Genomic DNA, 55,830 nt, shown 5'->3' on the forward strand with positions numbered 1-55,830 from the left:
AGATTAAACCCTTATAACACTAGATATTTACTAGTATTACAAGGGTTTTTACACACACTTTTTGTCCTATAAGCCTAATTAAATATTATATAAATAAAGAAGGTACCTCATTTCTGAGATACCTTCTTTATGTTGCAAAGCAACTTACAATGTTTTTTTGGGATTCATAGCCCAATCTGTACTCTTATTATAAGGTATCTCTATTATTATGTCAACTAGCTAATAGATAGGTGCTGATTCAGTTTATGCTTTATTATCGATAGGTCATTGTCATTGATTCTTATATCGTATAACGGATCTAATTTTTTCTTTGGTGTAATTATTCTCTGTTTACTGATAGTTGTTATTTGACTAATGTCGACAATCGAGCCTTGTTTCATATGTTGTATAAGAAGGATGACTTCTTTGTGATCCATAACTATTTTATGGATGCAGCTGATGAGTATTTTATTGTAGTTTTTCTCAAATGTTTCTTTATCAGGTGCACTATGTACGAGTTCTATGAGTCTTTCTCGTTCTTCACGTAATCCTGGATTTGCGTATATATCTATCTTGTCCATAAACTTCGCAATTAGTAGATCTCGAACGCTTACGGTTAGTTCGTGTTCCCATGGGAATGTCCGAGTTTCGTGTTTTGCTTTTTTAGATGTTAATGGGACTATTGTTAGTGTCTGGCTTTTCTTTCGATTATCAGCATCTAAAACTATCGCATAGTGTGGCATCCCAAATTCATATCCGACTCTATGTCCTAAGTCAACAAATATAATTTGTCCTTGCTTGTAACTAGGCAAGAAAGCAGGATTAAATATTTCTTTGGTAATGTGATAATTTATATATGTTGCTAGCCATTTTACGAATGATTGCGCATACATTTGGTCTTTCTTATATAACTCAGAAATGAATTTCAGAAAGTTCTTTGCAGTTTTTCTATATAGCTGCTTAAATTCATCAAGTGATAGAAGTTCCATTTAATCACGCCCTGTCTATAAAATCACATTGTAAATAACAACTTTGCCAAATATATTGACCTGTTCACTATTTTTAATATCTATTAAGTAATATCGTAATGCTCGGACACTAACTCGTCACAGAACAATAGTTCGTATTAAATAACATGATAATAAAAGTTTATATGATCTAAATCTTCTTTTAATTGCTGATTGTGAAGTATACGTTCGATTATATCAGCCTGTAATTCTGTGTAAAAATCGTCGTTATTAATATGCTGTAGTTCGTGCAATACCCCTTTTATTTGTTTTTGCTTTGATTTATTAGAATTAACCAATATTGTATATGTTCCATCATCATTAGCATGTACAACCGCTGTTTGAGAGGGGCGTAATGCGGTGTAGATGAGGTTTATATTCATAAATTATCAAATCCTTAATGGTAAAAAAATAAGAGCTATAGCGTTATACTATAGCTCTTATGGACATGTGAATAGGTAGGGTGACCTTCCTATATCTCCTAATTGGGAATAATCCCGCCGGTGACGGCTACCCGTTCCGTCCTCTGATTCACAATGTATATTGTAACTATAGTATATACTTCTATTTATTGATTTGTATAGATGGCTTTGGTGTATCTTTTGGCAAAACGTAGTCTGTAAAAACAAGTTTTACTCATTGCCTTTTAACCTATTAATTAAATCTACTACATAATCTATATCATCTTTTGTCATATCCTCGGCAGCGTCGAATAACAAACGCATGTCGGGGTTATTTTTTAGTTTGTTCGCATATTCTGCTACCTCTGGGTCTGTGTAGTAACCTTCGTTAGGGGCTTCTTCTAAAAAATAACTTTTGCCAACGTGAAAATGGTCAGCTAGTTTTTGTATAACTCCCATTCTAGGCATAGCTTTTTCTAATAGCCATTTACCTACCGTTGATTCACTAACTTCTAATATTTTTGAAAGTTCTACTTGGTTAATGTTATTCTCTGCCATTATTTGTGCGAGTCTTTGGCTGAATAGCTTTCTCATTTCTTCTGTTGATAACGGCATAATCTTTCTCCTTAATTATAAAAGTTAACTTTGTACTTATATATTAGAATAAAATTCTAATAAAAGCAATGTTTTTATTAGAAGAATAGAAATAAATTCTTGACACTAGAATTTATTTCTAGTAAAATGAATTCAGAAAGTGAGGTGATAGAAATTGCAAATACAAATTTCGTTAAAAGCCGCACGAGTTAATGCAGAGCTTACATTAATTGAGGCGGCTAAAATTATTGGGATTGGGAAAGATAGATTGTTAAAATGGGAGAAAAACCCTGCTTTAGTTAATCCAATCTATCAAAAAAAGATTTCTGATGCATATAAAATTCCAATTGATTTAATTTTTTTTGGAATTTAACTAGAATTAAATTCTAGTGTTTTTAAAAGTTACGAAACAATAGATGAAAGGAGGAAGGATATGAAAGGCAATAAAAAAGAGCCTTGCGCTAACAAGGCTCTTTCAAGTGAAGATTGGTATACAGGATTAACATTTACAACATTATTTTGGTTTTGCTATTTGGAAGGTATGATGCTAGGTGCGATTGTGAGTATGGTTGGATTAATTTGTGGGAAATGTAATATTCTTCAACGTCCTATTTTGTGGATACCGAACCCGCTAAGGTGGCTAATGTTACGAAAACAAAAATAAGTTGTTTAACTGTAATTGTAAAACCATGAATTTCAATAACCGTATTCATAAGCATAGCGAAGTCAGTTAAATCGGGGTTGGTTGTTACATATGGCTCATCTAGTGGAGCAGTTTGTATGACGTCTTCTAGATCCTCTTTGGGTAACTTTTCTAAAGCCTTCTTTATGGATTTAACTTCTTCAGAAAGTATGCTCTTTCTAATTTGTGCATTCATAGAGATATAAGATTTTTCATAAGTATTCATGAAGTCTTGAAATTCCTGTTGAAATGAATGCATTGGCTCTAGTTGGAGTGCGATACTTTGTGATACATGTATTTGGTTTTGCATAAAGGGGGTCATTGCCGATTGCATAGCGGTTGATATGTCTGAATTTATTATTGACGACATTGCTGTATTAATTAGTGGTAGATGAAATTGTATTTGGTGTAATTTCGATAATTCTCGCATTTGTTTGAATGGGTCTGGGATATAAAAATTTTCTTTATCGTTCATTATAATTACCTCCTTTCTATAACTATTATAGCAAAATGAGGTTGGTCATTTAGGAGCTGATGCGTATGGAAATAAAAAAAGAGATAAACCGAAGTTTATCTCTTTTAAAGTAATGCTCTTACTTGTTAATTTAAGGAGGTTTATCGTGGATTATTATACTTATGTTTTATTAACGCTCGCATTTTTAATATCAACATTTATTAACGTTACTGTAGCCGGTTTCTTAACAATAAAAATGTTTGAGTTTGTAGAAAAGAAAATTTTTGAATTAGATACAGACAGACTTAAAGGCATCACCAAATGGCGTGATTGAGTACATTCCTTTCTTAACTATTACTTTAGAATACTGTTCTGGGTTGTTTTGAACCAAAGAAATTCCTTGTTTAAATTCAATTAGGTTTTCATAAGGTAAATAACAACTTTCATTAGAAATAGACATGACATGGTCTATTTTGGCTAATCCCAATCGATTAAGATTATTAATTGCTATAGAAGTATCAATATCTATTAACTGTGGAATTGTAGGGATGAGAATTAAATCTTGTTTTGTTAGCAAAGAATATGTTGCGTCGGTTTTATCATGTAAACGAATTTCGCCTAGTGGGCCATTTTTAGGAAGAATAGATAATAATAAGGCGTCATGAGGCGAGAGTTGTTTAATAATTTCGACAAAAGAACGATGGATAATTGTTTTTTTTCGTGAATCCATATCAGCAGTTATTAGTCTAGCAAACATTTCCCTAATAGATTCTTCCTCGATATAGAATTTAGACGCCTCTAAAGCTGGTCCAATAATACTTAAGGTCGGTTCACTTTTATATTCATCAGGAATATCGGTATAATGCTTTTCTACTGATTGTTTGAATTCTAAAAAATCTTGTTCATGCTTAATAATCTTTTTCTTAGCCCATAAATTAACTGGTGCTAAAAAAGCATTCCAAATATTAGATAGTGTTTCGCCAGCAGCATTAGCAACAGGAGTTAATGCTTTGTTTGCTGGTTCTGGCAAATTAAGATTGATGTTTAAATCCATAGTAGTCACCTCCTTTCTATATCCATTATAGCAAACGAGGATGTTAGGGAAGTAATACTAATAAACAGATAAAGGAGGTGGAAAAATGAATGAAGTGATGACTGTAAAAGAGGCTTCGAAGCTGTCGGGGCTAACAGAGCAAGCCATTAGATGTGGTTTAAAAGCAGGTAAATTGCCGTTTGGATTTGCTTTTAAATCAGATAATTCTAAATGTTGGTCATACAAAATTATGAAGAAGCGATTTAAGTTGTGGTTAGAGGGGAAGTTGTAAATAATATGAGCAATCTTAGATTTTATAGGCGTGCTGCAGGATTCTTCAAAGGTGAAATGGCTGCGGAACTTCGTATACCTACAGCTATGTATGATTTGATGGAACGAGGCAAGTTATCTATTCCTGCAGAAGACCAAGTAGTTATTACAGGTCTTATATCTGAACGCTTGGGGGAATTTATCGATCCAACTGAAATTTTTTAGGAGGGAAATTATGGTGTTAAAAATAATAGCATTCCTATTGATGATAGGAACAATGGGAGCACTTGAAATAGATAGAATTGAAATGATGCAGGCCATTATCCAATTCATACTAGCTGGTGCGGTATTTATTATTTCAGAACAGGCAGATAGAATTAAAAGTTTAAAAAGGAGATTAGGCCATGACTGAACAGGAAGTATTGTACAACGCTTACCGTGATAGCGGTCAGATTTCCAACGAAGAAGTGGAAAATATGTTAGGTTGGTCGAACGATAAAGTAAGAAATATTAAGGCGAAGCTAAAGCGTAACGGCTTTATCGATTACGACTACGGCAAACCCGTAACAATCCTTAAGGCGTATCGTGAATATGTAGAGCGTCCGGAAACTTTCAAAGCGTCCATCTACAGAGAAATGTTAGAAGTCTACATGGAAGATTTCCGTAGCCAAGATACGTTCAAGGATCGCTTACAGGTGGGTCAAGAAATCCGTATGATATTAAAGGCTATCTAGCTATTTGAGAGGAGGTGAGGCCATTGCGAGACTGTACAACGTGCCAAAATAAAGATTACTGCATTCCTGATGAATGCTTAGGCACAAAAAAAATGCCCTCACGCACGGCAATGCGTAAAGGGCACATAGAAAAATATCCATTTAAAGTATATCACATCGTTAAACCGAAAGGAAATAAAACAATGATCGAGTTAAAAATCACAGTAGATAAAGCCGTTGAATTAGAACAAGAGGTGAAAGACCTATATCAATCCATCGTAGGCGCACCGGTTAAAGACGTAGAACCAGCGAACTGGACAACTTGCGATGTTAAGCCCGATAAGAAGGACGCTCCAAAAGTAGAAGCTCCTGCTCCTAAAGTTGAACCTGTTAAAGAAGAAGCACCTGCTCATAAGGAAGAAGCAGCAGCAACACCTACAGTGGAACCAGCAAAAGCTGGAGAACCTAAAGTGGAAGCACCAAGCCTTGAAGCAACTCGTGAAGCAGTGAAAGACGTAATGGCAAAAGCCGCTGATAAAACGAAAGCAAAAGGCGAATTCAAAGCCTTTTTAGATAGCATCGGAGCGGAAAAGGTAACATCTGCTACCGATGAACAACGCATTCAAATTATGGAATGGGTGAATAGTCGTGGCTAAGAAACACGCCTTACTAGGTGCATCAAGTAGCGCCAGGTGGCTAGTGTGTACCCCTTCAGCAAGGCTAGAAGCGATGTTCCCTGATGAACAATCACCGTATGCTGCGGAAGGAACTGTAGCTCACGGCCTGGCAGAAGCAACCCTCCGGCATAAGCTAGAAGGCAAAAAAGCCCCTAAGCTAGATGACTACTCTACTGAAATGATAGAAGCCGTTAACCGATATGTTGACATCTGCGAAGAAAAGGTGAACGAGGCTTGTGCCCGTTCATCTGATGCGGAAGCCATGATTGAAGCAAGGCTCGACTTTTCTAGGTGGGTACCGGAGGGCTTCGGTACCGGCGATATGGTAATCGTAGCAGACGGCATCCTGGAAGTAATCGACCTGAAGTATGGTAAGGGCGTTCCAGTGAGTGCCATTGAAAATACACAAATGCGACTCTACGCATTAGGTGCTTACGACGTTAACGAGTTCCTGTATGACGTTAAATCGGTCCGTATGACCATCGTTCAGCCTAGACTGGACAGCGTATCTACCGATGAAATGGCACTTGAGGAACTGCTTGATTGGGGCGAAGAAATAAAACCAATCGCGCAACGTGCTTGGGAAGGTATCGGCGAATGTACGCCTTGTGATTACTGTAATTTCTGTAAAGCTCGGCACACCTGTCGAGCATTAGCAGATACTTGCCTTGCTACATTCTACAAGAATGGCGGTAAGCTCAATCAATTACTCACTGACCAAGAAGTGTCCGACATCCTAGCGATGAAAGATTTAATCACGAAATGGATTAAGGGCGTTTACGACTTTGCATACGAGAAAGCATTATCCGGTGAAAAGCAATGGCCGGGCTTCAAATTAGTGGAGGGTACATCAAGACGTACTATCACGGATCCTGAGGCGGCAGCTAAAACGTTACTCGATAATGGCTATAGGGAAGAAGACATCTTCAAGCCTCGAGAACTCGAAGGTATCACTAACTTGCAAAAGGTACTCGGTAAAAAGGGCGTTGCCGAATACTTAGAAGCATATATTGATAAACCGGAAGGCAAGCCTACGTTAGTCCCTGAGTCGGATAAACGACCAGCGATTAATACCGTGGAAACAATGGCAAATGAATTCGAGGATGAGGTGTGATATGCGCGTTGTAACCGTAAAAGCAATTGCCAAAGAGCTTCGTGAGCGAGGGCACTACCTCGACGAGCTCTACCAAATCACTATTGCATATGCCACTAGCTTACACGTTCGATACTGTGCAGTTGACGCTAAATGCAAGGCGATAGAACGCTACTACCAAGAAGAATTAGACACAGACAAATATTCTTGGGAAGAAGATGACGAATGGACTGCTTTAGATGATGAGCGGTCCGATATCGAAGATGAATTAGATAATTTATTTAATACAGTAATAGGGTTCGAATATGATTGTAACCCATTTAAGAAATAAGGAGACCGTAACAATGGCTAAATTAACAACTGGTATCGTAAGACTTTCCTATGCAAACATCGCTCAACCTCGTAAAAACGACGACGGCAAAGCAAAATATAGTTCCCAAATCATTATTGATAAAACAGATAAGAAGACTATCAAGGCTTTTGAAAAAGCAATCGAAGAACTTAAGGCTGATCCAAAAGCAGTAGCTAAGGTAGAGGGTAAAGCTGCTTACTTGAAACTCAACTTACGCGACGGTGATACTGATGAAGCAGTAGCAGACCAACCTGAAACATATGCTGGCAAGTTCTTCATCAATGCGAATAGTGATAAACAACCTATCGTATTCACTCGTGACAAAATCAAGATGGATCAATTCGACATTGAAGAAGAAATTTACTCAGGCGTGTATGCGCAGGTAGCACTTTCTGTATTCGCTTACAACTTCAACGGTAAGAAAGGCGTAGGCTTTGGTCTAAATGGTGTCCGTAAAGTTAAAGATGGTGACCGCCTTGGTGGTGTTCACGTATCTGCTGATGACTTTGGCGACGACGATTTAGGCGATATGGACGATGACGATTTAATCTAAGGAGGCAATTATGGAGCTCAGTATTGATGTGGAAACGTACAGCGACTGTCCGATTAAGTTCGGTACACAGCGATACGTTGATGATGAGACATTTGAAATACTGCTCTTTGCCTATAGCTTTGATGATGAACCAGTCGAAGTAATTGATATGACAAAGAATCCACTACACGAAAGGGTGGTGGACGCTTTGTATAATAAGGAAATTACAAAGACCGCATTCAACGCAGGATTCGAAATGCTTTGTCTAAAAAAGTACTTCCCTGATGTGGATTACACGAACTGGGAATGTACCTCTGTACTAGCGTTATACTGCAGTTTACCTGCAAGCCTTGATAATGTGTCTAAGGCTTTACGATTAGGTGAAGCCAAAGACTCAAGAGGTAAACGGTTAATCCAATTTTTCTCTGTACCACGAAAACCAACTAAGACGAATCCTAAGACACGAAATATGCCTGAGGATGCGCCTGATAAATGGGCGGAGTACATTGAGTACAACCGTCAGGACGTAGTGGTTGAGAAGGCGATTCGTAAACGCCTGCTTTCGTTGAAGCCGCCTGCCATTGAACATGAGTACTGGCTACTCGACCAAGATATCAACTGGCGAGGCGTGAAAGTAGATATGGAACTCGTCGATGCGGCGCTTGCCTGCAACGACGAAATTGTAGAAGAAGCTACCGAGTCATCTAAACTATTAACAGGATTAGAGAATCCTAATAGTACTATGCAACTTAAGGAGTGGCTAACTGCAAGACTAGGATATGATATAGAAACAATGCGAAAAGACGATGTATCAAACCTCTTGGCACAGGATATCCCTTCTGATGTTCGCAAGGTACTACAAAATAGACAGGTACTCGGTAACTCCTCTATTAAAAAATACTTGGCCATGAAAAATGCCGTATGTTCAGATGGTCGCATCCATGGCATGCTTCAGTTTTATGGGGCGATGCGTAGTGGACGATGGGCAGGTCGTGTAGTACAACTACAGAACCTCCCTCGTAACTACTTAGAAGATTTAGACACGGCCAGGGAAGTTCTAAAAAGTAGAGATGTAGAAATGCTAGACCTACTATACGGAAATCCTGGTGATGTGATTAAGCAACTCATTCGTACGGCTCTTGTAGCAGAGGACGGGCACCGATTTATTGTAGCTGACTTTAGTGCTATTGAAGCCCGTGTTATCGCATGGCTAGCTCACGAGCAGTGGCGCCAGGATGTATTCGCTCAAGGCGGAGATATCTATTGCGCTTCAGCATCAAGCATGTTCCACGTACCGGTCGAAAAGCACGGTGTAAATGGCCACTTACGGCAAAAAGGCAAAGTAGCGGAACTGGCACTCGGGTATGGTGGCGGTGTAGGAGCTATGAAAGCGATGGATACTAAAGGAGAAATTCCAGAAAGCGAACTCCCTGGAATCATCGAAGCATGGCGACGAGCCAGCCCACGAATTACGAGATTTTGGAAAGATGCAGATAGCGCAGCCAAAAAAGTTGTTAAGACTGGCGAACCTGTACGAATTAGGCAAGGCAACATTAAATTCTTTAAATCAAAAGGGTTTATGTTTATCGAGTTACCGTCCGGGCGTAGACTTGCCTATGCAAGACCTCGATTAGGGCTTAACCGGTTCGGTAGTGAATCGATTGAATATGATGGAATGGATCAGGTTAAGAATACATGGGGCAGAGTTGAAACCTACGGCGGAAAGCTCGTCGAAAACATTGTACAAGCTGTTGCAAGAGATTGCTTAGCTGCAGCGATGTTACGGCTTTCTAAAGCGGGTTACAAAATTGTAGCCCATATTCACGACGAAGTGGTTATCGAAGCACCTATAGGCGAAGGCAGTTTAGATGAAGTAATCGATATTATGTGTAAGCCCGAGTCCTGGAACGAGGGCCTTATATTAAATGCAGCAGGGTTTGAGAACCCTTACTATATGAAGGATTAGGAGGATAATTCTTATGAAACTTACAAAAAACCAAATTCAACAACAACGCGAAGCTATCGACGGCTTATATGAACTCGTAAAAGAAGCTCCTGCAAGCGAACGCAAAGACTCCGCTATGGCGTATTGCGAAGGCTGTATCGCCGCTTGCGATTTAGGTCTTAAAGTATTAAACGGTAAGAAAACAGAAGATACACCTAAGGCGGATAAAAACCCAACAGTAGAAGAACAGGCTACTGCTGAAGAAAAGCCAAAACGTAAACGCGTGGCTAAGAAAAAAGACGAACCTGTAGAAGAAAAGTTACCGGTTGATGAAACCCCAGTAGTTGATGAAACTCCTGAAGAAGACGATTTAGACGATTTGTTATAGATGAAAGGATAGCGCCTTATGAGGGTATTATTTAGTTTATCAGTTGGCAAGCTGTATGACCTAGTACGGCGCAAGCAAGTGAATTCTTGGTCACCTGCTGTACATTACCACGTGGATTGCGGGCAATCGTTTGCCTGCTTGTGGCCCTCAGTATCTTCCGGTATGGGTAGAATAGTAGACCCTTATATATCAAATGAGTTCTATTGCCCACAATGTGGAGAACTCATTAGTACGAGAGGTGCCGAATGTGATTGTGTAGCTGATGCTTCCGGTACCGCCCATGTTCCACTAGATATAGAACTATCGGTCATTGATCGGGGGAAAATCCTCGATGTTAAATTCAACTATCACACAGTATATGTTGATAACGATACACAATCTATCTACCCTGGGCACAAACCACATCTCGTCGATATATTGCGCTTCGATTTCAAGCAAGGAAAAGTGTTCTTAGTTCAAAAGAAGCGCACTCGCGCCGATATAATATCAGAAATTGAGCCTAATATATCGGTGTTTTACTCAAAATCATTGCCCCTATACTGGCTAGTAGCAACTCCAAATTGCCGGTTATCGCAATATAAAAAGGAGCTGCAGACTTTTGCTAAAGTGCTAAAACAAGCTTACTTCGCTAAGTTATCAAAACGAGTTGGGTATCAAGTTAAACCAATCAGACAAGGGGTACTACTATCGTCCAAATACGGCGCGCTCGATAACTTACTCCATAATCTAGTATGGAAGATGTACGCGCCGGATGCGCCTGCGTTAAATGACACTCTAGTTAGAGACCATGACGCCTACTTCAGACCTTTCGGGGCTAATTTAACAAGTACTTCTGCTATTACTGAGTTAACCAGTACCGGCGTACCGTTTATCAAAGCTCTTATTCAGCTTTATAAAGTACCGGATAAGCGCTGGGTTAGAAAATTACTAACTATCCGTCCTTTCTTCTATATCAAAGTGATCCAAACTGCTAGCAAGGTATTCAAAAGCATGGATTATCAGAAAGCATTTACAGACCTTGTGGCAGAGGAAGGCGGTAAAACTGGGTATATCCAATCCTGGCCAATATGGAATGATGGACAAGCTTTGCTTATTGTTACTGATTTTCTTAAGCTTATGCGTCACCAATACGGTGAACGCCGAGTCCTATTATTCTTAAAAAACGCTGACTCCTACTCGGAAGTAAAAGATACTGCGGATATGTATAATCGGTTATCAAGAGCTAGGAAGAAGGAGATTTGGGCTAGACGTATCCAAATTAAGGATCTGCATGACGAAATTGTGTGTATATCCAAATTTGAAAAAGCAGAAAATGTTCCAGTACAACGCAGCATGCTACATAAAAAATTAATAGACTCCGTTGGTGGTCTAGATTTTACTGTGGTTAAAACAACACACGACATAATTCGACTAGGCGTTCAACTCAATAACTGCGTAGGTACCTATGTAGAAAAAGTTAAAGAGCAAAAATGTGCTATTGTTGGCGTGTTTGAAAACAGTCGTCCAGTAGCGTGTATTGAGGTAAATCCTACGGATACCTCTGAAGCCTTTACAGTAATACACCAGGCTAAGCTTAAAAATAACAGGGGTGTACGCGATAATCACAACATTAATTATGCTGTATGCCAATGGGTTAAAAAGCATAAATTACAAGTACCTAAATATTTAGGGGATATTCATTTTGCGAAGGGAGGAGCGATGTAACATGGATACAAATATCATAATAGCTACGGGCAAAAGTCGCTCCGCCCGTAGCTGGAAATCGCAAAAAATGACTTGGAGTGCTTTGGCTAATAAATTGGCTGAGCCTATTGTAACCAATGAAACGGCTGCTGAATACGCCAAGATGTCTAAAGCTGATCAAGGCCAAAAGAAAGATGTCGGCGGTTTTGTAGGCGGTTATATCCCTAAAAATGGTAGACGTGTAAGAGGCGCTGTGATAGAGCGGTACTTGATTACTCTTGATGCGGATAATCCTAGTGAGGACTTCCTATTAGACCTCGACATGGAACTAGGCGGAATGGAATACGTGCTATACAGTACGCACAGCCACACCCCTGATAATCCTCGATACCGCATCATCATTCCCACCGATAGAGCGATGTCTCCCGATGAGTACCAAGCCGTATCAAGACGAATTGCCGATGATATTGGTATTGAATCTTTCGATTCCTCTACGCACCAGGCTGAGCGCCTTATGTACTGGCCTAGCCATCCTAAAGACGTCGAATACGTATATCAGCATAGTGAAGGCTCACTTGTTTCAGTAGATACCTATTTGAGTACTTACAGAGACTGGCGTGATACGAGCCTTTGGCCAACATCGGAAAAGGAATCACAAATTCGCCTTGATGCGGCCAAGAAGCAGGGTAACCCTTTAGAGAAAAAAGGCCTTATTGGTGCTTTTTGTCGGAGTTACAGTATCACGGAAGCGATAGAAAAGTTCCTTCCCGGAGTGTATGAGCCGACACAAGTTGAGGGCAGATACACATATACGGAAGGTAGCTCAGTAGGTGGTTTAGTAATTTATGATAACGATACCTTCGCTTACTCCAACCATGCAACTGACCCTATCAGCGGTAAGCTCGTTAATGCGTTTGACCTTGTCCGCATTCACTTATTCGGCCCCGAAGATATTGGTGAGGACCCTGCGACTGCAGTTACTAAATTACCAAGTTACAAAGACATGATAGACTTTGTAAACGAAGACGGCGCAGCACCAATCCTGCTCGACAAGGAACGTATGGCAGATATGGAGTTCGAAGATATCACGGACGATGAAGAAGGCCTGCGGGCAAAACTTAAACGTGACCGTAAAGGTAATCCTGAGTCTGACGTATTTAACTGTTTGCTGGTTCTTAAACAAGACCCTGCCTTAAGAGGACGTATATGTCTTGACGAATTTGCGCACCGGTTAGTTGTAACTGACGACCTGCCGTGGCGAGGTAAGGATGCGACCCCTTACTGGACGGATACCGATGATGCGTGTCTTCGTAACTACTTCGCCACAAAATACCTTATAAAGGGTAAAGGCATCATCGATGATGCGCTCCAGGAGGTAACGCAAGATAATAAATTCCATCCTGTACGGGAGTACTTAACCGGTTTAACTTGGGATGGTGAATGTAGAGTTGATACTCTCTTCATCGATTATATCGGTGCTGAAGACACCGATTACATTAGGGCTGTTACTCGTAAATGGATGTGTGGTGCCGTTGCTAGGGTAATGACGCCTGGTGTGAAGTTCGATACGGCTATTGTATTATACGGTGCGCAAGGTTTAGGTAAATCGTTAATCCTAGAGCGGTTAGGCCGTAAATGGTTTAACAACTCACTCGTTGACATCAAAACCAAAGACGCCCTAGAACAAATTCAAGGCTCTTGGATAGTCGAACTCGCCGAACTTGCACCGACCTACAAGAACGATAATGAAATCGTTAAGGCCTTTATCAGCCGTACCTCTGACCGGTTCAGGTCACCCTACGGCAAGCGCACTGAAGATTATCCCCGCCAATGCGTATTTGCGGGGTCTACTAATACGTTATTATTTTTGAAGGACCGTACTGGTAACAGACGATTTTGGCCAATCACAGGTAATGCAGACAGCAAAAGTAAAAATTCGTGGGCTATTACAGACGAGGAAGTGGATCAGCTATGGGCGGAAGCTTTTTATTATTGGTCTGAAGGAGAGCCACTAGATTTAGATGATGAGTTAAAAAAAGAAGCCATTAGGGCGCAATTATCGCATACAGAAGGCGGCGAACTCGTAGGCCTTGTTGAAGAGTACCTCGAAATGCTACTTCCTGAAGATTGGGAGTCTAAAGACATCTACGATCGCAGGGAGTATATTCGGAATTATGGCGATGACGATCATTGTGGTTCAGTGCAGCGGGAGCGGGTGTGTGCCCTCGAGATATGGTGTGAAGTGATGGAGGGGGACAGGAAGAACCTGCAGAACGCAAAGGCACGAGAAATCATTGACATTTTGCAATCTATTAAAGGGTGGAGCCCTTATTCAAAGAGCGTTGGGAAGATGCGTTTTGGGAAAATGTACGGTGTGCAAAGAGCGTTTGTTAGGGATGCGAACACTCTCCAAAATAAGGCTAAAACGATAGCTAAAAATCGTAAATAATCGTGTTGCCGATTTTTGTTGCCGATTAGCTAATTTTTATATATTGATGTTTATCGAAATAATTTTTATGCAACTATATACATCGATATATTTTGATATGGCGAAAATAATCGGCAACGGCAACACGTGTGGCAACAAAATCGGAAACACGAAAAAGATAGATACTATCTGTTTTAAATAATATTTGTTGCCGATGTTTCCTATTATTTACTATTAATTAAAAATAATAAATATATGAATAAGTGATTGTATACGTATACACGTAAAAAACGCAAATACGCGTATATATATATATGAGACAAAAAAACACAACATCGGCAACACAACCCCGATGAAGCCAGATAACATGTGGGCTGAAGCCTGTTGCCGATTATTTATTGAGAACGAGGTGAGAATAATAGAAAAGGATATCGAACGTTGGTTAGGAAATCAACTCAAAAAACGAGGGTGCATATATATGAAATTCGTGTCACCTGGAAATGATGGTGTACCGGACCGGATTGTAGTACTCCCTGGTGGAGGTGTTATCTTCATTGAGTTAAAAGCCACAACGGGCAAGTTAATGGCTAATCAACGAGTTCAGATTTCACGACTGCGTAAACAGGGTGCTTTGGTATTTGTCTTAACTGGAAAGCGGGACGCCGAGCTGTTTGTATATGACATAGAAAGGGTAATTCATGGACTTCCATCCGCACGAGTATCAAAGCATTGCAATACAACGGATCATTGATAATACCCATTACGGATTGTTACTGGATATGGGGCTCGGTAAGACAATATCTACACTTATTGCGATTGAACGGCTTATGTATGATTACTTTGACATAAAAAAAGTATTACTCATCGCACCTAAGAAGGTAGCAGAATCTACATGGGCCCAAGAAACGCAAAAATGGAGCGCTACAAGACATTTAACCGTGGCTAAGGTGTTAGGTTCCGAGAAGGAACGTATACAGGCCTTAGAGAGTGAATCTGACGTTTATGTGATAAATCGTGAAAACGTACAGTGGTTATATGACTATTATTTCGGAAAACCGAAAAAGAGGTTCCCTTTCGATATGTTGGTGATCGATGAAAGTTCTTCTTTTAAGAATCCACAGGCTAAACGATTTAAGGCTATGCGTAAAATGAGACCTCTTTTTAAACGCATTGTTATCTTAACTGGCACACCAGCACCAAATACCTTAATGGATATTTGGGCTCAAATGTATCTCTTAGATGGAGGTGAACGTTTAGGTAGGACGCTTACCGAGTTCCGATGCCGCTACTTTACACCGGATAAAACAAACGGTCACGTAGTATACAGCTACAGGCTATTGCCAAATGCGGATACTGCGATATTTGGTAAGATGCAAGATATCTGTATGAGCTTAAAAGCTAAAGACTATTTAAGTTTTCCTGAACGTAGCGAAAATGTAATCACGGTAGAAATGAGCCCGAAAGAATGGGAACTCTATAAACAGATGGAACGTGAGCACGTGCTTAGTTTAGTCGATGATGACGATGTGAGTGCACTTAATGCAGCAGCACTCGCCGGTAAATTGTTACAACTGGCAAATGGATCCATCTATAACGATGATGGTGAAATCGTAGTCGTCCATAATGAGAAGATTGAACGATTGAAAGAATTGGTAGAAACGAATGAAGGAAAACCGATGTTAGTATTCTATAATTTCAAACATGACCTTCAATCTATTAAAGAAGCGTTCCCGAAAGCCGTCGAATTAAAGACCGACGATGATGTAGCTGAGTGGAACAAGGGCAAGATACAAATGTTACTTGCCCACCCCGCATCAGCAGGATACGGACTGAATCTACAGGCCGGTGGCAATATCATCGTGTGGTACGGATTGACGTGGAGTCTTGAACAATATCAGCAAGCGAATGCTAGACTGCACAGACAGGGGCAGACGGAACCGGTGATTATCCACCACCTAGTAACAAAAGGCACGATGGACGAACAAGTCATGAAAGCATTAGAACGTAAAGAAGCAGGGCAAGATGCCCTCTTAGAAGCTATTAAGTATCGTAAAGAATTGTATAAGGAGTGAGATTATGCAAAAGAAATGTCAGAGTTGTGGTAAGACGTTTACTGCTGGGCAAGGAAATTATAAATACTGTGAATCCTGTAAGGCTAAAATGACACCACCTGCGCCTAAGCAGGGGGTATCTATTACAAAAAATGCAATAGTTGGCCAAAGTGTCGGAGTTATAGCTGATAGGGTCGAGGCGGCAATTACTTCTAAAATGGAAACGGTTGATATGGTTAACCATCCGCCACACTATAAGCTGGCAAACGGAATGGAAAGCATTGATGTAATTCGGGCCATTCTATCTCCCGAGGAATATAAAGGATGGTGCAAGGGTAACGCACTAAAGTATCAATTCCGTGCGGGTAAAAAAGATCCTGCTAAGGAGTCGGAAGACTATAGAAAAGCAGAATTTTTCTTGAGAGAGCTTAGTAATGGAGGCGAAGCATTCTAACAAATATGATAGAGAGCGATAGTTAGTGGATGAGGAATAGAGGAGTGATATATCGACCGTGCCGGATTTAAAGACCCGAGTAAAGAGGTCGAGGACTTACAGAAGGCTATACAGTATATCAAATTTGAAATCGAGTGGTTAACTAAGGAGAATACTCATGAATGTTAAACAATTATTCGGGTTAAAAAAAACGGTCAGTATGTATTAATATCGTATGTGAGTTTAATCGTGATACCGATAGCGCCGAAGTAGAAAGCGAAGTTGACGGCACTAACGTATGTTTGCAAGATTGTATGTTTGCCTTAGCTAGAGGTGTAAATCAAATAGCTAATAAAATTTCAGAGCGAACTAACATGCCAGAACGCACTGTTAGGCGTATGATCATTAAATTTATAGAAGCGGAGTACGAAGATGAGTAAAATTGATTGGACTTGTGCCTTTGTATGGCTAGTGGGCATTCCGTTAATGGGGGCTATCTTCTATGTAGGGATATTTAAGATTTTAAAGTGGATGATAGGAGTGTAAACAGATGAAACTAAATAATGATTTAAAAAGCTATATTGCAGATGTATGTGGATATATCGATTCTTTATTTTCAATACTATTAATAGTTTATTTAATAAAAGCTGCATTTTATGGATTTACAGATAATGATTGGATAGCATTATGGGTAGTAATAGTAGGAGTAGTATTTTGGCCTACTAAAAAATATGTTGAAAAATGGTTAGATGTAGAGAGGGATATATTTGATTAGCGGGGGAAATTCGCGGAAATAAAAAGGAGTGATATATTGACCGCAAAAGAGTATTTATATAAAGTCTTAGATGCAAATTTGGAGCTCAAAAGTAAAGAAGACGAACTAGAAACTTATCGACAGAATTGTTACTCTATTTCGGCTATTGATTATAGTAAAGATAGAGTGACTGGTGGTGCGTCAACGGATACATCTGATAAAATCGCTAAGCTTTTACAGTTAATTCAAGACGTTGACCAGCAATGGGCGGAACTTATTCAATTACGAGCTGAGGCCAATCGGTTGATTAACAATGTAGCGGAATCCAATTTGCGAGTGCTACTTATCCAACGGTATGTATTGGGGAAACCTTGGCAAGAGGTTGGTGAGTTTATGAATGTATCTGAAATTCATGCACGAGGTTACTTAAATGGATTGGCAATTCAGCAATTTGGAAAAGTTAATACAGATTAATACATGAGGTTTATGATATAGTGTACGTGTAGAAACTACGCAATAGTTCCTATTAACCTCTTAAAGCATAAAATACTAATCGCAGAAAAGGCACTCGCTTTGAGTGTCTTTTTTGCTGTTGAAAATTTATAAATATATTGTTGTTCTAATTAGAAAGGCGTATAATAAAAAGACAAAATATATTTATTTAAAATCTGAGACACTAGAATTGGGTGGTGAGCGTAACTATGGAAGCACTAAAGGTTGCAAAATACATTATTACAGAGTCAATGAGGATGGATAAACCTGTTAGTAATCTTAAGTTACAAAAACTTTTGTATTTCGTTCAAGGAGTAACTTTAATAATGACAGGGAAACCAGCATTTGATGATTCCTTGGAAGCATGGAAATATGGACCTGTAGTTCCTAGTGTATATTATAATTTTTCTTCTTATGGTTCAGATCCAATTTTAATGGAGTACATGTCTGATGTGGATTTAGATTCAATTCGAGATCACATAGACTATGTTATTGATACATTTAAAGATACGTCAGCAATATCTTTAGTTAATGAAACCCATAGGAAAGGTTCACCATGGTATTATGCGTACAATCAAGGAGATGGATTTATTAGTAATGATAAAATAAAAGATTATTTCAGTACTGAATATTTGCGGAGGGATGATGCATAACTATAGTAACCTTGATTTTTCTAAGATTCCCGAAGGTAATGAGCAAAGTTATGGTGAAAATAACAAAGAAATAGTTAAATTTATTGAACGATTAATGATTCCTACTGATGAATTTAAAAATAAGTTGGAAGAATGTCTTAGGGAGGTGGCTGATTCTTATCAGAATAATGACCGTCACTCTTATGCAAATATCTTCAATGCCATTATCCGACTTGCAGTTGAGGATAATTCGATTATTACAAAAGATGGCAGTAAATTATCTAATTTAATTGTTAATTTAGACACATTACATGATTATTTTCATGAACGTATTAAATGTGATAGCCAAGATGATAATAATATTAACTTTCTTAAGTCATTTAAAAAACAGTTTTTTAAACTTGAAGACCATATTCGTTTGGAATATGCACGAATTGCATTTTGGGCTCAATATCAAGAAAACGTAAAAACTCAATATAATATGCTTGAAACCAAAATAAGTAAATCTAATAATGATGCCGATAAAATAAACGTGTCACTTCAAGCGGCTAAGACGGAGATTGATTCTTTACGAGGAGGGCAAATAGCAGTTCTTGGTATTTTTATGACGATTCTTCTTACTGTTGTAGCGCAGGTTAATTATAGTGGACATTTAATTGCTATAGCTAAAGAGATAGAGGTAGGAAAAGTTTTATTATTACTATCATTGTTATTTATTTCTGTAGTTAATACGATAGCTTTTTTACTTTACATTGTTAGTAGATTAATTCATAAAAATATTTTAATGTCATGTGATGAAAATGAAAGCTGTTCTTCCTGTAAAAAATGTAATTTTATATCAAAATTACAAAAGAGAATGCCATATGTTTTTTGGACTAATGTACTAGCGTTTATTTCTGTATTTTTAATATGGTTAATATTTTATGCTGAATTAAATAGTTTTATTGCTAGCTTTAGCGTAAAGCACTCACAATAGTGGGTGCTTTTTCTATGCATATAAACTTGATAGAGTGGTTAAAAATTTAATATAAGGCGTAGTCATAACGGCTGCGTCTTTTTTGTTACCCGAAAAGAGGTGGTGTGATTGACAGATGTATATTGTGAAAAACGGATTTGTTTGAATAACGTCCGAGGATGGTGTAAGGCTAAAGGCATTCATATCAATGGCATGTGTCGGTCGTATGCACCTGCTGATACGTTAATTAAAACTAAGACCGCTAGAGTTGAAAAGCGGCGTGGTAAGTATCGTAGCCATGATACTAAGGTTTATAGATAGCGGACTGTGGATAACTTTTTCCATGGGTCCTTCTGCTGTGTATAAATCCAGTGCGGTCGCCGAGACCCCAAAAATTGCCTAGATTTAAAATTTTTATTGCGCTTGTTAGTTTTTGAAAGGAGGTCTATTTTCGGTGAAAATTTCGAAAGATTTAAAACTGCTTACGACGACGCAGACGGAAATGGGCCGAGTCCTTGGAATTACTCAACAGCGGGTAAGTCAACTTGTAAAGGACGATGTTGTAAAAATGTCTCCTACAGGGGCAGTTTTAGTCATCGAATCTTTAAAAAATTTCTACAAATACCAAACAGGTAATTCTTCTGATGCGGATGCAGGAAACGGGACAATCGATTTAAAGGCAGAACAGGCGCGGCATGAGCGTGCAAAACGGGAAATTGCTGAGCTAAAACTAGCTAAGATGGAAGGTGATGTGTACGACGCAAAAGTAGTTGAGATGGTTATGGTAGAAATGTTGTCTAATTTACGGACACAACTTTTAGGAATACCATCGAAGATGGGACCATTGCTAGAAGGTAAGACTAAAGAAGAGATTTATTCCGATTTAACGGAAGAAATCGAATCAAAACTCATGGAACTTAGCGAATATACTCCAGAATTATTCATGGATAACGAATGGGAAGGTGATGCGGATGAAGTCAGCAAGTAAATTGTGGCACATTATCACGCAAACAGGACTTAAGCCCACTCCTAAAACTAGTGTTAGCGAATGGGCCGATGAGTACCGCATGCTATCAAAGGGTATATCTGCAGAACCAGGGCGGTGGAAAACGAGCCGTGCACCATACCAAAAAGAGATGATGGATGCGTTCACACAACAGGGTATCCATAAAGTCGTCGTTAAGTCGGCCAGTCAGATAGGGAAAAGTGACATAATGAATAATGTCATTGGGCGGTATGCGCACCTTGATCCATCGACTATTATGATGATTCAGCCAACAGTTGACCTTGCTCAAGACTATTCAAAGTCCCGTATATCGCCAATGATTACTGATACACCTGTGCTTGGCAAGATATTTAACGCGAATAGCAAGGATACAAGCACTGCTAAAAAGAGAGATGGTAGCAATACGATTCTTTCCAAGTTATTTCCTGGTGGACGACTGATTATGACGGGGGCCAATAGCCCAGCAGGATTGGCTTCTCGTCCTATTCGTGTTTTATTGGCGGACGAAGTTGACCGATTCCCAGATAGTGCAGGAACGGAAGGCGATCCAGTAGACTTGGCGGCTAAGCGAATGACTACATTTTGGAATAATGTTATGGGTTTATTTAGTACCCCAACTAATGAGGGATCTAGTCGGATTGATGTTGAGTATATCGCGGGGACACAGGAGGAATGGCAACATGCTTGTCCTAATTGTGACGAGTATCATTTGCTAAGGCATATTGATATGATTTGCGATTACACGGAACATAAGGATGCAAAAGGCCGTAAGGTTGTAGTTGTGAATGATGTGAAGTGGCGTTGTCCTGACTGCGGTATGGAATTTTCGGAAATCGAGATGCGCCGTAGTCATCAAAAATACATATCGAAAAACCCAGCTGCGTTACAAAATGGTACACGCAGTTTTTTTGTTAATGGGTTTACGTCGCCATGGTTAAAGTGGGAGACGATCATGAGGGAGTGGCTAGAAGCTAAAGGCGACCCTGCCCGTGAAAAAGTAGTCATGAATACACGGTTTGGTGAAAGTTATGCACAAACTGGTGCATTTGAGGACTATCAACAATTTCTTAAGCGAAGAGAGGCCTATGGGGCTGAACTTCCTGATGGTGTTTTACTCCTAACGGCTGCCGTCGATACGCAAGATAACCGGTTAGAGTATGAGATTACCGGATGGGGACAAGGCGAAGAGAGTTGGGGGATTCGTAAAGGTGTAATTCTAGGTAAGCCTGATAATCAAGCAACTTGGGATGAGTTAGACAGTATTCTTGATAGGACTTATCGGTTCTCGAACGGGATTGGGCTGAATATCGTGCGGACTTTCATTGACTCCGGTGGGCATTACACAAGTAATGTGTATGAATATTGCACAAAGAATTTCCGCAAGCAACGATTTGCTATTAAAGGCTACTCCGGTACACCAGGCATTCCACTTAATTACAAAATAGGTAAGGCATCGGGAGCCAATATTCCACTTGTCATGCTTGGGGTTGATGATGGTAAGCAACAAGTAATGAATCGTCTAGCAATTGAGAAAATCGGGGCGAAATACTTCCATTATCCTCTCGATGAGGGTGAAACGGTACTCTCTAACCGCGGATATGATGAAATATATTTCAAAGGTATTATTTCGGAGCACAAAAAGCGGGTTAAAAAGAACGGAATTATCCGTGAAATTTGGGAACCAACGGCGGGGGTTCGTAATGAACCGCTTGATTTACGAGTCTATAACTTAGCCTGTGTGAAGTCGATTAATCCTAATTGGGATCAATTGGAAGACGTCGTACGCAATGGTGGCACTAAAGCGGTCGAGATACGACCTAAAAAAGTAACTAAACATAAGAAATCAACTCGCAGGGCATCTAGTTCTGCGAGTATTTATTAGGAGGATGTATGACGACAACAAGAATGTTGCTAAAGAATAGGCGATTAAAGCTATATGTTGCCGCAGAAGAAGCTATCCTATCCGGTCAAAGTTATACAATCGGGAATCGTACACTCACGAGGGCTAACCTAGCAGAGGTAACGGATATGATTGAAAAGCTATTAGCTGATGGGGCAACACTTGACGAGTATGATACCGGTACTAAAGGCAATCATAGGTCAAAGCGGGTAGTATTTAGGGACTAGGAGGATATGATGGCACGAAAACGACGAGTACAAGCCAAGTCGTGTATGCCGACGGCTAGAAATAGCGGGTACAGCGATGGTGGCGCATCTCAAACGAATAAAAGCCTAAAGGCATGGAATCCGCAAAAATTGTCAGCTAAAACGGATATCGGAGCTAACCTTACTGTGCTTCGTAATCGTTCCGCGGACCAAGCGATTAATACACCAATAGGATCCGCGGCAATTGTGACAAGTAATACGCACACAGTGGGGGCGGGGCTTAAGGTGTTTCCTAAGCCTAACTTTCAATTGCTAGGTATTTCCGCCGATGAAGCGCGGGAGTGGGCACGGAAAGTTAGAACCGAGTTCTCATTGTGGGCAGATTCGAAGGACTGCGACCTATATCGGCGCAACAGTTTCTACGATTTGCAAAGCATTATTTACCAAGGGTATATGACGGATGGCGATATTTTTGCCGTATTTCGTCGTAAGAACCCTCGACAGGACATGCCCTATACATTGCGACTGCAAATTATTGAAGGTACTCGTGTAAGCAACCCTCAAAGCGACAGCATGTATGTGTTGTCCGACCCGTATGGCGTGGAAATGAGGAACACTAAAACAGGTAATCGTATTATCAACGGGGTGGAAATTGATGCGGAAGGGGCTGTGGTCGCCTATTGGATATCCAATCGCGTGCCACAGGACCCTATTTCCTCCGGCGAACTTACTGAGTGGGTACGCGTTAGTGCTTTTGGCGCTAACACCGGGCTGCAAAATGTGTTACAAATCTGCCACGATACGCGCCCAGAGCAGTATCGTGGGGTGCCTTATTTGGCGCCAGTTATTGAAACCCTTAAACAGGTAAGCCGATACACTAATGCCGAATTGACTTCGGCCATTATTAAATCGTTTTTTGCTTTGTTCTTTACAGAATCAGCCAATAACAGCGCAACACTAAACGATATGTTGAATGATAGCGGTGTTGAAGACCCTAACGAACCTGTGGTGGACGTAAGTGAGTATAACCTAGGGCCAGGCACATTGAATGCTTTGCCTAAAGGGGTCGATGTTAAGTCGGTGGACTCTTCTAATAGCCAATCGACATACGACCCATTCGTTACACAGTGCTTACAGCAAGTAGCGGCAGCGCTAAACCAACCATACGAAGTTCTTATGAAGCGATTTACTTCGTCCTACTCTGCATCAAGAGCGGCGCTCTTGCAAGCGTGGGAAGAATACAAACTTCGCCGAGTATGGTTTGCAAGAGACTTTTGCCAGCCGGTCTATGAATCATGGTTGCGGGAAGCCATTGCACTCGGTCGGATTGACGCACCAGGGTTTTATGATGATCCTCTTATCCAAAAAGCATGGATGAACGCGGACTGGTTCGGTCCAACTATGAGTATCCTTGACCCAGTTAAGGATATGAATGGCAGCAACCTTCGCGTGGAAAGCGGGTTGTCGACTCGTGAACGCGAAGCAGCTGAAATGACGGGCACTGACTTAGAGGAAAATATTGCGCAATTGGCCTATGAACAAAAGCTAATTGAACAGTATGGGCTTTCTAAATCGGTGCCTGCTGTGCTAGCTGGCAGGGATAATCCTCCAGTTGGCACAAATCTAGCAGAGGAAGGAGGTGACAAGGACGATGAATAAGAAGTTTTGGTCTTTTTCTAATAGCATTGGGCAAAACGGCACGGAACAGTCTGAACTTATGCTGTATGGGGATATTTCTCAGCGGTCCTGGTGGGGCGATGAGGTAACACCTAAGCAATTTGCGGACGACTTGGCGCGATGTGGAACGAATGATTTGACGGTCCGTATTAATAGCGGCGGCGGGGATGTATTTGCAGCACAATCCATATATAACATGCTGAAAAGCTATGTCGGACAAGTAACGGTCATGATTGACGGTATTTGTGCCAGTGCGGCGACTATTGTGGCTTGCGCTGGGGATAAGGTGGTAATGCCGTCCAACGCCTTATACATGATCCATAATCCTTCTGTATGCCTCCTTGATTCGTATGATGCGGATGAGCTAGAGAAGATTACCAACTACTTGTCTAGTGTTAAGCAGACAATCGTTAATGTATATTTGCAACGCAATGTTAACGTTGCTGAAGACGAACTCAAACAATTCATGGATAACGAAACATGGCTTACAGCGGATGAAGCTAAAAGCTATGGGTTTATCGATGAAATTGGCGGAGATGTCGCAGAACAGGCTGTTATGAATAAAGGCTTGTTAGTCGTTAACAAGGTATCTTGCAAATATGCAGCCAAGAATGCAGCTAAAATTGAACAAGTTATTAATCAAAAGGGGGCAGAACCAATGCCAGAACAAAACGAAAAAACAGTTTTGAACAAAATTGCAGAATTGTTGGGTATCGATACGCAAGCGCCGGTGGCTGTGCCTACTGCTAATGACGCAGTAACGGTAGAACGCGAACGCATTGCAGCACTTGATGCTATGAAAAACGGCAATGAAGCGGTAAATCGTATTATCGAAGTTGCAAAAGCGAATGGGCAATCAGTCAATGATATCAAACCTTTTGTGGATTCTTTGGTAGATATGCCTAAACCACAAAATAAAGCTTTGGAAGCTATTACGCAACTAATTCAAGATAATATTCAATCCGGTGCCCAAGATGTGGGTGCGGTAGCGACTCCACCTGCAGACGATGCAGAAGTCCGACGTAGAAAAGCGTTGGATGAAGTCGTAAACTTTGCAAATTCTATGAGAGGAGCTAACTAATATGGCAATCCGAGAAGTAATTCAGGGCGTGGAATATGATGGTCTTTTGGGCGGTCCTGAATTCCCTACATTGACTAAAAACGTAACGGTACTATCTGGAACTACTTTGAAACGTGGTGCAGTTGTTTCCAAAAATACAGATGGAAAATACATAGCTGTCACTGCTGAACTAGGTCCGGCAGGTATAGTAGCCGATGATGTAGATGCATCTAAAGGCGATACAGTGGGTACTATTTATATTTCAGGTCGATTTAATCGCGAAAACTTGATTGTACCTTCTGAATTTAAAATTGCGGGCAACGAAGATAAGTTCGAAGCCGCTAATTTGTATTTGACTAGCATTCATGCATAGGGGGATTTAACACATGGCTATCGACATGAAAGATACTCTTACACTTATGCAAGCAATGGAGCGCATTAAAACGCCTGCTTCTTTCTTGCTCGACACATTCTTTCCAAATGTTCCGGAACCAGCACTATCTACTAAAATTGCGGTAGAATATCGCAAAAAAGGCCGTAGCTTGGCACCATTTGTATCTCGTGGGGCTAAAGGTGTGAATATGAAACGTGCAGGCTCTACAATTAACATTTACGAGCCACCAATGATGGGCCCTCGTACTATCGTTGACCCAGCTTAATTGAATCAACGTGGTTTTGGCGAGGATATCGTCAGCTCCGTATCTCCAGCGCAACGTGCGGCTAAGATGCAAGCTGAAGACTTGGCTTATTTGCAAAGTACAATTATCAACCGCAAGAACAAAATGGCGGCTGATATTTTAACTACCGGCAAGTGCAACATCGAAGGTTATGCGGATGATGGTACAACTGAATTATTGGATACTATCGAATTTGATTGGGACCAAAAAGTAACACCTTCTGTTACATGGGACAAAGCTGGCGCAACTATTTTTGACGACATTAAAAACTTGTCTGAAACAATTCAAGAAAACTCCGGCATGATTCCTACTGTTATGGTTTGCGGGAAAAATATTGAAAAGTATATTCTCGGCAACGATGAAATTATGAAATGGTTGGCGATTCCTAACGCACAAAACCTTTCTATCATGAACTTCGCACCTCAATATACAAGCCCACAAGTTCGTTATGTAGGTCGCATTATGGGTCTTAATCTTGATGTATACACTTACACAGAAACGTATACGAATGACGAAGGGGAAGCAACTCCATTCATCGGTGCTGATGATGTTGTTCTTGGCGTTCCTGGTCGTGGTCGTCAATTGCATGGCGCAGTTACATTGCTTAATGAGGAAGCTAACGGATATGTAACATATTCCGGTATTTATGTACCTTATTATGCAGGTAATAAATCTACTCAAGAATTGGCATTGACTATGTATAGTCGTTGCGTATTGGCGCCTGAATTCGTGGATGACTGGGGCGTAATTAAAACGAAAGGATAGTCGTATGAAAATCTTAGTTAAAAAAGGATATCTAGCACATCAAGGTCAATTATTCGGGAAAGGTAAAATCGTTGACATTGCAGACAAAGCCATCGCTAAGGCGCTCTTAGCAAATGAGCAATTCGCGGAATACAAAGATCCGGAAGCAGACACTAAAAAAGAGGATAAGGTAGATACTAAATCCGATGACTCTGTGAAAGCGACTACTGAGAATGAAGAGCCTGAAGATGTAGAAGATACTAAAGAAGCAACTCTTCCATCTGCAGATGCTACGAAAGCGGTTAAAAAGAAATGATTTTCAAGAATCAAATTAAATTAGATTTGCCTGTATTCTTGAATCTTGATGAATTTGCAGATATTCATAATTTGAATGGTACTGAATGTAATGCTGTTATCCAAGCGCCGACGGCTCGCGAGTCATTCATGACTAGCGGGTCTCATATCGCTGATGATGGCATTAGCGGCATGTCAGTATTCGTGCATTGTCGTTCCGAAGACTTACCGGAGCTCCCACATCAGGGAAATGTATTTATACTAGACGGCGAACCTTATACCGTTAACCAGTGCATTGAAGAAGATGGGTTAGCTAGTATTGAGTTGCGGGCTGAAACGAGGGGATTTGTATGATTGAACTTGAATTGGATCGTAAGGGTATAGCAGTCGCTGAATCGGCAATGCAAGCTCTTAGTGATGATAATATAGCTAAAATTGTACAACGATCCTCCCGTCGTGCCGCTATAACTGCTAGAAAAGCAGGGACGCAAGCTATTCGGGAAATCTATGCCGTTAAAGGGGCGGGTGTTGTTAAATCCGGAGTATCGTTTAGAAGTTTGACAGACGGGACAGAAATCCGCGTTAAAGGTGACTACCCTTTAGCGGAAAAAATGTACAAAACTAAGGTTAAGAAGTCCGGTATTTTTGTATCCATTAAAAAAGGGACAGAAGCCAAAGTTGAGCGCGGATTTGTGAATCCTAAGTCGGGTTTATTCGTACAACGACAAGGTCAGGACCGTATGCCGTTGAAAGGCGTATACGGTCCAGCACTCCCCCAATTATTTGGCAACGCACGGGTACAGGATGCCATGCAAGAAGAAGGCATGGACATGTATGAAAAACGGTTATGGCATGAGCTTGACAGAGCGCTAGGAGGCAAGTAATGACACCATTAGATGTATCAGAGGGAGTCGCTAAGTATTTAGAGGGCCGATTACGGGCGCTCGAGGAATACAGCGACGTCACCGATAATAGTATTCGCGTGTATAGCGGATTCCTTCCGCGGGTTACTAGCAATGCGGAAAAGCGTAAGCTATGCCCCGCTGTTGTCGTACACCCCTATACCGTGGAGGATGACACGGACAGTATCGTAGGAATTACGGTTCAAGTAACGACCTATGATGAGAGTATGACCGAGGGGCATATATCTTTGTACCACCTCTTGGAAGTGGTGCGTAAGGAACTGTTATCGCAGAATCCCATCGACATGAAGTACCAAATTAAAGACCATAAAGTAACTACCATGATTCCTGATGACCAGCCTTGGCCACAGTGGTGGGGATACTTGGAATTTGAGGTATATATTCCGAAAGTTCGGAGAAACCTTAATGACGTCTTTGCATTTAACAAGTCAATTAAATAAGGAGAACCAATATGCGTTCTGTTGTCTATGTGGGCCCCACATTCAAAGGCAGTCGTCTTAACCAGTTCATGGTCTTTACCGACGGCGCACCTAAGCCTGAATGTGAGGATCCTATTTTTATGCACCTATTTGTGCCCGTGGAAAAGTTGAACGAGGCTATCGAACAGCTTAATACCCAAGGGTCGCAATTAAATGTGTTTTATCGAAATGCGATTAAATCTTACAAAGGAGTGAAGTAAATGGCCTATTATCATGGCGTCAAGACGAGCGAAATAGCAACGTCTGTCATCTCTGCGGTGGAAACTAATGCAGGACTTCCTGTTGTGTTCGGTACGGCTCCGGTCCACTTGACAGAGGACCCTACCGCAGCCGTTAACAAGCCTGTGATTTGTTATTCCTATGAAGAAGCAGTAGCGGCTCTTGGGTATAGCAATGATTGGGAGAAATTCACATTGTGTGAACAAATCTATGCGCAGTTTAAATTGTACGGAGTAGCACCAATTGTATTTGTCAATGTGTTGGATCCTGCGCGGCATAAAAAGTCTTCCACGACTACTGTAACTTTGGAAAAAGGTGTAGGTACTGTGGCGGCACCTGTGCTTTTGAACACACTTAAAGTTACAGACGGTACAGCTACAAGTAAGGTAGGTACTATTATTACTGACTTTACGGCGGCATTTAATGCTGATGAAGAACTCGTTATTACTGTTGTCGAGGGCGGTGTGTTAGCCGACTCCCAAACACTACAACTTACGTATGACGAAGTTGACGCGTCCGGGGTTAAAGCAGCTGATATTATCGGCGGTGTCGACTCGGAAGGTAATGCGACCGGTCTTGAATTGCTCGATGAAGTGTATCACCAATTTAGCATTGTACCTGGTCTAGTGGCAGCACCAGGCTGGACACAAGAGCCAACTGTGGCTTCTGTGATGAAAGCTAAATCGCGTGTTATCAATAATTTATTTAGAGCGACTTCTGTTACAGATATCGATGCTAAAGAAGTTAAAAAGTATACCGATGCTTATATGTGGAAAACCGGAAACGGATATACAGGCGCGGCGCAAATCGTGTGTTGGCCAATGGTTCGCAACGGGGATTACATTTTTCACATGTCTACACATATCATCGGGATTATCGGTCAATGCGATGCCAGCAACAGCGATATCCCTACCTTGTCCCCGTCTAACAAGGACATCAACATTACAGGTTTGTGCTTAGCTGATGGTAAAGAGGTATCCCTTAATAACTCTCAAGCGAACCTATTGAATTCTCAAGGCATTATGACGGCTCTCAATGTGAACGGCTGGAAGTCTTGGGGCAACTACACAGGTGCGTACCCAGGTACAACTGATGTAAAGGATACATTTATTTGCGTTCGCCGATTCTTCGACTGGGACGACCAAACATTCATTCTTACTTATTGGCAAAAAGTTGATATGCCAATCCTACCTCGTAATATCAAGACTGTTCTTGATTCCGAAGGTATTCGATTGAATGGGTTGACATCTCGCGGATTTATTCTTGGTGGGCGGATTGAATTTAAGGAAAGTGAAAATCCTGTTACTGACCTTTTGGCCGGTAAAATTCGTTTCCATAAATACCGTACTCCTCCAATTCCTGCACAGGAAATCGAGTCTATATCTGAGTACGATGTGTCTTATTTTGAACAGTTATTTAAATAGGGGGTCATTATGAGCGTAAATCTAATTCCAGAAGTCTTGAATGACTTCCGTGTATATGATGAGGGCCGTGATAATTGCCACGGTGTTGTATCCATTGAAATTCCGGAAGAAGCGTCTTTGACACAAACAGTCAAAGGGGTGGGGATTGCTGGTGAAGTAGACGCGCCTATTTTAGGTCACTACGGATCTATGGAAACAAAAATTAGCTGGAATTTGCCAACCGAAACAGCCCACAAATGGACTGGCGGGCGCCCAGTTAGTGTCGAAGCTTGCGGAGCTCTCCAATATTGGGATAGTGCTACTAATAGCTATGTGATTAAGCCATCCCGAATTGTTATCCGCGGTCGTGCTAAATCGAAAGAAAACGGCACGTATGAAGCGGGTAATACAGTAGGTGTTACCAATACTATCGAAACAACCTACTTGAAGATTGAAGTGGATGGCAAAATCATCCGCGAAATTGATAAGTATGGTTACAAAGATGTTAATGGTGACGAAGATATGTTATCCGAAGTACGTGCCGCGTTAGGTATTTAATTCCGTAGGAGGAAAAGAACATGAGTGAAGAAATGAACAAAGTAGAAACTGTAGTCGAATCCACTCCAGTAGCTGAAGAGGTTCCTATTGTGGAACCTGTAGCAAAAAAAGCTATCAAATTAAATTTTGACAATGTGACAGGTTATACCTTGATTAGGTGTGAAAAGGCGGCTAAGAAAGAAGACCCTAATATCAGCGTGCCTTCTATCTCCCTCACATACCAAGCCCATGTAGCGGCCGCAGCAGCAGGCGTGAAAGTCGATGATATCTATGCATTGCCTGGTAAAGAATTTACTAAAGTTTGCTTGGATACACAGAATTTTTTGCTCGGTTCCGAAAAATAAAAAACCTTGAGCATTACTTCATCCGGAGTGCTTTGGCCTGTTCAAAGTACTCCAATTCCCCTATGGGTTATTTTCTCCGATACTTGAGCGTTGACGAAAATATGGCTCACATCCAAGAGATAAGAGACGCGATTGATGCGGAGAATAAAGCAATGCAAAAGGCGCATAAGAAACAGGGAGGTCGCTAATGGCAAATAAAGTATTAGAAATGGCCATAGCTATCAAGGGGCAACTTGATGGGAGCTTATCTAGTTCCGTCTCTCAAGCGGTGAGTCAAACAAAAGACTTGACGCGTCAAATTAGTGCGGCTAATAAGGAACTCAAGCAGGTACAAAAAAGCTTTGCTAAAGCGACAGGCTTTGAAAAGGTTAACTTGCAGGCGGATATTCTTAAGCGAGAACAGGAAATTAACGATGTTATCGCTAAACGGTCCGACTTACTAGAGAAAGTCAATGCTAAGCAAGAAGCCTCGTCAAAGTTACAGCGGAGCGCGGGGCGGCTAAAAACCGCGGCAGCGGGTACCGCTATAGCGGCGGCCCCGATTGCGTTAGCGGTTAAGGAAGCTATGAGCTATGAAAGCGTTACGGCCGATGTTCGTAAAACTGTTGATTTCGATACCCCCGAGGGGTTTAATCAGATGAAACAGGATATTATCACCATGTCGCAGCAATTACCAATGTCTGCCGAGGGTATTGCTAAGATCGTAGCAGCGGGCGGCCAAGCAGGTATTGCCGCTAAGGATCTTAAGCAATTTGCCGAGGGTGCGGTTAAAATGGGCATTGCATTTGATATTTCTGCCGATGAGGCGGGGACAATGATGGCGCAGTGGCGCACTGCCTTTGGGATGAATCAAGACCAAGTAACGACATTGGCCGACCAAATCAACTACCTATCAAATACTACATCTGCGGGTAGCGGTCCTATTTCAGATATCGTTACTCGAATTGGGCCATTGGCATCTACGGCTGGATTGTCTGCAGGGCAAGTAGCCGCTTTAGGTGCCTCTATCGCGGGTACTGGCACATCGTCGGAAATCGCGGCTACGGGCATCAAGAACATGATGCTTGCGTTAACGGCAGGAAGCGTAGCGACGAAAGCGCAAGCCGGGGCTTTTGAAAAGCTAGGGCTTAATGCGACCGATATGGCTAACCGAATGCAAACCGATGCGCAAGGCGCGATTATTGATGTCTTGCAACGAATTCGGGAACTTCCGGAAGCAGAACAGTCCGCAACGATGACGAAACTCTTCGGCAAGGAATCAGTAGGTGCAATCGCCCCTCTTTTAACGCAATTAGATGGGTTAAAGGATAACTTTAACAAAGTAGGCGACGCGACACAGTACGCGGGGTCCATGGAGAAAGAGTACCAAGCAAGGTCGGCCACTACAGAAAACCAATTGCAATTGACCAAGAATAATATAACAGCATTGGCTGTTAATCTCGGGTCGGCTTTATTGCCGGCAGTCAATAGCATCTTGAGTACCGTGGCATCAGTAGCTGGCGCTTTTGCTGCATGGGCAGGAGAACATCCTACACTTATCGCAGGTATTGTAGGTGTTACGGCAGCTATAGCGGGATTGGTGGTAACGGCTTTGACGATTAATACGATCGTGGCAGCTGTGCAAAATGTCCGTGCGGCTTATGCACTTATGAAAGTAACACTTGACGCGGTTAAGGTGAGCTAATTGGCAGCTAATGCGGCGGCAATGGCTAATCCATATGTACTCATTGCGGTAGCAGTTATCGCCTTGGTGGCAGCATTAGTGTACTTATGGAATACGAACGAGGGGTTCCGTAGTGCTATCATCGGCGCATGGGAAGCGATTAAATCGGGTATATCGACAGCTATTAGTGCGGTAGTAGCATTTGTTACAGCGGGGTTTAATTTACTCGTGGCAGGTATCAAGGCTTACATTAATTTCTGGTTAAATCTTCCTCAAAATATCGCATTCGCTATTGGCTTTATTTTTGGCGTTATCAGCCAATTACCGAGCCTTATCGGGGCGGCTATTGACGCATCTGTTAATTTTATTATGAATTTACCAACGGCTATAGCAACAGCAGGCAGCGAATTCCTCGAACTCATGAGTGCTTGGCTTAGTAGTGCCTATGCTACGGCAGTATCCATGATTAGTAACCTGGTAACAGGGGTGTATAACTTCTTGCTTAACTTACCGGAATATTGCGCTGAAGCGGGTACTGCTTTTGTGGCTGCAGCGGAACAGTGGGCTAGTGATGCATATAACGCAGTTCTTGAATGGGTCAACCAAATCCCTAGTGCGGTATCTAACGCGATTAGCGGTGCGTGGGAATCCATTAAAGGAGCTTTTAGTGGTGGCTTCAATGTAGGCGTAAGTGTAGCTGGTGGGGCAGAACCTCATGCTAACGGCGGTGTGTTTACTCGACCTCACTTAGGATTAGTCGCCGAAGCAGGCTACCCGGAAGTTATTATCCCAATTAATGGGAGTCAAAATGCTATGAACTTATGGCAAACAGCAGGGCAAATGCTAGGTGTGAACAGTACATTAGCCCCTGTAGTGAGTGGACCTACGGCCCCTAGTATAGCAAGTCCTATGGGCGGATGGTCTGGCGGTGGCGATGTGAATGTTACATTTGCTCCGCAAATTACGGTGCAGGGTAATGCAAGTCAGTCTGATATTGCGGCAGCACTTGACGCTAAAATGAGAGAATTTGAAGCTATGATGCAACGTTATACATCCAATCAACGGAGGTTAAGCTATGACTAACTACATGACCATACAAGGCGATATGTGGGATTATATAGCCTACAAAGTATACGGCAACGAAAAGTACATCAAGTTACTCATGGATGCTAATCAGGAATACCGCGATTATGCGGTATTTCCACAAGGTATTTGGCTAGTATGCCCTGATATTCCAGTAGAAAATGGGCCCACGTATCTTCCGCCATGGAGGCAGTAATGAGTACGTTATCGATGAAAATTAAAAAGGTAGAGGAGTGGAAGAAAAAACTCACTCCCGAAACCAAACTATCTAGGCGAGCTTGGATGGATGTTGGGTATCAGCATTATGGAACGAAAGAGCAAAAGGATATTACCGATGCTGTTGATAAGTTCCTTATATCTGCTACTTACACCGATAACATGTCGGGGACAGTAGATGACCTGTCAATCTCATTAGAGGATAGGGGTAACCTATGGATTAATGACTGGTATCCGAGCCACGGCTCGTTTATCGATATTACGATGAATTCTCTAAACTGGAACACCTTAAGTGACGGGCAAGTGGCCCTTCACGTTGGGAAGTTCCAGCTTGATGAGATTGAGTCGTCGAGCCCGCCTAATACGGTAACGCTAAAAGCGGTAGCCTTGGAAGGTAATTCAAGCCTTCGGGAAACGAAAGTCAATAAGACTTGGGATAAGACTTCTGTTAAAGCGATTGCTACCGATATAGCGATTCGAAATAATATGACACTATACTGGGACTGCGATACAGACCCCTCGATTGATCATTCCGAACAGTCTGCGGAGTCTGATTTAGCATACCTACAAAAGGTCTGCAAAGATGTGGGCTTTGCGGTCAAAGCTAGTGTCGACCAATTATTTGTACTCGATGTGTACAAGTATGATAACCAAAAGGAACAGATTATTATTCGCCGTCCTGGCGGACAGTATAAGGCGCTTACCGAAGAGGAAGCTAAGACAATGCTTGTCGTGCCTAGTCTAATTAGCTATAAGCTGAATAGTAAGACGCGGAACATATATCGTGCTTGCCATGTGCGGCACAAGCAAGGGAAGTCTAAGGAGCTCATAGAAGCGACTTTTGAAGCCCCCGATTTAAAGGATAAGACATACTTATCTGTTCTTGAGGTTGATGAACAATGTGAAACCCAAGCCGAGGCGGAACGCCTGGCCCGTAAGAAATTAAGAGAAGCCAATTCGGAAGCGATGACGGCTTCTTTTTCTATGCCGGGCAATATCATGCTTATGGCAGGCGAGGTTGTCCGCCTCGAAGGCTTTGGCGCTTTTGATGGTAACTACTTGCTAACGAAAGCTACTCATACCTTATCGAGCTCGTATACTACGAGCATTGACCTTAGGAGGTGTTTAATTGGATATTAACCAGCTATTAAGAGCTCTATCGGAAATTATATTCATTGGACAGGTATCGTCCTTAAATGCGTCCGAGGGTATGGCTACAGTAACGCGCTCTGATAGAGATGATAAGGTATCTGCCCCGTTGCATGTTATTAATCGGGGCAGTCAATCGACTAAAGATTATTGGATGCCAGCTATCGATGATCAAGTCCTTTGTATTATGCTTCCAAATAAAAACGGCAACGGGTTCAACGAGGGCTTTATTATTGGTAGCTTTTTTAGTATCGAAGACGCACCCCCAGGGGGCGCAGGTGCAGCGGCGCGAGTGTTAGATACGCCAGGAGATATGACCCTCAATGTAGGCGGTAATTTGATGATTAATGCTAGCGGTGGTGATGTCATCGTTAACGGCATTTCTCTTGTCAATCACGTTCACGGGGGTGTAATCCCAGGTGGTGCTACGACTAGCGTGCCAGAATAGGAGGCTCGATGTATATCGGATACTTGGCGGATATAGTGTTCTATACCGCATTTAACAATGTAATCACGCCTTCCGAGTATTCAAGAACCGGTTCGGGCAGATGGGAAGAACATTCCCTTATGCACACCAAACCTGTTCTTCAATTTACGGGGCCGGGGCTTACCCATTTATCGTTTAAGATTCTCGTGTCTAAGTCGCTAGGGCAGAGCCCCGAATCCATCTTGCGACGACTACGCGATTATCGCGATAACGGGGCCGTAGTACCCTTTATATTGGGTGGCAAACCTGTTAGTCAAAATTACTTCATTATCGAGTCGCTAGAGGAAAACGGGCAGTATTTTGATGCCTATGGCAAGCTTATGTCGGTCGAGATATCTCTCGCGTTACGGGAATACGACGACACGAATAAGGTTGAAGAGCAGTCCCTGCTCAATTCTACTGGTAAAAAATTTAATGCGATTAATTCGATATTGAGGTGGGTGTAGATGGCGACATATGAAATTAACTCTGCATTGACGTACCCAATATCATTGGCGCCAGATACGGAGTTAGCAGAAATTTTGCAGAATGTGCAAACAATTATATCTACTATGAAAGGAACTATCCCTCTTGACCGAGAGTTCGGAATTGACGGACGGGTCATTGACTTGCCTATGCATGTGGCACAGGCCAAGTTATCCAACGAAATATTCCAAGCTATTAAGCACTATGAACCGAGAGTCACGATTGAGGATATCTCTTTCACAGCCACCCTAGAAGGTCGACTTGTTCCGAAAGTGAAGGTGAGTGTATGAAATTATCTGATTTGCCGGATATCGAATTTGTCTCGTCCGATGCAGAAGAGGTCAAAGGTTGGGTATTGGCAAAGTATAAGGAAGTCGTGGGGCGAACACCTGCACAGGGTGACCCTTCACGGCTCTTTTGTTTATTTATGGCTGAGGTATTTATTCGGCTATTGAACGATATCAATTACACCGGTAAGCAGAACTTACTTAAGTATGCACTAGGCGATAACCTGGACCACATCGGCGCGTTAACAAGTGTCGACCGAATCCAAGCAAAATCGGCCACTACAACACTAAAGGCCACATTGTCTGCTAAGCGCAGCCAAGAAACTGTAATTGATGCGGGTACACGGGTAGCATCCGACTCCGGACTGTATTTTACTACTGACGAGGACCTGATTATTCCGGCGGGAGAGCTTATAGGTGTTGTAAAAGCGACTTGCACAGAATCCGGGGCGGAAGGAAATAATTTCTTGCCCGGCGAGATAGCGACCGTTATCGACCCAGTTGCCTATGTAGACTCGATAGCTAATATCACTACGAGTGGCGGCGGCAGTGGGATAGAGGACGACGAAGCATTCCGTGACCGCATCCACGAGGCTCCTGAAAGCTTTAGCGTGGCAGGTCCTGAAGGCGCCTATCGGTTCTTCGCTAAATCGGTCAACGCGTCCATTATCGATGTGGGGATTAATTCACCGGAGCCGGGGGTAGTTGATATCTACCCGCTGCTTGAAAACGGAGAGCTACCAGGGGAAGAAATTCTTACACAAGTTAAGGATTATCTGTCCGACGAGAAACGGAGACCTCTTACAGATAAGCTATCCGTCAAAGCGCCTAAGGCGATTAATTATGAGATTGATGTCACGTATTACATCGATAAAGAAGCGGATACATCGACTGTACAATCTAATGTGACTAAAGCGGTTACCGCTTATGAGCTATGGCAAAAATCAGTTATCGGTCGAGATATTAATCCGTCTAAATTAATTACTTTGGTGATGGAAGTCGCTGGGGTTAAGCGGGTCGTTGTTACCGCTCCTGAATTTACGGTAGTGGATACGGATACGAGCGTAGCAGTTGCTAGCTTTAAATCCGTGAAAATGGCGGGGAGTGAGGACGAGTGATACACGATAAGGATTATCGCATTGCGAATCAGCTTACTCCATCAATTGAAAAGGAGCCAATTATTTCGTTGGCCAAAACTTTTGATGCGTTTATGGTGAATAGAATTGACACCTCAGTACTTCTCTTGTGGGGCGGCATTGATACGGCTAAAGAATCTGTATTGGACCATCTTGCATACCATCTTCATGTCGATGAATATGACACGTCATATCCTATCGACGTGAAGCGCCGAATGGTCGAGCAGTCCATTCCTATTCATAAGCATAAGGGCACGCCTTTTGCAGTTAAAGCTGCTATTGCTACTGTATATGAAAGTGGACAGCTTGAGGAGTGGTTTAGCTATGGTGGCGCCCCGTATCGTTTCCGCGTATCGGGAATTACAGCTCCGCTTACCGGGGTGGCCGATATTAATCGCCTAGTATCCTTAATTAACGCTACTAAGAATAAACGATCGTGGCTAGATTACGTACAGTTCAAACGAGATATTCATGTAACGGAATATGTGGCGGGGGCGGTAGGAGTGGTGAAATATTTAGTCATTAATAGCGACTTATCGACCTCATTATGTGTCGGAATGACTGAATATGCGAGTGCAGCTGTTGCGCAAGCGACGACTATTATAATTAATACAACTTTAAATAATGATATTTGATGCTAAGGAGGCTATATGGCAAACTGGTCAGGCTTTGTCCTTACCGATGTAGGGGCGAAATTACAAGCCAAAATTAATGCGGGTTTAACTACCCTTAAATTTACAAAGTTAGGAATTGGCTCCGGCTCCGGCTCCGGCTCTATTAATGCTTTAACTGCTATGGTAAATAAAGTGCAGGATATTAACATCGGCAGTGTTAAGGCAAACAATAATATCGTAACTATCAATTCTACACTAACAAATAAAGGCCTGGGCTCCGCATATCAAATGCGAGAACTAGGCCTTTTTGCCACTGATCCTGATGTGGGTGAAATTCTATTCGCTTATATGACGGATAACACTCCCGACACAATGCCTGCAGATGGCAGTGCAACAGTTGTTAGTCAGGACATTACATTGAACATTACATTTTCGAATACAGGTAAAGTATCCGCAACGATTGATACAGGCGCTTTTGTTACACATGAGGATTTAAATACACATAACACCTCAAGCAGTGCACACGCTGATATTAGGCAACTATTTAAAAACTATTTGCCACTGACAGGCGGAACATTAACAGGTCGGTTATATGTGAATGACGCCGTTTTTATGGGCACCGAAACAAGCCAATATGGTAACTTTATTGAAAGGTCCAAGGCGGGTACTATGTATCTAGCTAGTGGTAAAAGTGAAAGTAGTAATCTATCGTGGTTTAACGTCGACGGGTATTTTAAATATACTGATACTGCTGAGATGTGTGTGATTAAGAGAGATGAGAACTCTAACATTTTGGCAAGAGCCTTTTTGCTGGACCAGGATAATAAAACCCGATTCCCGAATGAAGTATACGCTAATGAAAAATTGCTCGCGACTAAAGAATATGTTGATGGCAAAAAATGGGGCGCAACAAGCATTACAGACGGAGCTGTAACGCCTAATAAATTAGATAGACCCTATTTACCATTAACAGGTGGCGCTGTAACAGGTAAATTGCATGTAAATGACCTTGTTAGCACTGGGAATGACAGCATGCAGTTTAGTAACTTTATTCAAACGAGTATGGCCGGCAAAGCATATCTTGCAACAGGTAAAGGTGCTTCGGAGAGTTGGTTTAATATCGACGGATATTTCAACAACCCTGAGCAATCCAATATCAGCGCTATCAAGCGGAATGCAGATGGGGATATTATCGCAAGAGCTTTTCTCTTGCACGCCGACAATAAAACGTACTTCCCTAATGAGGTGTATTCAAATGAAAAATTATTGGCAACAAAGGAGTACGTGGATACCAAGGGTACTAATGATTTGAATGCACACAATACATCTAGTAGTGCACATAGTGATATCCGAACTAAAATCACTAATGATATTAATACGCATAACAGCTCAAATAGTGCACATACTGATATCCGCCAAATGTTTAATAACTATTTGCCATTAACAGGTGGCACTGTAACAGGTCGATTGCATGTAAATGACCTTGTTAGTACGGGTAATGATACTATGCAGTTTAGTAACTTTATTCAAACGAGTATGGCCGGCAAAGCATACTTTGCAACAGGGAAAAGTGCGTCTGAAAGTTGGTGCAATTTAGATGCATATTTTAATGATCATAATAATGGGACTATTAGCGCTATTAAGCGAGATTCTAGCGGTAATATCGTAGCAAGAGCATATTTGCTAGATAAAGATAATAAAACTCGGTTCTTTGGTGAGGTGTACTCAAATGGAAAATTGCTAGCCACTAAGGAGTACGTTGATACAAAGGGTATTAATGATTTGAATGCACACAATTCATCAAGCAGTGCGCATAACGATATTCGAAATCAATTTAAATCATATTTACCACTGACAGGCGGAACATTAACAGGTGGATTAAGTATAACCTATGGGAGTGGTAATCCCGTTCACTCAATAAAATCAGGTGGCGGAAGTACTTTTAGAAATCTAGATGTCGGCAGTGCTCAAAATACTACAAAAGTAGCGCTATCGTGCTTAGAACGCCCGATATGGTACAACGACACAGTTGGAGCAAACGATCTAGCACTGCTTAAGGATTTGGATTGGAAAAAATTGTACAGCGTAAATCGTGCTGCCTTTGTTATGCCTACCAGCGGAACAGCCCTATGCGATATCCCTAGTAATTGGAAAGAGTTGCATATTACATGGATTTGGACTAGTGATACGTATACTATTAACAATGTTGTTGGACATAAATCGTATACCGCCAATATCATTAATGGAGCAATAGCAGACCCAATTATATTCGTATTCCCTGATTCCGAAGGGGCTTTGGTGGTTAAAAATAATAAACTGTACGTCATAGATCGGGGCCAGTCTGCTGACGGCGTACCAGTGTTAGTAATGTGGAGGTAATGATGAAAATATTTGTAGATAGCCAAGGTAATTGGCAAGAATATCAAGAATGGCATGATGAAGTGGCAATGGACGAACCGGACAGATTTACAATTGTCGAGGTGGATGGTTTGCCAAGCAATATGATATCTCCTAAATTTATCAATGGCGAATTTGTTGATGCCTATGTTGAAGTATCCGCAGAAGAAATACAAGCCAAAGAAGCGGCACAAGTGGCATCAGAATATGAAGCGAAATTCAAGGCCCTTGATGATGAAATCATTAGGGCAGAAGTTATCGATAAAGATACTGAGTATGCCAATGAGTTACGTCAACAACGCGAGGCACTACAATTAGAATTTATGACAAAACGAGGTAAATTATAATGACAAAACGATGCTTTTTGTGCGGACGACCTATGGAACGTGTGGAAGGTCGGTTGTATGATACGTGTACAAATAAGAAGTGTATCCGTCATCAACCATTACGTGATGTAAGTAGTAGTGATGATAATAAAAAAGAGCATACTGAAGACAGTAATCCGTGATTAGCTAGAATGCACCCAATAAGGGTGTTTTTTTATACTCGAAATGAGGTTGTAAATGGAGTTAATTAATGAAGTCATAACAAAAATACTACTCGGCGTATCCCACGCACATCTTGTTGATATGGGGGTGGTGGTCATATTGACGACTACCCTTGTATTTATCGATGCGTGCCAACGTGTGGCCATTGAGGTATTGCGGTATAACCTCGATAATAGTCGTAAAAACACGGTCATAAATTGTATAACTACATTGTTATGGTACGGTTGGGGGCGGGGCACCTATACAAATGAACATGGTGAAAGTAAACGGTATTTGATGAGTGAACGCTTGCGAGGTGATTTACTCATTAAATTGTGTATCCAATATCCTGCGTGGATGTTCTTATCTGTGATATTTGTATCGTTGCCGGATATACCTATCCCGACTACGGAACTATTTGCAGATCAGGTATTTGCCTTTGTATTCATGGCCATTCCGTTTTTGTCCGAATGTTGGTCGATTTTAGAGAATCTACGAGAAATCGTAGAAGATGACCTCATTGACTTTGGGAAATGGTATAACCGAGCAATTGAATTAATTAAAATTTGGAGAGGCCTATGAATTTTGAAAAAATAAGTATTCGTGAGGTGCTAACCATCATCATATTAGGGACGGTCAATATTATGGCTGTCCTTTTAGGATATAACGAATTGGCCATGAGTATCTCATCTGGATTGGTGGGGTATCTCGGTGGTCGTGAAAGCAATAGAAAGGAGCAAAATAAATGGCATTAGGTGACTTGAGTGCATTATATGAAAGCAATGGAAACCCTGCAACAGTATCAACAGGCGCAGGTGATTTAGGAGGTATCTCCTATGGTGCGTACCAATTAGCGAGTGAAACAGGTTCAGTAGATGCATTCCTTGGTTGGGGACTGAGACAAGGCGGATTTTACACAGATTACGCAAGGGCATTACAGAGTAGTGGTAGGGTAAACAGTAATGCTTTCATCAATCAATGGAAACATATTGGGATTGTTGACCCACAAGGGTTTAAATCCATGCAACATGACTATATCAAGCATGCTTATTATGATGTGGCGGTAGAGCTATTGAAAAATAATATGTTCCACGTAGAAAAGCACAGCGACACGTTAAAAGATGTATTGTGGTCCCGTGCTGTTCAGTACGGTCCTAAATATGGCGTAGATTTATTTATTGAAGCGTTGCAATTCATCCCTGGATATACAGAGGAATGGAACTTATCTTATATTGACCATATCCGCTTTGATTATGATTTAATTGCTGGGATCTATCGTGCTAATTCTACCGATGAATGGATTAGTCCTAGTTTAGCACCAGATGTATATGAAGGTGTATATGACCGTATGCGTAATGAAATGCGAGAGGCATTATGCATGTTAACAACTGAATTAAAAGAAAGGGGCTTATTATGAAAACATTAAAGTACAACGGTAAAACCTATCAATTTACTGAAGATATACAACCAAAATTGGAGGGGATTACTGAGTATATTTTGACAAATACTTACAATGTACGTTGTGAGGTAGTGTTTGAAAACGGCACATTAGTATATATCAATGAACTAGACTAATGTTCAAAATATCGATCTTTTGCACATGAAAATAATTACATACTGAATGATGTACAAAATCTCAAAATTTTGTACATGATTTATTTAACGCTGTACTCGAGATATTAGCACATTTAAAATACTAAAAGCCTACAGACCTAGATAATATCTAAGTTTGTAGGCTCTTTTTTGTTTGTAAAAAGAATAAAAAACTATTGCAAATAACACGATAACGTGTTATAATGGTTGCAGAAAGGAGGTGAGGCCATTGAAAAAGTTTAGGAAGAAAATAAAAAAGTGGCTACCAATTATAATAGCTCTAATCCAACTCATCACAGCGGTTAACGAACTATTAAAATAGTAACCACAGGGGCTCAAAAGAGCCCCACTCTTCCTAAATATTATATCAATGGCGAGCGTATGATTTCAAGACTAACTTTTATAATTAGCTTAATCGCTTTAGCAATTTCTATTTATAATTTATTAGTATCTTTTGGGGTGATTTAAGTGAAGTTAGATGATGTAATGACAACACAAGAGGCTAGCGAGCGTTGGGGGATTCCCGCGGATTCTATCAAACAAATATGTTTGGGGCGAAGCAAAACTAAAAGGTTTACAGAATTAGAACATAAAAAATCAGGTAAATCATGGCTAGTAACACGTCAAGGTATGGAACGTTTATATGGGCCTATGAAGTGACATACGAAGGGGCTATTTTGTTACAGCCCCTTTTTATTTACTTTTAAATAGCTACGATTTTTTATTTATGATATTTTATATATGTATATAAATAGACTATATAATACATTTATATTATTGGATATTTTTTTTATATTGCTCCCACGTTGCTCCCAAATAAATAAAGCAATATTTAGAAGAATATAGGAGGAATCTAGCATTGGCAAACTTATATATTGGCCTCGTACACTATCCTATTATGAATAAACATAAGGAAGTGATTACGACAGCTATTACAAATTATGATATTCACGATATTGCGCGTGCATCCGTAACGTATGATGTGTCAAAATATTTTGTAATCCATAATATTCCGGCACAGCGAGAGTTGGCGGCTACTATTATGGAACACTGGAAAACAGGATTTGGTAGCACTTATAATCCGGATCGAAAAGATGCTTTCACAGGCGTAGAACTGGTTAATTCTATTGCTGTTGCAGTGCGGATGGTTGAAGAAATAGAAGGTGTTAAACCTATCATCGCTACTACGGATGCGAGGACATATGATAATACAATCACCTACGGGGCAATGCGTAAACACCTTGAAAACGAACAGGTGCCTGTGTTAGTATTATTTGGTACCGGTTATGGTATGACAAAAGAAACTATGGAAAGCTTTGACTATATTTTGGAACCAATTTATGGTCATGGTGAATATAATCATTTATCCGTGCGTAGCGCTGTGTCGATTATTCTTGACCGTTTGCGTGGTGAAGCATGGTGGAGTAAATAGGAGGCGTCTATGTCTGGACATTCTAAATGGGCTAATATTAAGCACAAAAAAGGTAAAACCGATGCATTGAAAGCTAAAATGGCGACGAAAATTGGCCGTGAAATTACGGTAGCTGCTCGTATGGGTGGTGCTGATCCGACTGGTAATATGCGTCTTAAATTGGCTTTACAAAAGGCTCGTGAAAATAATATTCCAAAAGATAATATTCAACGAGCTATCGATAAAGGTGTAGGCGCTACGGATATGAACGCATATGAAGAAATCGTATACGAAGGGTATGGTCCTGCTGGTGTTGCTGTTACTGTTGAGGTTATGACAGATAACCGCAATCGTGCGGCTGCCGATGTACGTCATGCATTTTCTAAACAAGGTGGCAATCTTGGTGAAAGCGGTTGTGTAGGTTGGATGTTTAAATCTAAAGGTGTATTCGTTATTGCTAAAGAAGGTCACGACGAAGATGAAGTGACTATGATTGCTCTTGAAGCTGGTGCGGAAGATTTGCAATCTGAAGATGATGTATTTGAGATCTATACCACACCAGAGGATTTTGATGCTGTAGAAGCTGCATTGGCAGAAGCAGGAATTGAAACAGAAGTGGCAAAAATCACGATGGTACCAGATACGACTATCGAATTGTTCGGTGATGATGCGGTGAAAATGCAAAAAATGTTGGACGTTTTAGATGATCTTGATGACGTACAAAACGTGTATCACAATGGGATACTCCCAGAGGAAGAAGAATAAAATCAGGTACAAATGTCTTATATAGTAGGTGTATTACAATGGTTTGTAATTGCTGAGATATGAGGGATATTATTAGGGCGCTCCCTTATGGGAGCGCCTGTTTTATGGTATAATAATATAGATTATGTAATGGCAGATATATGTGGGGATGTATCTGATATAGGTATAAGGGGGATGGCGTGCGTATTATAGGAATTGACCCAGGTACGGCTATATGCGGTTATGGAATTATCGATGTAGAAGGTAGCCGATTGAAACCTGTTACATATGGTGCCATTACGACGCCGAAGGAATTAACAGATTCACAAAGGCTAGAATTATTATTTAATGACTTAAGCGATATTTTAGAGGAATATAAGCCAGATAAATTTGGTGTTGAAGAACTGTTTTTTAATCGCAATGTTACTACCGCTATAAAAGTGGGACAAGCGCGAGGCGTTATTTTATTGGCTGCAGAGCAACAGCGTATTCCTCTTTATGAATATACACCGCTTCAAATTAAGCAGGCTGTAACAGGTTATGGGAAAGCGGATAAAGAGCAAGTCATTTATATGACTATGAATATTCTAGGTATACGAGAAAAAATAAAACCTGATGATACTGCCGATGCCTTAGCGGTGGCTATTTGTACGGCCCATAGTTCTCATCGGGAACGATTAATGGAGAAGGTGCGATTATGATTGGATATGTGAGAGGCATTGTAACGCATCTATTTAAAGATGCTTGTTATATCGATGTTCATGGCGTGGGTTATCGCGTATATGTACCAGTAACAACGAGACAACAATTAATAGAAGGAAATGAATTTACTTTATTTACTTATTTAAACGTTCGAGAAGATGCTATGCAATTATATGGCTTTTCCACAGAAGATGAATATGATTTGTTTATTTTGCTCATCTCTGTATCTGGTATAGGGCCTAAGGTAGCATTAGGCATATTGTCAGGCATGACGCCAGAGGCTTTCAAATTGGCTGTTATTAATGGACAAGTAGCACAATTGACAAAGTTGCCAGGCATTGGGAAAAAATCGGCAGAACGATTGGTTTTAGAGTTAAAGGATAAATTGACTAAGATGACGAGCATTAGCATTGATAGCCCGGCAGCTATTCAACCAATTGCAGTTACTCATGGGGGACCTAGTGGAGAAGCTATTGAAGCATTGGTATCCCTCGGGTATGCTCAAAAGGATGTAGAATCATTAGTGGAGTCTTTAAATGATGGTACTCGTGATGTGTCTGCATTAATCAAAGCTAGTTTAGTTGAGCTTGGGAAAGGTCGTTAATCATGAACGAAGAAGTACGTTTAATGGGCGGCGGTGACCGAGAAGAGGATATGTGGCAATATAGCCTGCGACCGAAATATTTCAATGAATATATTGGTCAGCGAGAAGCAAAGGATAATCTGCGCATTTATATTCAAGCGGCCAAGCAGCGTGAAGAAGCACTGGATCATGTATTATTATATGGTCCACCAGGGCTGGGTAAGACGACATTAGCGGGCATTATTGCAAATGAAATGGGCGTTAATTTTCGCATTACTTCTGGACCTGCTATTGAAAAAGCTGGTGATTTGGCGGCTATATTAACGAATTTAGATGCTCATGATGTATTGTTTATCGATGAAATTCATCGACTATCGCGTAGCGTAGAAGAAGTATTGTACTCCGCTATGGAGGACTATGCTTTAGATATTATTATCGGTAAAGGTCCGAGTGCTCGGTCAGTGCGCATTGATTTGCCAAAGTTTACTCTAGTGGGCGCTACTACGAGGGCAGGTGCTTTGGCAGCACCGTTGCGTGACCGATTTGGTATTGTTAGTCGTCTTGAGTATTATAAGCAAGATGAATTAGAGTTTATTGTTACGAGAGCCTCAGAAATTTTAAATATAGGTATTGAGATATCAGGAGCGGCAGAAATTGCTCGTCGTTCTCGAGGAACGCCGCGAATTGCCAATCGACTGTTAAAACGGGTGCGAGATTTTGCCCAGGTTGTAGGAGATGGTGTGATTACTGCAGAAATTGCAGATGAAGCATTGCGACGATTACATGTGGATAAGATGGGACTTGATCGCATCGATCGTCGTGTATTGGAATGTATTATTGATAATTATGATGGTGGCCCTGTGGGGATTGAAACAATAGCAGCAGCCATCAGTGAAGAGCGAGATACCATCGAAGATGTGTATGAACCATATTTGATGCAATTAGGCTTTTTAGGTCGTACACCGCGAGGACGGGTGGCGACGAAACTGGCTTATGAACATCTAGGTATTGCACAAATAGGGAAATAAAATGAAAACAAAATACCTACCATTGACGATAATAACAACACTGTTGCTTGGTATTCATAGTGCAGGTGGTGTGAATGCAGCAACCGTACATACAAAAACGGATACGATTACTACGAAGGTCGTATCAAAATCTATAGTGAAACCTTTGGTGAAAGTGCCAGCTCATAATATAATAAGCAAATCTACGTTTAAACCGCTTGTAACAAAACCAGCGCCAAAGCCAACTGTAGATACTAAAATTACATCTGTTTCTAAAGCAAGTACTACAAAAGCGACTTCTCAGAAATCGACAGTTAGTCAAAATGCTGCTATAGTGACGAAACATAAAATTGATAACCAGGATCAGATGAATCGCATTGAAAATACACCAGATGTACGTGTTTTGTTAGGCAACCGCAAACAAGATGCTACAGTATCTTCATCTTCAGGGGTGACTGTATTAAATAGTCATAATAGCAAAGTAACATCTTACAAGGTTGCAAAAATTGGTGTGCGAGGCAGTAAAATTGCGGTTAATGGTAAAACTATTGATTCTGTAGTGACCTTAAAACCGATAAATGGAAACTCTTTTACGTTTGAAGGTAAATCCTATCGTGGTGGTCTTACCTTGCGTGCTAGCAATGGTACGATGATGGTTATCAATGCAGTGCCATTAGAGTCGTATTTATATGGTGTTGTACCACAAGAAGTCGTACCATCTTGGCCGGCAGCAGCTCTTGAAGCACAAGCGGTAGCTGCTCGTACTTATGCAATGCATACAATGGAGCAAAATAGGGATAAGCTTTATGATGTGAGTACTACCACAGATTACCAAGTCTATGGTGGTGTGAGCGTAGAAACGAATAGTACTACGGCAGCAGTAGATAGAACAAAGGGTATGGTCATGCTTTATAACAACCGCCCCATTAATGCATTGTTCCATTCTGATGGTGGAGGTTATACAGAAAACAGTGTCAATGTATGGGGCAATGATATTCCATACTTAAAGGGCGTTAAAGATTTCAAATCTACCGAATCTAGTGCGGCAAATTGGACCGTCACTACTAATCGTCATGCCTTAGAAGCGAAACTTAATGCTGCTAGTAAGGGCGTTGGTAAATTAAAGAGCATTCAATTAACCCCGATTGGCAATCCTGGCAAGGAATCTGTAGACCGTGGTGTATCTGGGCGTATCAAGAATGCCACTTTTGTTGGTACTGCTGGAAAAGTTACACTTAGTGGCGATGATTTACGCGGTATTTTGGGCTTGAAATCTACATTGTTTGATTTTTATGTAAATTATAATCCTACAAAGACTGGTGGCAAAGCGTACCATACTTTCACAGGTAAAAATGACACGGTATACATTAAAGGGCATGGTTGGGGGCATGGTCTTGGTATGTCACAATGGGGCGCTGCTGAAATGGCAAAGCAAGCTAAACCAGGGGATAGTAATTATTATCAAGCCATTTTAAAACATTATTATACTGGGATAACATTGAAAAAAATGTATTAACAGAATCTGTGCCAATTCCTCATCGTTTAGATGAAGTATACTATGCACAGAAACGTCATATAGTTATATAAATATTGAAGATTACCTAAAAATATGTAGTAAGGATTATAATGAAAGTTACAGATTTTGATTATGAATTACCAGAGGCGTTAATCGCCCAATTTCCTGTGGAACCACGAGACACGTCGCGGTTATTAACATTAAATAAGGTAACTGGTGCAGTAGAGCATAAGGCTCATTTTTATGAGCTAGTAGAAGAACTCAATGAGGGAGATGTGCTAGTATTTAATAATACAAAGGTTATTCCTGCACGTCTTTACGGCCATCGAGAAGGTTCTGGTGGCAAAGTGGAAGTGCTTTTACTGACACCATGCGGTGAAAATCGCTGGGAATGCCTTGTAAAACCAGGTAAAAAATGTCCTGTAGGGCAAGTCATCGTCTTTGATGAACGATTGAAAGCTACCGTTCTAGATAAAACAGATTTTGGCGGTCGCATCGTAGAATTTACGGTAGATGGCATATTTGATGATATTATTCAGGAAATCGGTGAAATGCCATTACCGCCGTATATTCATGAAAAATTAGAAGATAAAGAGCGCTACCAAACGGTATATGCAAAGGAAAAAGGTTCTGCTGCAGCGCCAACGGCGGGGCTTCATTTTACACCAGAATTGTTAGAGAAAATTAAAGCTAAAGGTGTAGAATTAGAATTTGTTACCCTTCATGTAGGTCTAGGCACATTTAGACCTGTGTCTGTAGAATCTATTGAAGACCATGATATGCATAGTGAGTTCTATAGTGTAAGTCCTGAAACTGCAGCACGTATCAATGATGCAAAAGCTAAAGGTCGGCGCATTATTGCTGTTGGAACCACCTCTGTGCGCACATTGGAGTCTGCCTCTACCGATGATGGCGTATTACAAGGTACTAGTGGATGGACACAGATTTTTATCTATCCTGGATACACTTTTAAAATGGTAGATGCATTGGTGACAAATTTCCATTTGCCACAATCTACATTATTGATGTTAATTAGCGCCTTAGCAGGCCGTGAACATTGTTTGGCGGCCTATGAAGAAGCGGTACGTGAAAAATATCGATTCTTTAGTTTTGGTGACGCTATGTTTATACGTTAGGAGCTAGTATGCCGAGCATTACTTATGAATTACAAAAGACTTGCCCTCATACAGGAGCCCGTGCAGGATTATTACATACGCCGCACGGCACATTTCAAACACCTATGTTTATGCCTGTAGGCACGCAAGCCACTGTAAAAACGATGACCCCAGAAGAATTAAAAGCTATTGGGTCTCAAGTAATTTTGAGCAATACTTACCATTTATTTTTGCGCCCTGGTGCAGAATTGGTGGAAGAAGCTGGTGGCTTACATAAATTTATGAATTGGGATCAAGCTATTTTAACTGATAGCGGTGGATTTCAAGTGTTTAGTTTAGGCGATATGCGTAAGATTACAGAAGAAGGAGTTACTTTTAGATCGCACATCGATGGTTCTAAAAAATTTCTATCTCCTGAGGTCGCTACTAAAGTACAGGAACAATTAGGTTCTGATATTGCCATGGCCTTTGATGAATGTATTCCATATCCGGCAGACCATGACTATGCAAAACGCTCTACGGCTCGTACTACTCGCTGGGCAGAGCGTTGCCAAGAATCGCGTACTGCTTTTGACCGGCAAGGGATGTTTGGTATTGTACAAGGCGGTATGTACAAAGATTTGCGCAAACAAAGTGCTACTGAATTAGTAGCTATGGACTTTGAAGGTTATAGCATAGGTGGTTTATCTGTAGGTGAACCTATTGATTTAATGAATGAAATCCTTGAATTTACAACGCCTTTATTACCTACGAATAAGGCACGCTATTTGATGGGCGTTGGTACTGCAGACTGTTTAGTGGAAGGCGTGGCACGCGGCATTGACATGTTCGACTGTGTGTACCCAACACGGGTGGCACGCAATGGGATGGCCATGACTTGGAATGGGCGTCTCAATATTAGAAATGCACAATTTGCTCACGATTGGGGACCATTAGAAGAAGGTTGCCAATGTTATACTTGTCAAAACTATTCTCGTGCATATTTACGCCATTTATACAAGGCTGAAGAAATATTGGCCTTGCGTTTGGTTACGTATCACAATCTCTATTTCTTATTAGAGTTTATGCGGCAAATGCGGACTGCTATTTTAGAGGATCGATTCCCTCAATTTAGAATGCAGTTTTGGGATAGCTTCAAAAAATAATGAAATAAGTCTAGTCAAACCGTAGTGTAATGACTATACTTATAAATACATGATGAATTTTAATGAGGAGGAATATCGATGGGTGACATTCAACAAATCTTACAAGCAAGTTGGCCGATTTTATTAATGGTAGTAATTTTTTATTTCTTGTTGTGGAGACCACAAAAGAAACAACAAAAAGAACGAGCTAATCTTTTGAGTAGCTTGAAAAAAGGCCAAAAAATCGTTACAATTGGTGGCATTTATGGAGAAATCGTTGAATTAGATGATGAAAAAATAAAAGTACAAGTAGCAGATAAAGTAGAAATGACTTTTTCTCGCTCTGCTGTAGCAAGTGTGGTTTCCAAGAAAAATAAGGAAGCTAACTAATGACTGCAAAAGAAGCAGTACGTCAGGCTTGTAAGGCTCGGCGTGCTGCTTTGTCTGTTGAGGTCTGTCAAAAGTGGACACAACCATTGACGAATGTAATCATATCATTGCCAGCCTATAAAAAAGCTCATTCTGTTATGGCTTATTTAGCTATGCCTAAAGAGGCCAATTTAGATGTGCTTATTGAACATGCTATTAAGGATGGCAAAGAAGTGTATGTGCCAGTCTGTGTGGATAAGACCACAATGATAGCGGTTCGGTTATATGATATACAAGATGTGGTTTATGGTGTACTCAATATAAGGGTGCCTCGTGAACCGTATCGTGTTATTGATCCGAAAAATCTTGATTTGATCTTAGTACCTGGTGCTGGATTTGATCGCTATGGCGGTCGCATGGGGATGGGGAATGGTTATTACGATCGATTTTTGAAAGAACTTTCACCATCACAATATATGGGGGTCGCATGGACTCAACAAATTATGGATGAACCGATACCGATGGATGAACACGACCAGCGGATGCCTATGGTAGCAACTGAACAGGGTGTTATAGAATTGTAGTGTAATAGAAGGGAGTTATGATTTTGAGAGGCAAGGCTATTATCAAATTTTTTATAGCCATTGTAGTTATTATTGGTTGTTTTGTATATAGTATTGTGCCACTGGCAAATTCCTTAAAGCAAGGTCTTGATTTACAAGGTGGTACACATATCGTATTGGAAGCAGAGGATTCTGCTTCAGGTGCAGCTGATAATGATGCGGTGGAACGAGCAAAACAAATCTTGGAAAGACGTATTAATGAAATGGGTCTATCTGAACCTCTCGTACAACGGGAAGGGGCTCGTCGTATTATCATTGAATTACCAGGGGTAAAAGATCCTGACGAAGCTATTAAACGTATTGGTAAAACAGCAGTTCTTGAATTTAAAAATGATCAAGGACAAACCGTTATGACTGGTGACGATTTAAAAGATGCAAAAGAAGAGTTGGGGCAAAATAAACAACCTCTCGTTGCCATTGAGCTAAGTGATGAAGGGGCTCGTAAATTTGCAGATTTAACATCTAAAAATATTGGTCGCCGGATTGCTATTACATTGGATGGGCAAGAGTTGACAAATCCCGTAGTACAACAAGCTATTACAGGTGGTCGTGCCACTATTTCTGGCAGTGCTACATTAGATGAAGCTAAAGATTTAGCTATCTTATTGCGTTCAGGTGCTTTGCCTGTAAAAATTAATGTATTGGAAGTTCGTACTGTAGGTCCTTCTTTGGGGCAAGATTCTAAAGATAAATCTGTAGTAGCTTTCGGTGCTGGTATCGGTATGATTATGATTTTTTTACTCGTGTTATACCGTCTATCTGGTTTTGTAGCGAATGTAGCACTTCTTGTATACGTTATGCTTCTTTTACTCGTATTAGGCAAAGGCTTTGATGCGACTATGACCTTGCCTGGGATTGCTGGTATCATCCTCTCTATGGGGGTTGCAGTAGATGCGAATATTCTGATTTTTGAACGTTTTAAAGAAGAGGTATTTTCTGGTAAATCTATGCGTGTAGCCATGGAAGCTGGTTTTAAACGTGCATTGTCTACTATTACAGATGCTAATGTATCGGTTATGATTACTGCGGGCATTCTTGCTATTCTTGGATCTGGACCTGTGAAAGGATTTGCTATTAGTTTGGGCCTTGGTGTTGTAGTAAGCATGTTTACTGCCATTACTGTAAGCCATTTCCTACTTCGTTTATTAATTGACTGTAATTTTACAAATCATCCATTCTGGTTTGGTGCCAATATTTCTCCTGCTACAAGTGCAGAAGCATTTGAACCTAAAACTTTGAAAGGAGGTAAACGCAAATGAGTTTCGATATAATTAAACATCATCGTTGGTGGTTTGTGATTTCCTCAATCTTAGTTATTGCCAGCTTGGTATCTATTTTTACTAAAGGATTTAACTTTGGTATCGACTATACTGGTGGTACTATCGTAGAAGTACAATTTAACAAGGCTGTAGAAGTGAGTCAGGTGCGTGATGTGTTAAAAGAATTCAATCTTGAAAACGCACAGATTCAATTGTCTGGTGAAGCAGCTGAAACATCTGGGGAAGATGTTATGATTCGTACTCGTAATTTGGAACCTAGTGAAAGTGCTGCAGTAGTGGAAAAAATGACTGCTAATCTTGGTGAGAATACGGTAAAACGCATTGAAACAGTAGGTGCTGTTATTGGTTCTGAAGTGACGCAGCATGCATTGTTAAACCTTGTGATTGCCTTTGCTATTTTGGCTTTATATATTACCTATCGTTTTGAATACAAAATTGCTGCATCTGCATTGGCTGCCATTTTCCATGACTTGATTATGGTGCTTGGTGTATTCTCTTATTTCCAATTGGAAATTGATGCATCCTTCTTGGCGGCTGTTTTGACCGTAGTTGGTTACTCAATGAATGAATCAGTAGTTATCTTTGACCGTGTTCGTGAAAATACACATACACATAAACGGACCGATACTTTTGCAGATTTGGCAAATGCATCTATTGCTCAAAGTATTCACCGTAGTTTCTATACATTAGCTACTGTTATGTTTGCCTGTGTATCGCTCTTTGTGTTTGGTGGGGATACAACGAAAAACTTTGCATTATGTATGATTATTGGTTTTGCAAGTGGTGCGTACTCTTCTATTTGCGTAGCTACATCTCTTTGGGTATTGTGGAAGAGTGGTAATAAAAATGATATGCGTAATCAACATGCATAATATATTTATAAATAACGTTTGACTATTTATAAAAGTAATAACAACCTCCTCTTTGGGATTAAACCTAAAGGGGAGTTTGTTATTACGCAGTATATATATGTAGTGAGACTGGATATACTCGTCACTGCTAACCATGTTAAAGAGATGATGTATCAGTTGAACTCTATAGTCAATAAGCGTATAATAAAGCACCTAGTTTATTAATTTAGAAAGAGTGATAAAGTGGAAACAAAGCGATTGTGGACTCCTGCTTTCATAAATTATGGCATAAGTAGTGGTATTTTTTATATGACCCAGTATGTATTGGTAGCAGCTTTGCCGATTGTACTTACATCAGATTTGGAAGGCAGTGCAGTTGATGCAGGCCTAGCTATGACATATTTTCAAATAGGTACTATTTTATGTAGACCTTTTGCAGGACGATTAATTGATAGTTTTGACAAGCGATATATATTACTATTATCGACAGCGTTATTTTTCATCATTATGGGGCTATTCAATTTTACCGCATCTCTAAATACTATATTTGTATTGAGAGGCTTGCATGGTATTGTATTTGCGTTGGCAACTACTGTGATGGCGGCCCTAGCAGTATTAGTTCTTCCTAATGAAAGAAAAGGGGAAGGCATCAATATGTTTGCTGTTTTCTCAAATGTGGCAATGGTTTTAGGGCCGGCTATTGGTTTATATGCGCTACAGAGTTATGGAAGCTCTGCACTATATAGTTTTTTAACAGTTATGACAGGTTTTGCATTAGTATTAAGTAATGTTGTAAAACTGCCTAAATCGTTGTCGGTATCAAAATATACTGAGAGGAAAGGCTGGCATATATCACAATTTATAGAAAAGCGCAGTTTGCCATGGGCTTTAATGGGATTATTTATTGGTTTTACCTATTCTGGAGTTTTAGTATTTATTCCTATTGAGTTAAATGCTATGGGAGAAGGAATATGGGGGAGTATATTCTTTGCCTTATTTGCTCTTATGATTATTATTAGCCGTCCTATAGTTGGAAAAGTGTATGCCCGTTTTGGATCTTCTTTTGTTATATATCCAGGTATACTATTGTTTATCTTAGGTTTGGGAATGTTAGGTTTTACTAGTAGTCCCGTGATAATCATTAGTACAGCGCCGCTATTGGGGTTAGGGTATGGAGCGGCCCAACCAGCATTTCAAGCGTTAGCAGTTCAATCTGCACCAATGGAACGTGCTGGCGTGGCAACAGCTACATATTTTCTTGCTTTAGATATCAGTGTTGGTTTAGGATCAGTTATACTTGCCTTGGTAGCTAATGCTTGGGGTTATAATCATCTGTATCAACTGACAGCATTAGTAATGGTAGTAGCATTAGGACTATATCATTTTGGAATTAGACGATATGTAGCTATTGCAGAATAATAGAATAAAACCTCTACATATGTGTTTGTATAAGCACTATATGTAGAGGTTTTGTTATATAAGAGAAAAATAGTTTTTGAAGTATATGGTAACGTGGTATTATGGGATACTCCGTATTTAAGAAAAAGCAGAGAAAAAGCGTGTTGTTAATGAGGAGAAGATGAAGTTTGCAAAAAGATAAAAAAGTTGTTGACGTATTTTTACTTTATGATATACTTATACAAGTCGTTAGGACACAGCGTAATTCGAATGACAGCACAGAGTAGAAAATTTAAAGTTTTTAAAAAAAGTGCTTGACGAAATGCTTTAGACTTGATATTATAATCAAGTCGCTAGGACATGATGATGACTTAGCAAACAGATCTTTGAAAACTGAACAATGATAGGTAATCAATCGAAAGATTGAACATATGCCAGAGTGCGGGTTTTGA

General features: G+C 40.8%; 69 protein-coding genes and 1 pseudogene. 65 read left to right on the forward strand and 5 right to left on the reverse strand.

The genetic code is table 11. The features are described 5' to 3' along the window. Nucleotides 1–215: 215 nt before the first annotated feature. From EO120_RS05795 to EO120_RS05805, 3 genes are all read right to left on the reverse strand, one after another. Nucleotides 216–968, reverse strand: a complete 753-nt coding sequence (locus EO120_RS05795) for a type II toxin-antitoxin system PemK/MazF family toxin (protein WP_127134534.1) — start codon at nucleotides 966–968, stop codon at nucleotides 216–218. Nucleotides 969–1,105: 137 nt separating this feature from the next. After that, nucleotides 1,106–1,369 (reverse strand): ImmA/IrrE family metallo-endopeptidase, encoded by a 264-nt coding sequence (locus tag EO120_RS05800; protein ID WP_127134535.1) that lies wholly within the window; start codon nucleotides 1,367–1,369, stop codon nucleotides 1,106–1,108. Nucleotides 1,370–1,618: 249 nt separating this feature from the next. Next, a complete protein-coding gene (locus EO120_RS05805; protein ID WP_241234901.1) occupies nucleotides 1,619–2,002 on the reverse strand; it encodes a helix-turn-helix domain-containing protein in 384 nt (127 codons plus the stop codon). Nucleotides 2,003–2,156: 154 nt separating this feature from the next. Between EO120_RS05805 and EO120_RS05810 the strand changes: the two genes are divergently transcribed. Next, the gene (locus EO120_RS05810; RefSeq protein ID WP_206512471.1) at nucleotides 2,157–2,354 is read left to right on the forward strand and encodes a helix-turn-helix domain-containing protein; all 198 of its coding nucleotides are present in this window, start codon (nucleotides 2,157–2,159) and stop codon (nucleotides 2,352–2,354) included. A 235-nt stretch (nucleotides 2,355–2,589) separates the two neighbouring features. Here EO120_RS05810 and EO120_RS05815 read toward each other — a convergent pair whose 3' ends face one another. Then, on the reverse strand, nucleotides 2,590–3,138 hold the full coding sequence (locus EO120_RS05815; protein WP_127134536.1) for a hypothetical protein: 549 nt from the start codon (nucleotides 3,136–3,138) through the stop codon (nucleotides 2,590–2,592). A gap of 268 nt (nucleotides 3,139–3,406) precedes the next feature. Next, entirely contained in the window at nucleotides 3,407–4,171 is a 765-nt protein-coding gene (locus tag EO120_RS05820; protein ID WP_127134537.1) for a DUF4393 domain-containing protein, read from the reverse strand. Nucleotides 4,172–4,256: 85 nt separating this feature from the next. Between EO120_RS05820 and EO120_RS05825 the strand changes: the two genes are divergently transcribed. From EO120_RS05825 to EO120_RS06120, 64 genes and pseudogenes are all read left to right on the forward strand, one after another. After that, nucleotides 4,257–4,442, forward strand: coding sequence for a hypothetical protein (locus tag EO120_RS05825; protein ID WP_127134538.1), 186 nt, complete (start codon nucleotides 4,257–4,259; stop codon nucleotides 4,440–4,442). 5 nt (nucleotides 4,443–4,447) lie between these two features. Beyond that, complete coding sequence (locus EO120_RS05830; RefSeq protein ID WP_127134539.1) at nucleotides 4,448–4,645, forward strand: hypothetical protein; 198 nt, start codon at nucleotides 4,448–4,450, stop codon at nucleotides 4,643–4,645. A gap of 10 nt (nucleotides 4,646–4,655) precedes the next feature. Continuing rightward, nucleotides 4,656–4,832, forward strand: coding sequence for a hypothetical protein (locus EO120_RS09150; protein WP_164725722.1), 177 nt, complete (start codon nucleotides 4,656–4,658; stop codon nucleotides 4,830–4,832). Further along, the gene (locus EO120_RS05835) at nucleotides 4,825–5,154 is read left to right on the forward strand and encodes a hypothetical protein (protein ID WP_127134540.1); all 330 of its coding nucleotides are present in this window, start codon (nucleotides 4,825–4,827) and stop codon (nucleotides 5,152–5,154) included. The genes EO120_RS09150 and EO120_RS05835 overlap by 8 nt, the downstream gene beginning before the upstream one ends. A 23-nt stretch (nucleotides 5,155–5,177) precedes the next feature. Continuing rightward, nucleotides 5,178–5,789 (forward strand): hypothetical protein, encoded by a 612-nt coding sequence (locus EO120_RS05840; protein ID WP_127134541.1) that lies wholly within the window; start codon nucleotides 5,178–5,180, stop codon nucleotides 5,787–5,789. Next, complete coding sequence (locus tag EO120_RS05845) at nucleotides 5,782–6,924, forward strand: DUF2800 domain-containing protein (RefSeq protein WP_127134542.1); 1,143 nt, start codon at nucleotides 5,782–5,784, stop codon at nucleotides 6,922–6,924. Before EO120_RS05840 ends, EO120_RS05845 begins: the two co-directional genes overlap by 8 nt. A 1-nt stretch (nucleotide 6,925) precedes the next feature. Continuing rightward, nucleotides 6,926–7,234 (forward strand): hypothetical protein, encoded by a 309-nt coding sequence (locus tag EO120_RS05850; protein WP_127134543.1) that lies wholly within the window; start codon nucleotides 6,926–6,928, stop codon nucleotides 7,232–7,234. Nucleotides 7,235–7,247: 13 nt separating this feature from the next. Next, nucleotides 7,248–7,808 carry a DUF2815 family protein gene (locus EO120_RS05855; RefSeq protein ID WP_127134544.1) on the forward strand — a complete coding sequence of 187 codons (561 nt, stop codon included), beginning with the start codon at nucleotides 7,248–7,250 and terminating at the stop codon, nucleotides 7,806–7,808. A 178-nt stretch (nucleotides 7,809–7,986) separates the two neighbouring features. Then, entirely contained in the window at nucleotides 7,987–9,753 is a 1,767-nt protein-coding gene (locus EO120_RS05860; RefSeq protein WP_241234905.1) for a DNA polymerase, read from the forward strand. Between the two features lie 13 nt (nucleotides 9,754–9,766). Next, on the forward strand, nucleotides 9,767–10,120 hold the full coding sequence (locus EO120_RS05865; protein ID WP_127134546.1) for a hypothetical protein: 354 nt from the start codon (nucleotides 9,767–9,769) through the stop codon (nucleotides 10,118–10,120). Nucleotides 10,121–10,138: 18 nt separating this feature from the next. Beyond that, nucleotides 10,139–11,824: a PcfJ domain-containing protein gene (locus tag EO120_RS05870; RefSeq protein ID WP_127134547.1), complete on the forward strand. Its 1,686-nt coding sequence runs from the start codon at nucleotides 10,139–10,141 to the stop codon at nucleotides 11,822–11,824. Between the two features lies 1 nt (nucleotide 11,825). Further along, nucleotides 11,826–14,252 carry a virulence-associated E family protein gene (locus EO120_RS05875; protein ID WP_127134548.1) on the forward strand — a complete coding sequence of 809 codons (2,427 nt, stop codon included), beginning with the start codon at nucleotides 11,826–11,828 and terminating at the stop codon, nucleotides 14,250–14,252. A 457-nt stretch (nucleotides 14,253–14,709) separates the two neighbouring features. Next, the gene (locus EO120_RS05880; protein ID WP_206512474.1) at nucleotides 14,710–14,982 is read left to right on the forward strand and encodes a VRR-NUC domain-containing protein; all 273 of its coding nucleotides are present in this window, start codon (nucleotides 14,710–14,712) and stop codon (nucleotides 14,980–14,982) included. Further along, nucleotides 14,930–16,303, forward strand: coding sequence for a DEAD/DEAH box helicase (locus tag EO120_RS05885; RefSeq protein ID WP_127134549.1), 1,374 nt, complete (start codon nucleotides 14,930–14,932; stop codon nucleotides 16,301–16,303). The genes EO120_RS05880 and EO120_RS05885 overlap by 53 nt, the downstream gene beginning before the upstream one ends. A 4-nt stretch (nucleotides 16,304–16,307) precedes the next feature. Continuing rightward, entirely contained in the window at nucleotides 16,308–16,736 is a 429-nt protein-coding gene (locus EO120_RS05890; RefSeq protein ID WP_127134550.1) for a DUF3310 domain-containing protein, read from the forward strand. Between the two features lie 529 nt (nucleotides 16,737–17,265). Continuing rightward, nucleotides 17,266–17,490 carry a hypothetical protein gene (locus EO120_RS05895; protein WP_127134551.1) on the forward strand — a complete coding sequence of 75 codons (225 nt, stop codon included), beginning with the start codon at nucleotides 17,266–17,268 and terminating at the stop codon, nucleotides 17,488–17,490. A gap of 36 nt (nucleotides 17,491–17,526) precedes the next feature. Further along, nucleotides 17,527–17,943 (forward strand): DUF1492 domain-containing protein, encoded by a 417-nt coding sequence (locus EO120_RS05900; RefSeq protein ID WP_164725723.1) that lies wholly within the window; start codon nucleotides 17,527–17,529, stop codon nucleotides 17,941–17,943. A 275-nt stretch (nucleotides 17,944–18,218) separates the two neighbouring features. Further along, complete coding sequence (locus tag EO120_RS05905) at nucleotides 18,219–18,614, forward strand: Panacea domain-containing protein (protein WP_277600323.1); 396 nt, start codon at nucleotides 18,219–18,221, stop codon at nucleotides 18,612–18,614. Further along, nucleotides 18,607–19,569, forward strand: coding sequence for a hypothetical protein (locus EO120_RS05910; RefSeq protein WP_127134554.1), 963 nt, complete (start codon nucleotides 18,607–18,609; stop codon nucleotides 19,567–19,569). The genes EO120_RS05905 and EO120_RS05910 overlap by 8 nt, the downstream gene beginning before the upstream one ends. Nucleotides 19,570–20,002: 433 nt before the next feature. Further along, entirely contained in the window at nucleotides 20,003–20,536 is a 534-nt protein-coding gene (locus EO120_RS05915; RefSeq protein WP_241234903.1) for a hypothetical protein, read from the forward strand. Next, nucleotides 20,520–22,436 (forward strand): phage terminase large subunit family protein, encoded by a 1,917-nt coding sequence (locus EO120_RS05920; protein WP_127134555.1) that lies wholly within the window; start codon nucleotides 20,520–20,522, stop codon nucleotides 22,434–22,436. Before EO120_RS05915 ends, EO120_RS05920 begins: the two co-directional genes overlap by 17 nt. Nucleotides 22,437–22,444: 8 nt before the next feature. Next, nucleotides 22,445–22,681 (forward strand): DUF6148 family protein, encoded by a 237-nt coding sequence (locus EO120_RS05925; protein ID WP_206512472.1) that lies wholly within the window; start codon nucleotides 22,445–22,447, stop codon nucleotides 22,679–22,681. A gap of 9 nt (nucleotides 22,682–22,690) precedes the next feature. Continuing rightward, nucleotides 22,691–24,319: a phage portal protein gene (locus EO120_RS05930; protein WP_241234904.1), complete on the forward strand. Its 1,629-nt coding sequence runs from the start codon at nucleotides 22,691–22,693 to the stop codon at nucleotides 24,317–24,319. Continuing rightward, complete coding sequence (locus tag EO120_RS05935) at nucleotides 24,312–25,418, forward strand: head maturation protease, ClpP-related (RefSeq protein ID WP_127134557.1); 1,107 nt, start codon at nucleotides 24,312–24,314, stop codon at nucleotides 25,416–25,418. Before EO120_RS05930 ends, EO120_RS05935 begins: the two co-directional genes overlap by 8 nt. Nucleotide 25,419: 1 nt before the next feature. Next, on the forward strand, nucleotides 25,420–25,770 hold the full coding sequence (locus EO120_RS05940) for a head decoration protein (protein WP_127134558.1): 351 nt from the start codon (nucleotides 25,420–25,422) through the stop codon (nucleotides 25,768–25,770). A gap of 46 nt (nucleotides 25,771–25,816) precedes the next feature. Further along, nucleotides 25,817–26,839: pseudogene (locus EO120_RS05945) on the forward strand (major capsid protein). A gap of 4 nt (nucleotides 26,840–26,843) precedes the next feature. Further along, nucleotides 26,844–27,134, forward strand: a complete 291-nt coding sequence (locus EO120_RS05950; protein WP_127134559.1) for a hypothetical protein — start codon at nucleotides 26,844–26,846, stop codon at nucleotides 27,132–27,134. Next, entirely contained in the window at nucleotides 27,131–27,466 is a 336-nt protein-coding gene (locus tag EO120_RS05955) for a hypothetical protein (protein ID WP_127134560.1), read from the forward strand. Before EO120_RS05950 ends, EO120_RS05955 begins: the two co-directional genes overlap by 4 nt. Further along, nucleotides 27,463–27,996 carry a hypothetical protein gene (locus tag EO120_RS05960; RefSeq protein WP_127134561.1) on the forward strand — a complete coding sequence of 178 codons (534 nt, stop codon included), beginning with the start codon at nucleotides 27,463–27,465 and terminating at the stop codon, nucleotides 27,994–27,996. The genes EO120_RS05955 and EO120_RS05960 overlap by 4 nt, the downstream gene beginning before the upstream one ends. Then, nucleotides 27,996–28,475 carry a hypothetical protein gene (locus EO120_RS05965; protein ID WP_127134562.1) on the forward strand — a complete coding sequence of 160 codons (480 nt, stop codon included), beginning with the start codon at nucleotides 27,996–27,998 and terminating at the stop codon, nucleotides 28,473–28,475. Before EO120_RS05960 ends, EO120_RS05965 begins: the two co-directional genes overlap by 1 nt. Nucleotides 28,476–28,486: 11 nt before the next feature. After that, nucleotides 28,487–28,714, forward strand: coding sequence for a hypothetical protein (locus EO120_RS05970; protein WP_127134563.1), 228 nt, complete (start codon nucleotides 28,487–28,489; stop codon nucleotides 28,712–28,714). Further along, nucleotides 28,715–30,157 carry a phage tail sheath family protein gene (locus EO120_RS05975; RefSeq protein ID WP_127134564.1) on the forward strand — a complete coding sequence of 481 codons (1,443 nt, stop codon included), beginning with the start codon at nucleotides 28,715–28,717 and terminating at the stop codon, nucleotides 30,155–30,157. Nucleotides 30,158–30,166: 9 nt separating this feature from the next. Continuing rightward, the gene (locus EO120_RS05980; protein ID WP_127134565.1) at nucleotides 30,167–30,694 is read left to right on the forward strand and encodes a phage major tail tube protein; all 528 of its coding nucleotides are present in this window, start codon (nucleotides 30,167–30,169) and stop codon (nucleotides 30,692–30,694) included. A 20-nt stretch (nucleotides 30,695–30,714) separates the two neighbouring features. Continuing rightward, the gene (locus EO120_RS05985; RefSeq protein ID WP_127134566.1) at nucleotides 30,715–31,038 is read left to right on the forward strand and encodes a hypothetical protein; all 324 of its coding nucleotides are present in this window, start codon (nucleotides 30,715–30,717) and stop codon (nucleotides 31,036–31,038) included. A gap of 208 nt (nucleotides 31,039–31,246) precedes the next feature. Then, nucleotides 31,247–32,722 carry a phage tail tape measure protein gene (locus tag EO120_RS05990; RefSeq protein ID WP_127134597.1) on the forward strand — a complete coding sequence of 492 codons (1,476 nt, stop codon included), beginning with the start codon at nucleotides 31,247–31,249 and terminating at the stop codon, nucleotides 32,720–32,722. Continuing rightward, nucleotides 32,723–33,784 (forward strand): phage tail protein, encoded by a 1,062-nt coding sequence (locus EO120_RS05995; protein ID WP_127134567.1) that lies wholly within the window; start codon nucleotides 32,723–32,725, stop codon nucleotides 33,782–33,784. It abuts the gene before it with no gap. Further along, nucleotides 33,777–33,980: a tail protein X gene (locus EO120_RS06000; RefSeq protein WP_127134568.1), complete on the forward strand. Its 204-nt coding sequence runs from the start codon at nucleotides 33,777–33,779 to the stop codon at nucleotides 33,978–33,980. The genes EO120_RS05995 and EO120_RS06000 overlap by 8 nt, the downstream gene beginning before the upstream one ends. Next, nucleotides 33,980–35,140 carry a phage late control D family protein gene (locus EO120_RS06005; RefSeq protein WP_164725724.1) on the forward strand — a complete coding sequence of 387 codons (1,161 nt, stop codon included), beginning with the start codon at nucleotides 33,980–33,982 and terminating at the stop codon, nucleotides 35,138–35,140. The genes EO120_RS06000 and EO120_RS06005 overlap by 1 nt, the downstream gene beginning before the upstream one ends. Next, complete coding sequence (locus EO120_RS06010; protein ID WP_127134570.1) at nucleotides 35,130–35,597, forward strand: phage baseplate assembly protein; 468 nt, start codon at nucleotides 35,130–35,132, stop codon at nucleotides 35,595–35,597. The genes EO120_RS06005 and EO120_RS06010 overlap by 11 nt, the downstream gene beginning before the upstream one ends. 8 nt (nucleotides 35,598–35,605) lie before the next feature. Next, nucleotides 35,606–36,082, forward strand: coding sequence for a phage tail protein (locus EO120_RS06015; protein WP_127134571.1), 477 nt, complete (start codon nucleotides 35,606–35,608; stop codon nucleotides 36,080–36,082). Further along, entirely contained in the window at nucleotides 36,083–36,391 is a 309-nt protein-coding gene (locus EO120_RS06020) for a GPW/gp25 family protein (RefSeq protein ID WP_127134572.1), read from the forward strand. 137 nt (nucleotides 36,392–36,528) lie between these two features. Beyond that, the gene (locus tag EO120_RS06025; protein ID WP_241234907.1) at nucleotides 36,529–37,506 is read left to right on the forward strand and encodes a baseplate assembly protein; all 978 of its coding nucleotides are present in this window, start codon (nucleotides 36,529–36,531) and stop codon (nucleotides 37,504–37,506) included. Further along, nucleotides 37,503–38,159, forward strand: coding sequence for a phage tail protein I (locus EO120_RS06030; protein WP_127134574.1), 657 nt, complete (start codon nucleotides 37,503–37,505; stop codon nucleotides 38,157–38,159). Before EO120_RS06025 ends, EO120_RS06030 begins: the two co-directional genes overlap by 4 nt. Nucleotides 38,160–38,174: 15 nt before the next feature. Beyond that, nucleotides 38,175–40,517, forward strand: a complete 2,343-nt coding sequence (locus EO120_RS06035; RefSeq protein WP_127134575.1) for a phage tail-collar fiber domain-containing protein — start codon at nucleotides 38,175–38,177, stop codon at nucleotides 40,515–40,517. A gap of 2 nt (nucleotides 40,518–40,519) precedes the next feature. After that, nucleotides 40,520–40,882 (forward strand): hypothetical protein, encoded by a 363-nt coding sequence (locus EO120_RS06040; RefSeq protein ID WP_127134576.1) that lies wholly within the window; start codon nucleotides 40,520–40,522, stop codon nucleotides 40,880–40,882. After that, nucleotides 40,882–41,043 (forward strand): hypothetical protein, encoded by a 162-nt coding sequence (locus EO120_RS09155; RefSeq protein ID WP_164725725.1) that lies wholly within the window; start codon nucleotides 40,882–40,884, stop codon nucleotides 41,041–41,043. The genes EO120_RS06040 and EO120_RS09155 overlap by 1 nt, the downstream gene beginning before the upstream one ends. A 55-nt stretch (nucleotides 41,044–41,098) precedes the next feature. Next, nucleotides 41,099–41,644 (forward strand): hypothetical protein, encoded by a 546-nt coding sequence (locus tag EO120_RS06045; RefSeq protein WP_127134577.1) that lies wholly within the window; start codon nucleotides 41,099–41,101, stop codon nucleotides 41,642–41,644. After that, nucleotides 41,641–41,817 carry a hypothetical protein gene (locus tag EO120_RS09160; RefSeq protein WP_164725726.1) on the forward strand — a complete coding sequence of 59 codons (177 nt, stop codon included), beginning with the start codon at nucleotides 41,641–41,643 and terminating at the stop codon, nucleotides 41,815–41,817. Before EO120_RS06045 ends, EO120_RS09160 begins: the two co-directional genes overlap by 4 nt. Then, complete coding sequence (locus tag EO120_RS06050; RefSeq protein WP_127134578.1) at nucleotides 41,808–42,479, forward strand: VgrG-related protein; 672 nt, start codon at nucleotides 41,808–41,810, stop codon at nucleotides 42,477–42,479. The genes EO120_RS09160 and EO120_RS06050 overlap by 10 nt, the downstream gene beginning before the upstream one ends. After that, nucleotides 42,476–42,637 carry a hypothetical protein gene (locus EO120_RS09165; RefSeq protein ID WP_164725727.1) on the forward strand — a complete coding sequence of 54 codons (162 nt, stop codon included), beginning with the start codon at nucleotides 42,476–42,478 and terminating at the stop codon, nucleotides 42,635–42,637. Before EO120_RS06050 ends, EO120_RS09165 begins: the two co-directional genes overlap by 4 nt. A gap of 486 nt (nucleotides 42,638–43,123) precedes the next feature. Further along, nucleotides 43,124–43,315 (forward strand): helix-turn-helix domain-containing protein, encoded by a 192-nt coding sequence (locus tag EO120_RS06055; protein WP_127134579.1) that lies wholly within the window; start codon nucleotides 43,124–43,126, stop codon nucleotides 43,313–43,315. Nucleotides 43,316–43,514: 199 nt separating this feature from the next. After that, nucleotides 43,515–44,087 carry an RNA methyltransferase gene (locus EO120_RS06060; protein WP_127134580.1) on the forward strand — a complete coding sequence of 191 codons (573 nt, stop codon included), beginning with the start codon at nucleotides 43,515–43,517 and terminating at the stop codon, nucleotides 44,085–44,087. A gap of 9 nt (nucleotides 44,088–44,096) precedes the next feature. After that, a complete protein-coding gene (locus EO120_RS06065; protein WP_127134581.1) occupies nucleotides 44,097–44,831 on the forward strand; it encodes a YebC/PmpR family DNA-binding transcriptional regulator in 735 nt (244 codons plus the stop codon). A gap of 179 nt (nucleotides 44,832–45,010) precedes the next feature. Continuing rightward, entirely contained in the window at nucleotides 45,011–45,511 is a 501-nt protein-coding gene (ruvC, locus tag EO120_RS06070; RefSeq protein WP_127134582.1) for a crossover junction endodeoxyribonuclease RuvC, read from the forward strand. Beyond that, entirely contained in the window at nucleotides 45,508–46,116 is a 609-nt protein-coding gene (gene ruvA / locus EO120_RS06075) for a Holliday junction branch migration protein RuvA (protein ID WP_127134583.1), read from the forward strand. Before ruvC ends, ruvA begins: the two co-directional genes overlap by 4 nt. Before the next feature lie 2 nt (nucleotides 46,117–46,118). Next, nucleotides 46,119–47,123, forward strand: a complete 1,005-nt coding sequence (gene ruvB, locus EO120_RS06080) for a Holliday junction branch migration DNA helicase RuvB (RefSeq protein ID WP_127134584.1) — start codon at nucleotides 46,119–46,121, stop codon at nucleotides 47,121–47,123. Between the two features lies 1 nt (nucleotide 47,124). After that, nucleotides 47,125–48,618 carry a SpoIID/LytB domain-containing protein gene (locus tag EO120_RS06085; RefSeq protein ID WP_127134585.1) on the forward strand — a complete coding sequence of 498 codons (1,494 nt, stop codon included), beginning with the start codon at nucleotides 47,125–47,127 and terminating at the stop codon, nucleotides 48,616–48,618. A 110-nt stretch (nucleotides 48,619–48,728) separates the two neighbouring features. Continuing rightward, the gene (gene queA / locus EO120_RS06090) at nucleotides 48,729–49,754 is read left to right on the forward strand and encodes a tRNA preQ1(34) S-adenosylmethionine ribosyltransferase-isomerase QueA (RefSeq protein ID WP_127134586.1); all 1,026 of its coding nucleotides are present in this window, start codon (nucleotides 48,729–48,731) and stop codon (nucleotides 49,752–49,754) included. A gap of 8 nt (nucleotides 49,755–49,762) precedes the next feature. Further along, nucleotides 49,763–50,878, forward strand: a complete 1,116-nt coding sequence (gene tgt / locus EO120_RS06095; protein WP_127134587.1) for a tRNA guanosine(34) transglycosylase Tgt — start codon at nucleotides 49,763–49,765, stop codon at nucleotides 50,876–50,878. 78 nt (nucleotides 50,879–50,956) lie between these two features. Next, nucleotides 50,957–51,247, forward strand: coding sequence for a preprotein translocase subunit YajC (gene yajC, locus EO120_RS06100; RefSeq protein ID WP_127134588.1), 291 nt, complete (start codon nucleotides 50,957–50,959; stop codon nucleotides 51,245–51,247). Further along, entirely contained in the window at nucleotides 51,247–51,810 is a 564-nt protein-coding gene (locus EO120_RS06105) for a 5-formyltetrahydrofolate cyclo-ligase (RefSeq protein ID WP_127134589.1), read from the forward strand. Before yajC ends, EO120_RS06105 begins: the two co-directional genes overlap by 1 nt. A gap of 23 nt (nucleotides 51,811–51,833) precedes the next feature. Beyond that, nucleotides 51,834–53,108 carry a protein translocase subunit SecD gene (secD, locus tag EO120_RS06110; protein ID WP_127134598.1) on the forward strand — a complete coding sequence of 425 codons (1,275 nt, stop codon included), beginning with the start codon at nucleotides 51,834–51,836 and terminating at the stop codon, nucleotides 53,106–53,108. After that, nucleotides 53,105–54,001 (forward strand): protein translocase subunit SecF, encoded by an 897-nt coding sequence (secF, locus tag EO120_RS06115; protein ID WP_127134590.1) that lies wholly within the window; start codon nucleotides 53,105–53,107, stop codon nucleotides 53,999–54,001. The genes secD and secF overlap by 4 nt, the downstream gene beginning before the upstream one ends. Nucleotides 54,002–54,223: 222 nt before the next feature. After that, nucleotides 54,224–55,399 carry an MFS transporter gene (locus EO120_RS06120; RefSeq protein ID WP_127134591.1) on the forward strand — a complete coding sequence of 392 codons (1,176 nt, stop codon included), beginning with the start codon at nucleotides 54,224–54,226 and terminating at the stop codon, nucleotides 55,397–55,399. Nucleotides 55,400–55,830 lie beyond the last annotated feature (431 nt).

Source organism: Veillonella caviae (genome assembly GCF_003992125.1).
GTDB lineage: Bacteria > Bacillota > Negativicutes > Veillonellales > Veillonellaceae > Veillonella > Veillonella caviae.

Excerpts from the sequence above, each read along its gene's own strand:
- EO120_RS09165 (WP_164725727.1), top strand. The coding sequence starts at position 42,476 with ATGAAAACATTAAAGTACAACGGTAAAACCTATCAATTTACTGAAGAT.
- EO120_RS09155 (WP_164725725.1), top strand. The coding sequence starts at position 40,882 with ATGACAAAACGATGCTTTTTGTGCGGACGACCTATGGAACGTGTGGAA.
- EO120_RS05895 (WP_127134551.1), top strand. The coding sequence starts at position 17,266 with ATGAAACTAAATAATGATTTAAAAAGCTATATTGCAGATGTATGTGGA.
- EO120_RS05865 (WP_127134546.1), top strand. The coding sequence starts at position 9,767 with ATGAAACTTACAAAAAACCAAATTCAACAACAACGCGAAGCTATCGAC.
- EO120_RS05990 (WP_127134597.1), top strand. The coding sequence starts at position 31,247 with ATGGCCATAGCTATCAAGGGGCAACTTGATGGGAGCTTATCTAGTTCC.
- EO120_RS06035 (WP_127134575.1), top strand. The coding sequence starts at position 38,175 with ATGGCAAACTGGTCAGGCTTTGTCCTTACCGATGTAGGGGCGAAATTA.
- EO120_RS05935 (WP_127134557.1), top strand. The coding sequence starts at position 24,312 with ATGAATAAGAAGTTTTGGTCTTTTTCTAATAGCATTGGGCAAAACGGC.
- EO120_RS05970 (WP_127134563.1), top strand. The coding sequence starts at position 28,487 with ATGCGTTCTGTTGTCTATGTGGGCCCCACATTCAAAGGCAGTCGTCTT.
- EO120_RS05800 (WP_127134535.1), bottom strand. The coding sequence starts at position 1,369 with ATGAATATAAACCTCATCTACACCGCATTACGCCCCTCTCAAACAGCG.
- EO120_RS05880 (WP_206512474.1), top strand. The coding sequence starts at position 14,710 with ATGAAATTCGTGTCACCTGGAAATGATGGTGTACCGGACCGGATTGTA.
- ruvB (WP_127134584.1), top strand. The coding sequence starts at position 46,119 with ATGAACGAAGAAGTACGTTTAATGGGCGGCGGTGACCGAGAAGAGGAT.
- EO120_RS05820 (WP_127134537.1), bottom strand. The coding sequence starts at position 4,171 with ATGGATTTAAACATCAATCTTAATTTGCCAGAACCAGCAAACAAAGCA.
- EO120_RS05965 (WP_127134562.1), top strand. The coding sequence starts at position 27,996 with ATGACACCATTAGATGTATCAGAGGGAGTCGCTAAGTATTTAGAGGGC.
- EO120_RS05805 (WP_241234901.1), bottom strand. The coding sequence starts at position 2,002 with ATGCCGTTATCAACAGAAGAAATGAGAAAGCTATTCAGCCAAAGACTC.
- EO120_RS06085 (WP_127134585.1), top strand. The coding sequence starts at position 47,125 with ATGAAAACAAAATACCTACCATTGACGATAATAACAACACTGTTGCTT.
- EO120_RS06005 (WP_164725724.1), top strand. The coding sequence starts at position 33,980 with ATGAGTACGTTATCGATGAAAATTAAAAAGGTAGAGGAGTGGAAGAAA.
- EO120_RS05985 (WP_127134566.1), top strand. The coding sequence starts at position 30,715 with ATGAGTGAAGAAATGAACAAAGTAGAAACTGTAGTCGAATCCACTCCA.
- secF (WP_127134590.1), top strand. The coding sequence starts at position 53,105 with ATGAGTTTCGATATAATTAAACATCATCGTTGGTGGTTTGTGATTTCC.
- EO120_RS05930 (WP_241234904.1), top strand. The coding sequence starts at position 22,691 with ATGGCACGAAAACGACGAGTACAAGCCAAGTCGTGTATGCCGACGGCT.
- EO120_RS06025 (WP_241234907.1), top strand. The coding sequence starts at position 36,529 with ATGGCTGAGGTATTTATTCGGCTATTGAACGATATCAATTACACCGGT.
- EO120_RS05940 (WP_127134558.1), top strand. The coding sequence starts at position 25,420 with ATGGCAATCCGAGAAGTAATTCAGGGCGTGGAATATGATGGTCTTTTG.
- EO120_RS05910 (WP_127134554.1), top strand. The coding sequence starts at position 18,607 with ATGCATAACTATAGTAACCTTGATTTTTCTAAGATTCCCGAAGGTAAT.
- ruvA (WP_127134583.1), top strand. The coding sequence starts at position 45,508 with ATGATTGGATATGTGAGAGGCATTGTAACGCATCTATTTAAAGATGCT.
- EO120_RS05795 (WP_127134534.1), bottom strand. The coding sequence starts at position 968 with ATGGAACTTCTATCACTTGATGAATTTAAGCAGCTATATAGAAAAACT.
- queA (WP_127134586.1), top strand. The coding sequence starts at position 48,729 with ATGAAAGTTACAGATTTTGATTATGAATTACCAGAGGCGTTAATCGCC.
- EO120_RS05870 (WP_127134547.1), top strand. The coding sequence starts at position 10,139 with ATGAGGGTATTATTTAGTTTATCAGTTGGCAAGCTGTATGACCTAGTA.
- EO120_RS06040 (WP_127134576.1), top strand. The coding sequence starts at position 40,520 with ATGAAAATATTTGTAGATAGCCAAGGTAATTGGCAAGAATATCAAGAA.
- EO120_RS06000 (WP_127134568.1), top strand. The coding sequence starts at position 33,777 with ATGACTAACTACATGACCATACAAGGCGATATGTGGGATTATATAGCC.
- EO120_RS05955 (WP_127134560.1), top strand. The coding sequence starts at position 27,131 with ATGATTTTCAAGAATCAAATTAAATTAGATTTGCCTGTATTCTTGAAT.
- EO120_RS05835 (WP_127134540.1), top strand. The coding sequence starts at position 4,825 with ATGACTGAACAGGAAGTATTGTACAACGCTTACCGTGATAGCGGTCAG.
- EO120_RS05890 (WP_127134550.1), top strand. The coding sequence starts at position 16,308 with ATGCAAAAGAAATGTCAGAGTTGTGGTAAGACGTTTACTGCTGGGCAA.
- EO120_RS05875 (WP_127134548.1), top strand. The coding sequence starts at position 11,826 with ATGGATACAAATATCATAATAGCTACGGGCAAAAGTCGCTCCGCCCGT.
- EO120_RS05980 (WP_127134565.1), top strand. The coding sequence starts at position 30,167 with ATGAGCGTAAATCTAATTCCAGAAGTCTTGAATGACTTCCGTGTATAT.
- EO120_RS05920 (WP_127134555.1), top strand. The coding sequence starts at position 20,520 with ATGAAGTCAGCAAGTAAATTGTGGCACATTATCACGCAAACAGGACTT.
- EO120_RS05950 (WP_127134559.1), top strand. The coding sequence starts at position 26,844 with ATGAAAATCTTAGTTAAAAAAGGATATCTAGCACATCAAGGTCAATTA.
- EO120_RS09160 (WP_164725726.1), top strand. The coding sequence starts at position 41,641 with ATGAATTTTGAAAAAATAAGTATTCGTGAGGTGCTAACCATCATCATA.
- EO120_RS05885 (WP_127134549.1), top strand. The coding sequence starts at position 14,930 with ATGGACTTCCATCCGCACGAGTATCAAAGCATTGCAATACAACGGATC.
- EO120_RS05825 (WP_127134538.1), top strand. The coding sequence starts at position 4,257 with ATGAATGAAGTGATGACTGTAAAAGAGGCTTCGAAGCTGTCGGGGCTA.
- EO120_RS05855 (WP_127134544.1), top strand. The coding sequence starts at position 7,248 with ATGGCTAAATTAACAACTGGTATCGTAAGACTTTCCTATGCAAACATC.
- EO120_RS05905 (WP_277600323.1), top strand. The coding sequence starts at position 18,219 with ATGGATAAACCTGTTAGTAATCTTAAGTTACAAAAACTTTTGTATTTC.
- EO120_RS06050 (WP_127134578.1), top strand. The coding sequence starts at position 41,808 with ATGGCATTAGGTGACTTGAGTGCATTATATGAAAGCAATGGAAACCCT.
- EO120_RS05925 (WP_206512472.1), top strand. The coding sequence starts at position 22,445 with ATGACGACAACAAGAATGTTGCTAAAGAATAGGCGATTAAAGCTATAT.
- yajC (WP_127134588.1), top strand. The coding sequence starts at position 50,957 with ATGGGTGACATTCAACAAATCTTACAAGCAAGTTGGCCGATTTTATTA.
- tgt (WP_127134587.1), top strand. The coding sequence starts at position 49,763 with ATGCCGAGCATTACTTATGAATTACAAAAGACTTGCCCTCATACAGGA.
- EO120_RS06015 (WP_127134571.1), top strand. The coding sequence starts at position 35,606 with ATGTATATCGGATACTTGGCGGATATAGTGTTCTATACCGCATTTAAC.
- EO120_RS05975 (WP_127134564.1), top strand. The coding sequence starts at position 28,715 with ATGGCCTATTATCATGGCGTCAAGACGAGCGAAATAGCAACGTCTGTC.
- EO120_RS05815 (WP_127134536.1), bottom strand. The coding sequence starts at position 3,138 with ATGAACGATAAAGAAAATTTTTATATCCCAGACCCATTCAAACAAATG.
- EO120_RS05850 (WP_127134543.1), top strand. The coding sequence starts at position 6,926 with ATGCGCGTTGTAACCGTAAAAGCAATTGCCAAAGAGCTTCGTGAGCGA.
- EO120_RS06020 (WP_127134572.1), top strand. The coding sequence starts at position 36,083 with ATGGCGACATATGAAATTAACTCTGCATTGACGTACCCAATATCATTG.
- EO120_RS09150 (WP_164725722.1), top strand. The coding sequence starts at position 4,656 with ATGGTGTTAAAAATAATAGCATTCCTATTGATGATAGGAACAATGGGA.
- EO120_RS05830 (WP_127134539.1), top strand. The coding sequence starts at position 4,448 with ATGAGCAATCTTAGATTTTATAGGCGTGCTGCAGGATTCTTCAAAGGT.
- EO120_RS06045 (WP_127134577.1), top strand. The coding sequence starts at position 41,099 with ATGGAGTTAATTAATGAAGTCATAACAAAAATACTACTCGGCGTATCC.
- EO120_RS06065 (WP_127134581.1), top strand. The coding sequence starts at position 44,097 with ATGTCTGGACATTCTAAATGGGCTAATATTAAGCACAAAAAAGGTAAA.
- EO120_RS05960 (WP_127134561.1), top strand. The coding sequence starts at position 27,463 with ATGATTGAACTTGAATTGGATCGTAAGGGTATAGCAGTCGCTGAATCG.
- EO120_RS06105 (WP_127134589.1), top strand. The coding sequence starts at position 51,247 with ATGACTGCAAAAGAAGCAGTACGTCAGGCTTGTAAGGCTCGGCGTGCT.